The sequence below is a fragment of the Collinsella aerofaciens genome, from assembly GCF_040910245.1.
In the GTDB taxonomy this organism is placed as follows: Bacteria; Actinomycetota; Coriobacteriia; order Coriobacteriales; family Coriobacteriaceae; genus Collinsella.
Genome location: NZ_JBDGAY010000012.1, coordinates 1 through 57,671, shown reverse-complemented (window position 1 = coordinate 57,671; position 57,671 = coordinate 1). Strand labels below are relative to the sequence as shown.

41 protein-coding genes (1 of these 41 running past the window's edge) are annotated in these 57,671 nt (G+C 60.7%); 36 read left to right on the top strand and 5 right to left on the bottom strand.

Annotated features, from left to right (window positions below):
• From AB5Z20_RS05860 to AB5Z20_RS05825, 8 genes are all read left to right on the top strand, one after another.
• On the top strand, positions 1–2,568 hold the 3' portion of the coding sequence (locus AB5Z20_RS05860) for a glycoside hydrolase family 2 TIM barrel-domain containing protein (RefSeq protein ID WP_368156651.1). Its footprint begins 441 nt before the window's first position; the window shows 2,568 of its 3,009 coding nt (coding positions 442–3,009); its start codon lies off the left edge, out of view; it ends in the stop codon at positions 2,566–2,568.
• A 3-nt stretch (positions 2,569–2,571) separates the two neighbouring features.
• Entirely contained in the window at positions 2,572–3,027 is a 456-nt protein-coding gene (locus AB5Z20_RS05855) for a hypothetical protein (RefSeq protein WP_346964881.1), read from the top strand.
• Between the two features lie 153 nt (positions 3,028–3,180).
• On the top strand, positions 3,181–4,644 hold the full coding sequence (locus AB5Z20_RS05850; RefSeq protein WP_349099918.1) for an amino acid permease: 1,464 nt from the start codon (positions 3,181–3,183) through the stop codon (positions 4,642–4,644).
• A 421-nt stretch (positions 4,645–5,065) separates the two neighbouring features.
• Entirely contained in the window at positions 5,066–5,314 is a 249-nt protein-coding gene (locus AB5Z20_RS05845; protein ID WP_195362300.1) for an HPr family phosphocarrier protein, read from the top strand.
• Between the two features lie 188 nt (positions 5,315–5,502).
• A complete protein-coding gene (locus tag AB5Z20_RS05840) occupies positions 5,503–5,745 on the top strand; it encodes a FeoA family protein (protein ID WP_022094360.1) in 243 nt (80 codons plus the stop codon).
• A 39-nt stretch (positions 5,746–5,784) separates the two neighbouring features.
• On the top strand, positions 5,785–6,006 hold the full coding sequence (locus tag AB5Z20_RS05835; RefSeq protein WP_006234774.1) for a FeoA family protein: 222 nt from the start codon (positions 5,785–5,787) through the stop codon (positions 6,004–6,006).
• Positions 6,007–6,129: 123 nt separating this feature from the next.
• Positions 6,130–8,457 carry a ferrous iron transporter B gene (feoB, locus tag AB5Z20_RS05830; protein ID WP_368156650.1) on the top strand — a complete coding sequence of 776 codons (2,328 nt, stop codon included), beginning with the start codon at positions 6,130–6,132 and terminating at the stop codon, positions 8,455–8,457.
• A gap of 202 nt (positions 8,458–8,659) precedes the next feature.
• Positions 8,660–8,860, top strand: a complete 201-nt coding sequence (locus AB5Z20_RS05825) for a hypothetical protein (protein ID WP_161145097.1) — start codon at positions 8,660–8,662, stop codon at positions 8,858–8,860.
• Between the two features lie 66 nt (positions 8,861–8,926).
• On the opposite strand, the gene AB5Z20_RS05820 is transcribed toward AB5Z20_RS05825, so the two are convergent.
• Both AB5Z20_RS05820 and AB5Z20_RS05815 read right to left on the bottom strand, forming a co-directional pair.
• Positions 8,927–9,631, bottom strand: a complete 705-nt coding sequence (locus AB5Z20_RS05820; RefSeq protein ID WP_117583373.1) for a response regulator — start codon at positions 9,629–9,631, stop codon at positions 8,927–8,929.
• Positions 9,624–12,359: an ATP-binding protein gene (locus AB5Z20_RS05815; protein ID WP_368156649.1), complete on the bottom strand. Its 2,736-nt coding sequence runs from the start codon at positions 12,357–12,359 to the stop codon at positions 9,624–9,626. The genes AB5Z20_RS05820 and AB5Z20_RS05815 overlap by 8 nt, the downstream gene beginning before the upstream one ends.
• 334 nt (positions 12,360–12,693) lie before the next feature.
• Between AB5Z20_RS05815 and kdpA the strand changes: the two genes are divergently transcribed.
• From kdpA to AB5Z20_RS05755, 12 genes are all read left to right on the top strand, one after another.
• The gene (gene kdpA / locus AB5Z20_RS05810) at positions 12,694–14,517 is read left to right on the top strand and encodes a potassium-transporting ATPase subunit KdpA (RefSeq protein WP_270225536.1); all 1,824 of its coding nucleotides are present in this window, start codon (positions 12,694–12,696) and stop codon (positions 14,515–14,517) included.
• A 16-nt stretch (positions 14,518–14,533) separates the two neighbouring features.
• On the top strand, positions 14,534–16,588 hold the full coding sequence (kdpB, locus tag AB5Z20_RS05805; RefSeq protein ID WP_368156648.1) for a potassium-transporting ATPase subunit KdpB: 2,055 nt from the start codon (positions 14,534–14,536) through the stop codon (positions 16,586–16,588).
• A gap of 12 nt (positions 16,589–16,600) precedes the next feature.
• Positions 16,601–17,191, top strand: coding sequence for a potassium-transporting ATPase subunit KdpC (gene kdpC, locus AB5Z20_RS05800; RefSeq protein ID WP_368156647.1), 591 nt, complete (start codon positions 16,601–16,603; stop codon positions 17,189–17,191).
• A 247-nt stretch (positions 17,192–17,438) separates the two neighbouring features.
• A complete protein-coding gene (locus AB5Z20_RS05795) occupies positions 17,439–19,388 on the top strand; it encodes an FAD-dependent oxidoreductase (RefSeq protein ID WP_368156646.1) in 1,950 nt (649 codons plus the stop codon).
• Between the two features lie 204 nt (positions 19,389–19,592).
• Entirely contained in the window at positions 19,593–20,285 is a 693-nt protein-coding gene (locus AB5Z20_RS05790; RefSeq protein ID WP_368156645.1) for a GntR family transcriptional regulator, read from the top strand.
• Between the two features lie 123 nt (positions 20,286–20,408).
• Positions 20,409–21,431: a LacI family DNA-binding transcriptional regulator gene (locus AB5Z20_RS05785; protein WP_138374586.1), complete on the top strand. Its 1,023-nt coding sequence runs from the start codon at positions 20,409–20,411 to the stop codon at positions 21,429–21,431.
• 134 nt (positions 21,432–21,565) lie between these two features.
• Positions 21,566–22,903 carry a glutamine synthetase family protein gene (locus AB5Z20_RS05780; RefSeq protein ID WP_368156644.1) on the top strand — a complete coding sequence of 446 codons (1,338 nt, stop codon included), beginning with the start codon at positions 21,566–21,568 and terminating at the stop codon, positions 22,901–22,903.
• 50 nt (positions 22,904–22,953) lie between these two features.
• On the top strand, positions 22,954–23,616 hold the full coding sequence (locus AB5Z20_RS05775; protein ID WP_006234733.1) for a response regulator transcription factor: 663 nt from the start codon (positions 22,954–22,956) through the stop codon (positions 23,614–23,616).
• A gap of 208 nt (positions 23,617–23,824) precedes the next feature.
• Positions 23,825–25,285 (top strand): S1C family serine protease, encoded by a 1,461-nt coding sequence (locus AB5Z20_RS05770; RefSeq protein ID WP_368156643.1) that lies wholly within the window; start codon positions 23,825–23,827, stop codon positions 25,283–25,285.
• 245 nt (positions 25,286–25,530) lie between these two features.
• Complete coding sequence (gene ligA / locus AB5Z20_RS05765; RefSeq protein ID WP_195568425.1) at positions 25,531–27,759, top strand: NAD-dependent DNA ligase LigA; 2,229 nt, start codon at positions 25,531–25,533, stop codon at positions 27,757–27,759.
• A gap of 284 nt (positions 27,760–28,043) precedes the next feature.
• The gene (locus AB5Z20_RS05760) at positions 28,044–28,436 is read left to right on the top strand and encodes a type II toxin-antitoxin system Phd/YefM family antitoxin (protein WP_022095074.1); all 393 of its coding nucleotides are present in this window, start codon (positions 28,044–28,046) and stop codon (positions 28,434–28,436) included.
• On the top strand, positions 28,433–28,855 hold the full coding sequence (locus AB5Z20_RS05755) for a PIN domain-containing protein (protein ID WP_195568424.1): 423 nt from the start codon (positions 28,433–28,435) through the stop codon (positions 28,853–28,855). The genes AB5Z20_RS05760 and AB5Z20_RS05755 overlap by 4 nt, the downstream gene beginning before the upstream one ends.
• A 93-nt stretch (positions 28,856–28,948) precedes the next feature.
• Here the strand turns inward: AB5Z20_RS05755 and AB5Z20_RS05750 are convergent, their stop codons facing one another.
• Together AB5Z20_RS05750 and AB5Z20_RS05745 are read right to left on the bottom strand one after the other, a co-directional pair.
• Entirely contained in the window at positions 28,949–29,797 is an 849-nt protein-coding gene (locus AB5Z20_RS05750) for a MerR family transcriptional regulator (protein WP_138114128.1), read from the bottom strand.
• Positions 29,798–29,874: 77 nt separating this feature from the next.
• A complete protein-coding gene (locus tag AB5Z20_RS05745; protein WP_138114131.1) occupies positions 29,875–31,221 on the bottom strand; it encodes an MATE family efflux transporter in 1,347 nt (448 codons plus the stop codon).
• Between the two features lie 262 nt (positions 31,222–31,483).
• Here AB5Z20_RS05745 and AB5Z20_RS05740 point away from each other — a divergent pair, with 262 nt between their 5' ends.
• The 6 genes from AB5Z20_RS05740 to AB5Z20_RS05715 all read left to right on the top strand — a co-directional run bounded on the left by AB5Z20_RS05740 (position 31,484) and on the right by AB5Z20_RS05715 (position 40,621).
• Positions 31,484–33,313: an ABC transporter ATP-binding protein gene (locus tag AB5Z20_RS05740; protein WP_138114134.1), complete on the top strand. Its 1,830-nt coding sequence runs from the start codon at positions 31,484–31,486 to the stop codon at positions 33,311–33,313.
• Complete coding sequence (locus AB5Z20_RS05735) at positions 33,306–35,204, top strand: ABC transporter ATP-binding protein (protein WP_270225558.1); 1,899 nt, start codon at positions 33,306–33,308, stop codon at positions 35,202–35,204. Before AB5Z20_RS05740 ends, AB5Z20_RS05735 begins: the two co-directional genes overlap by 8 nt.
• Positions 35,205–35,417: 213 nt before the next feature.
• Positions 35,418–36,455: a hypothetical protein gene (locus tag AB5Z20_RS05730; protein ID WP_138114140.1), complete on the top strand. Its 1,038-nt coding sequence runs from the start codon at positions 35,418–35,420 to the stop codon at positions 36,453–36,455.
• A gap of 235 nt (positions 36,456–36,690) precedes the next feature.
• Positions 36,691–37,746, top strand: a complete 1,056-nt coding sequence (moaA, locus tag AB5Z20_RS05725) for a GTP 3',8-cyclase MoaA (RefSeq protein WP_271760628.1) — start codon at positions 36,691–36,693, stop codon at positions 37,744–37,746.
• Between the two features lie 4 nt (positions 37,747–37,750).
• Positions 37,751–39,052, top strand: a complete 1,302-nt coding sequence (gene mobB, locus AB5Z20_RS05720) for a molybdopterin-guanine dinucleotide biosynthesis protein B (RefSeq protein WP_138114143.1) — start codon at positions 37,751–37,753, stop codon at positions 39,050–39,052.
• 288 nt (positions 39,053–39,340) lie between these two features.
• Entirely contained in the window at positions 39,341–40,621 is a 1,281-nt protein-coding gene (locus AB5Z20_RS05715; RefSeq protein ID WP_175406115.1) for an MFS transporter, read from the top strand.
• Between the two features lie 77 nt (positions 40,622–40,698).
• Here the strand turns inward: AB5Z20_RS05715 and AB5Z20_RS05710 are convergent, their stop codons facing one another.
• Positions 40,699–42,018 carry an IS256 family transposase gene (locus AB5Z20_RS05710; protein ID WP_254668681.1) on the bottom strand — a complete coding sequence of 440 codons (1,320 nt, stop codon included), beginning with the start codon at positions 42,016–42,018 and terminating at the stop codon, positions 40,699–40,701.
• Positions 42,019–42,346: 328 nt separating this feature from the next.
• Here AB5Z20_RS05710 and AB5Z20_RS05705 point away from each other — a divergent pair, with 328 nt between their 5' ends.
• The 10 genes from AB5Z20_RS05705 (at position 42,347) to gatB (ending at position 57,575) form a co-directional block, all read left to right on the top strand.
• The gene (locus tag AB5Z20_RS05705) at positions 42,347–43,168 is read left to right on the top strand and encodes an HAD family hydrolase (RefSeq protein ID WP_138114150.1); all 822 of its coding nucleotides are present in this window, start codon (positions 42,347–42,349) and stop codon (positions 43,166–43,168) included.
• A 451-nt stretch (positions 43,169–43,619) separates the two neighbouring features.
• A complete protein-coding gene (locus AB5Z20_RS05700) occupies positions 43,620–46,925 on the top strand; it encodes a SpaA isopeptide-forming pilin-related protein (protein ID WP_368156641.1) in 3,306 nt (1,101 codons plus the stop codon).
• The gene (locus AB5Z20_RS05695; protein ID WP_271760634.1) at positions 46,918–48,588 is read left to right on the top strand and encodes a SpaA isopeptide-forming pilin-related protein; all 1,671 of its coding nucleotides are present in this window, start codon (positions 46,918–46,920) and stop codon (positions 48,586–48,588) included. The genes AB5Z20_RS05700 and AB5Z20_RS05695 overlap by 8 nt, the downstream gene beginning before the upstream one ends.
• A 114-nt stretch (positions 48,589–48,702) precedes the next feature.
• The gene (locus AB5Z20_RS05690) at positions 48,703–50,511 is read left to right on the top strand and encodes a SpaA isopeptide-forming pilin-related protein (RefSeq protein ID WP_271760636.1); all 1,809 of its coding nucleotides are present in this window, start codon (positions 48,703–48,705) and stop codon (positions 50,509–50,511) included.
• A gap of 513 nt (positions 50,512–51,024) precedes the next feature.
• The gene (locus AB5Z20_RS05685) at positions 51,025–51,993 is read left to right on the top strand and encodes a hypothetical protein (protein ID WP_271760638.1); all 969 of its coding nucleotides are present in this window, start codon (positions 51,025–51,027) and stop codon (positions 51,991–51,993) included.
• Positions 51,975–52,748, top strand: coding sequence for a hypothetical protein (locus AB5Z20_RS05680; RefSeq protein WP_271760640.1), 774 nt, complete (start codon positions 51,975–51,977; stop codon positions 52,746–52,748). The genes AB5Z20_RS05685 and AB5Z20_RS05680 overlap by 19 nt, the downstream gene beginning before the upstream one ends.
• Before the next feature lie 132 nt (positions 52,749–52,880).
• Positions 52,881–53,798, top strand: a complete 918-nt coding sequence (locus AB5Z20_RS05675; RefSeq protein WP_346972819.1) for a class C sortase — start codon at positions 52,881–52,883, stop codon at positions 53,796–53,798.
• A 275-nt stretch (positions 53,799–54,073) separates the two neighbouring features.
• The gene (gene gatC, locus AB5Z20_RS05670; protein ID WP_055250987.1) at positions 54,074–54,385 is read left to right on the top strand and encodes an Asp-tRNA(Asn)/Glu-tRNA(Gln) amidotransferase subunit GatC; all 312 of its coding nucleotides are present in this window, start codon (positions 54,074–54,076) and stop codon (positions 54,383–54,385) included.
• Positions 54,385–55,899, top strand: a complete 1,515-nt coding sequence (gene gatA, locus AB5Z20_RS05665) for an Asp-tRNA(Asn)/Glu-tRNA(Gln) amidotransferase subunit GatA (protein ID WP_368156638.1) — start codon at positions 54,385–54,387, stop codon at positions 55,897–55,899. The genes gatC and gatA overlap by 1 nt, the downstream gene beginning before the upstream one ends.
• On the top strand, positions 55,899–57,575 hold the full coding sequence (gene gatB / locus AB5Z20_RS05660) for an Asp-tRNA(Asn)/Glu-tRNA(Gln) amidotransferase subunit GatB (RefSeq protein ID WP_196022184.1): 1,677 nt from the start codon (positions 55,899–55,901) through the stop codon (positions 57,573–57,575). Before gatA ends, gatB begins: the two co-directional genes overlap by 1 nt.
• The last annotated feature ends 96 nt before the right edge of the window (positions 57,576–57,671 follow it).

Sequence of the window (57,671 nt, the reverse complement as noted above, 5' to 3'; positions counted from 1 at the left end):
GGCAAGTTTATCGGCATGACCAAGGGCTCGCGCCTGTCTGCCGAGTTCGACGTGACCGACGCGCTTGTCGAGGGCGACAACCTGTTTGCGGTCAAGGTTCTGCAGTACAGCGATGGTAGCTATATCGAGGACCAAGACATGTGGTGGGCATCGGGCATCTTCCGCGATGTGTACCTTATGCAGCGTCCCGCCGCACACCTGGTCGACTTTAGGTTCCGCACGCACCGCGAGGGCGATGCCGCTCTGATTACGCTCGATACGGTGGCCGAGGGCGCTTCCCGCGTCGTGTTTACGCTCAGCGATGGCGAGAACGTGGTGGCTACGGGTGACTGCGTCGACGGCCATGCCGAATGCAACGTGACCGATGCCCACTTCTGGAACCCCGAGGACCCCTTCCTCTATGACCTTACGTTTGAGGTCTACGACGGTGACGAGGTCAGCGAGTACGTTCCGCATCGCCAGGGTCTTGCCGAGGTGACGGTCGAGGGCAATCATATCTACCTCAACGGCACTTACTTTAAGATGCATGGCGTCAACCGCCACGATCACGACGATCACAAGGGCCGCGCCGTGGGCCTCGATCGCATGCGCCGCGACCTGGAGCTCATGAAGCAGCACAACATCAACGCGGTGCGCACGTCCCACTACGCCAACGACCCGCGCTTTTACGAGCTGTGCGACGAGTATGGCATCATGCTGGTCGCCGAGACCGATATGGAGAGCCACGGCTTCGAGAATATCGGCAATATCGCCCTGGTCACCGACGACCCGGCATGGGAGCCGGCCTACGTCGACCGCATTGAGCGCCTGGTGATGCAGGAGCGCAATCACGCCTGCATCATTATGTGGTCGATGGGCAACGAGAGCGGCTATGGCTGCAACATCCGCGCGATGTACGCCAAGGCTCACGAGCTCGATGGTCGTCCGGTCCATTACGAGGAGGATCGCAACGCCGATACCGTCGACGTTATCTCCACCATGTACTCCCGCGTGTCGCAGATGAACGACTTTGGTGAGCATCCATTCCCCAAGCCGCGCATCAACTGCGAGTACGGTCACTCCATGGGCAACGGCCCCGGAGGCCTGTCCGAGTATCAGGAGGTCTTCGATCGCTGGGATTGCATCCAAGGCCAGTTTATCTGGGAATGGTGCGACCACGGTCTGGCTGCTGTGACCGAGGACGGCGTTGCCTACGATATGTATGGTGGCGACAACGGCGATTACCCCAACAACAGCAACTTCTGCATCGATGGCATGGTGTTCCCCTGGCAGCAGCCGAGCCCGGGCCTTACCGAGTACGGCCAGGTCATCTGCCCGGTTCGCATGGCTTATGACGCCGAGGCGGGCGAGCTGACTGTCACCAACAAGCGCTGGTTTACCACCCTCGAGGATGTTTGCCTGTCGGCGGAGACCCTGGTGGACGGCGACGTGGTCTGCCGCAAGACGCTCATGCCCGGTGCGGTTGCCCCCGGTGAGTCCGTCCAGCTTCCGCTGGTGATTCACGAGGCCGCGGTAGGCGAGACCCTGCTGACCGTGCACGCCTACACCATGGCGGCTCACGCCTGGTGCGAGCCGATGTTCCAGCTGGGCGCAAGCCAGTTTTCCATCGCAAACCATCCGGCGCCGGCCATCGCGCCCCCCACTCGTCCTGAGCTTACGGTCGAGGAGACCGAGCAGGAGATTCGCATTCACTCCCTCAACGGCGAGCTGACCTTCAGCAAGGTAAGCGGCACCGTGAGCGAGTGGAAGGCATCCGGCCGCGACGTCATGGCCTCCGGTCCCCAGGTTGGTTTTTGGCATCCGCTCGTCGACAACCACGCCCAGGAGTACGACTCCCTGTGGAAGGACAACTTCATCGATGTAATGCAGACGTCCACCCGCAAGGTTTCTTGGAAGCAGGACGGCAATGCGGTCGTCGTTACCGTGAGCCAGCGCATTGCTCCTCCCGTCCGTGCGTTCGGCATGCGCGTCGAGCTTGTCTACACCGTGCTTCCGAGCGGTCGCGTCGACCTCAAGGTTTCCGGCGAGCCTTACGGCGACTATTCGGACATTATCCCGCGCATCGGCATCTCCTTCGAGGTCCCCGGTTGCGATCGTGCCGTCGAGTGGTATGGCCACGGCCCGGGCGAGAACTATCCGGACTCGCTGCGCGCCAACCCGGTCGGCCATTACCGCACTACGGTCGACGACATGTTCACGCCGTATGTCATGCCCCAGGATTGCGCTAACCGCGAGGGCACCCGTTGGGTCGCCCTGCGCTCCAGCCACGGTGACGGCGTGTTGGTGACTCGTCCGACCGACGCCGCTTCCAACCCGTTCTCGTTCTCGGCATGGCCCTATAGCTGCGAGGCCATCGATAACGCCAAGCATGTCTACGATCTCGTCCCAGGCGACACGGTTACGGTCAACATCAACGACCAGCTGCTCGGCCTTGGCTCGAACTCTTGGGGTTCCGAGGTGCTCGATTCCTATCGCACCCGTTTTGAGAGCTTCAGCTTTGAGGTGTCCCTGCGACCGCTGACGTCTGCCGATCTGGCTCAGGCGCTGGCACCCATTAAGGAGGCATAAGCCATGCATGTCTTTAACTCGCGCGCCGATTTCGACGCTCAGATGAAGTCCGTCAAGAAGTGGATGCGCACCGGCCAGGCGCTCGATGGTGTTGCCGACCTGCAGCACGATGTGGCGTACTCTATCGGCGACTCGCTGGTGTATTGGTGGGTGAACGCCCACGAGGCGGCTACTGCCGATTTGGTCGGTCACCGTCGCTACCATGCCGTGCTCGCCCCGCTCGATGGCGATCTGACCGTCGAGGTGGCTTCCAAGGCCGATCTTACCTGCACGCGCGCCTACAGCGATATCGACGATCGCGAACGCTTTGAGGGCACGGGGGAGACCGTGACGATTCCCGCCGGCGGCGTTGCCGTCATCGAAATTGACGAGGCTTACCGTGTTATCGCCGAGGCTTCGGATCCCCGCGTCGTGGTGCTGCACGTGACGGTTGAAGGATATTCCTTCCCCAACAAGTAGTATTCGTCCGCCTGGACGTTTGCTTCGCGCCGTTAAGGGGGATGGCTTTGTTGACTCCCTTTTCCCCATTCCCCTTAGCAGGTGCACCGTCCGTGTTTGCACTTGCAGCTCGGACGGGTTTAGATGACATTTAATAGATGATTGGGAGGGCTTATGAGCTCTGAAAAACGAGGAACGATTGGTTCGTTCGCTCTGCTGGGCATGACGGTCGCCGCCGTGTTCGGTATCAAGAACATCATCAACAACAACGCGGCTATCGGCTTGGCAGCCGCGCCGTCGTTCTTCTTCGCCACGCTTTTGTACTTTGTCCCCTATACCCTGGTTACCGCCGAGTTCGTCGGCCTCAACAAGGACTCCGAGTCTGGCGTGTACGCATGGGTTAAGACCTCGATGGGTGGTCGCTGGGCGTTCCTGACGGCATTTAGCTACTGGTTCGTTAACCTGTTCTTCTTTGCGTCCGTCCTGCCCAACGTCATCATCTACGCGAGCTACGTGTTCTTTGGTGCCAACGCCGAGCTTTCGCAGCTGTGGATCACCATTATCGAGATCGTCGTCTTTGCTATCGCCACGTGGGTTTCGACCAAGGGCGCTAAGTGGATCGGCTCCATTTCCTCCTTCGGTTCGACCGCGGCTCTCGGCCTGACCGCCGTGTTCATCCTGCTGTCCCTGGCTGCTGCCTTTGGCGGCGTTGAGTTCGCTACGGCTCCTACTCCCGCTAACATGGCTCCCGACATGAGCAACTTCGCAACTGCGTGGGGCTTCTTCGGTACGCTTGCCTGGATCATCCAGGGCGTTGGCGGCGCTGAGTCTGTCGGCGTGTTCCTCAACGACCTCAAGGGCGGCGTCAAGGCCTTCGTGCGCACTGTCGTTATCGCCGGCCTGACCATCGGCCTTCTGTATGCAGGCGCTTCGCTGCTGGTTAACCTGTTCATCCCCGAGGGCAGCGTTGCCATCTCCACCGGCATCTTCGACGTATTCGGCGCTGTCTTTGCCCACTTTGGCATTCCCATGGAAGTGTCCACGCGCGTCATCGGCCTGATCCTTCTCGCTGCCACGCTGGGCTCCCTCATGATGTGGACCTCCGCTCCCATCAAGGTGTTCTTCACCGAGATCCCCAAGGGCGTCTTTGGTAGCAAGATCGTCGAGCTTAACGAGCATGGCATTCCCGCCCGCGCCGCTTGGCTGCAGTTCGCTATCGTCGTCCCCATCCTGATCATCCCGGCCCTGGGCTCCGGTAATCTCGACGACCTGCTCATGATCGTCACCAACATGACGGCTGCCACCGCTCTGCTCCCGCCGCTGCTGATCCTGCTTGCCTACTTTATGTTACGCAAGAACTTCGACGCTGCTCCCCGTGGCTTTCGCATGGGTTCGCGCACCTTTGGCCTGGTCATTGCTGCATTCCTGCTTGTGGTCTTCTGCTTCGTGCTTATCTGCGGCACCATTCCGCTCGATCAGCCGCTGTGGCTGACGCTGGTCTACAACGTTGGCGGTGTGGTTGTCTTCCTGGGCCTTGCCGTGATGTGGTACAACCGCTACATCAACCGCCTGCGCGAGACCGATCCCGAGGCTGCCGAGAGCGAGCTGCGTCCGTCTGTCCTTGACATGATGGAGTAGAAGCTGGGATTAATCTACGGCTGTGGAATAAATCGATTCCCCTTCCTAAGGAGGGGCCTTACGAGGCCCCTCCTTTTGTGTTTTGGAGCATGGATTTTGGGCCCTGTGGACAAAAATGCCAAATATGAGTACTGTTGCAAAATAAGTGCCATATCTATCGGCCGGTTTTGAGCAAAAATGGACTCAAAATCAATTTATCTAACCCCCTTTAAAGGGCGTTTGACGGCTTTCAACCTCTTCGAATCGCTCAAAGTAGGCAATTTGCTCTCGATTTTGCTGCTACTAAATTGGTGACAGTACTCATATTTGCCACTTTTTGACCACGGGGTATCCAGAGGGGCTCTCGACAAGCATCTAACGCTACAATAACTACCACGTGGCTGGGTTTGCCGGCCGAATGTGCGATGCCGCGGGAGGGGACATGGTCGAGTTTACAAAGACGATTAAAGATCCGTTGGGATTACATGCCCGCCCGGTTGCGCTGCTCTATGACATCATTGCCAAGCACCGTAGTGACGTGTCAGTCAGTATCGGCGACCGCCACACGGATGGCCGCGATGTCATGGGGCTCATGGCCCTCTATGGTGAGTGCGGCGAAAACGTCGTCTTTCGTGTTTCGGGCGTGGATGAGGCCTCCTGCGTCACATCGATCAGAAATCTCTCGCTCTAGGCATGATAGGGCGTGGTAAAGGATGGTCCTTTGCCGCGCCCTTTTGTTTCGTATAGGAAACTTTTTCGAAAAACTGAACAGGACCCTTTCCAAAAAGTTAACCACGTGCTAGTTTACTATAGCGAACATAGACGTGGCTAACTTTTAACGCGTCGATGTTGAGGACGAACTGACGTTAGGAGCCACTCATGTCTTGCGGACCGCAGATGCCGGCCATGCCGCTTTCGATGGTAAAAGCGGGCGAAACCGTGCGCGTGTCGCGTGTAAAGGGCAATGAGGACATGAAACACCACCTCAAAGACCTCGGCTTTGTCGAGGGCAACGAAATCCACGTGGTGAGCTCGAGTGGCGCCAATATCATCGTCACGGTGCTGGGCGCACGCTTTGGCATCGATTCCAAGGTTGCCATGCACATCATGACCGTCGGTTAGTCCGCAGCATTTCATAAAAACCGAAAGGGGGACAAGAGGATGAAGACGTTGGGTGACGTTAAGGTGGGCGAGAGCTCTACCATCGTCAAGCTTCACGGTGAGGGTGCGCTTCGCCGCCACCTTATGGACCTGGGGCTCATCAAGGGCACTTCGTTCAAGGTCGTGAAGGTTGCACCGCTCGGTGATCCGGTCGAGATCAACGTGCGCGGCTACGAGCTTTCCATCCGCAAGGAGGAGGCGGCTGTCGTCGAGGTCCAGTAAGGGCTCGCGGCGTATATTTCTGCAGATAAAGTTAGGTATTTCTAACTTAATGCAGCAACTTTGAAGCACATTATCCAGCCTGTGCGGAGAAAGCAGCGCAGGCACACAAGGAAGAAGGATTGAATGGCGGATTCTCAGATCCATGTCGCGCTGGCGGGTAACCCCAACTGCGGCAAGACCACGCTTTTCAACCTGATCACCGGCGCCAACGGCTACGTTGGCAACTGGCCCGGCGTCACGGTTGAGAAAAAGGAGGCCAAGCTCCTAAGCGACAAGAACGTTACCATCACGGACCTCCCCGGCATCTACTCGCTTTCCCCCTACAGCCCCGAGGAGCAATGCTCGCGCGATTATCTCATGAGCGGCGAGCCCGATGTCGTCGTTCAGGTGGTCGATGCCACCAACCTGGAGCGCAATCTATACCTGGCGCTTCAGGTCATCGAGACCGGCCTGCCTGTGGTCGTTGCCCTCAACATGGCCGATCTGGTCGAGAAGAATGGCGACAAGATCGACACCGACAAGCTCTCCAAGAAGCTTGGTTGTCCGGTCATGATGATCTCGGCTCTTAAGAACAAGGGCATCAAGGAGCTCTTCGAGCAGGTCAAAAAGTCCGCTGCTTCTAAGGGTCAGGTGCCGGAGCACAAGTTCGATTCCTCCATCGAGGACGTTCTGGACCACATCGAGAACAACCTTCCGGCGAGCGTTCCCGCCAACAAGCGTCGCTACTACGCCGTCAAGCTGTTCGAGCGTGATGCAGACGCCTGCAAACTCATCAACCTCACCAAGGAGAAGGCCGCTCGCGTGGAGGAGCTGGTCGCCCAGTGCGAGCAGGACTGCGACGACGATGCCGAGTCCATCATCACCGGCGAGCGCTACGGCGTTATTGCCCACATCATCGATGAGTGCATGACCAAGGCTCCGGCAAAGATGAGCACCTCCGAGAAGATCGACCGCGTGGTTACCAACCGTATCCTGGGCCTGCCGATCTTTGTGGTCATCATGTTCTGCGTGTACTACATCGCCGTTTCTACCTTGGGCGGCACGGTGACCGACTTCACCAACGACCAGCTCTTCGGTACCGACGGTTGGTACGTGCTCGGCCAGGGTCGCGACGCCTACGATGCAGCCGTCGAGGCCGCGGGCGACAACGCCGACTCGGTTGACCCGGCGCAGTACGGCCCCTATGTCCCGGGTATCACCACCGTGGTGCACGACGCCCTTGTGGCGGGTGGCACCGAGGACGGTGGCCTGGTCGATTCGCTGGTCTGCGACGGCATCGTCGGCGGCCTGGGCGCCATCTTCGGCTTCGTCCCGCAGATGTTCCTGCTCTTTGTGATGCTGTCTTTCCTGGAGGACTGCGGCTATATGGCCCGCGTCGCCTTCATCATGGACCGCGTGTTCCGCCGCTTTGGCCTGTCCGGTAAGTCCTTTATCCCCATGCTCGTGTCCTCGGGCTGCGGCGTCCCCGGCGTCATGGCCACCAAGACCATCGAGAACGAGAAGGACCGCCGTATGACGGTCATGACCACCACGTTTATTCCCTGTGGCGCCAAGCTGCCGATCATCGCCCTGCTCATGGGTTCCATCATCGGCGATTCTTCTACCACCGCCGCGTGGATCAGCCCGCTCTTCTACTTCCTGGGCGTCTTTGCCGTCATCGCCTCGGGCCTCATGCTCAAGAAGACCAAGCTCTTCGCCGGCCGCCCGACGCCGTTTGTTATGGAGCTTCCTGCCTACCACTTCCCGGCGATCCGCTCTTGGGCGCTGCACGTGTGGGAGCGCTGCTGGGCCTTTATCAAGAAGGCCGGCACGGTCATCTTTGCCTCCACTGTCGTGGTTTGGTTCCTGTCCAACTTTGGTAGCTACAACGGTTCCTTTGGCTTCCTGCCTGCGATGGACGGCATCCCCGAGGAGTTCATGGACTACTCCGTGCTTGCCATGCTCGGCAACCTGATCGCCTGGATCTTCGCCCCGCTCGGCTTTAGCACCTGGCAGGCAACAGCACTGTCCGTCTCTGGTCTTGTCGCCAAGGAGAACGTTGTCGCCACCGCCGGCTCGCTGCTGTCCGTGGCTGACGCCGCAGAGACCGACCCGAGCCTGTGGACCGCGTTTGCCGGCATGTTCCCGACTATGGGCGCTTGCGTTGCCTTTGGCGCGTTCAACCTGCTGTGCGCTCCGTGCTTTGCCGCCATGGGTACCATCCGCAACCAGATGGATTCCGGCAAGTGGACCGCGATTGCCCTCGGCTACGAGTGCGCCTTCGCTTGGGTGATCGGCCTGTTCATCAACCAGTTCTACAACCTGCTTGTTCTTGGACAGTTTGGTATCTGGACGATTGTGGCCATCGTGCTGCTAGTTGCGATGCTCTTCCAGATCTTCCGTCCCATGCCCAAGCATGCATGGACCGACGAGGATGAGACCAACACTGCTTCCGCCGCACTTTCCGCTTAATTCCGAATAAGGATTAGCCCCTTTTCACGAGCCCGGGTGTCCCAGCGACCCCGGGCTTTTTGTGCATGGGAGACAGATTACTTTGCCCCAGAAGTTAAGATGTGGCGTTTCCGCAGATAAAACCGACCAAAATAAACCTGTCCCTTTTTGGTAGGTGGAGAATGGGGTAAAGTAAGTGATGGTTAACTAGAGGAGGCTTGCTATGGCACCTATCGATATTGTTGTACTGGCTGTTATCGGCGTTGCGTTTGTCGCGGTATGCGTGCGCGTCTACCGCAAGGGCACCTGCGCTGACTGCGCTCAGGGTGGTGTTTGCACGGGGCATTGCTCCAACAAAAAGACCTGTGCCGCGCTGAAAGGCGTCGACAAAATCGCCGAAGACTTGGGCCGCGGTATCAAGTAAGGCCCAGACATCTAAGCGCCTCGCGAGCATCCGTTCGCGGGGCGCTTTTCACTTTTGTGGGGTGGGCTAGAGACGCTGCATGCGGTACCCGACGCCCATGTGCGTCTGAATCATCTTGGGGTGAGAGGGGTCTGCCTCGATCTTCTTGCGCAGGGTGCGCATGAACACGCGCAGGCTCGCCAGATCGCTGTCCCAGCTCGTGCCCCATATCTCGCGGGTGATGAAGGTGTGGGTGAGCACCTTGTCGACGTTTTTCGCCAGAAGGACGAGCAATTTGTACTCGGTTGGGGTGAGCGAGAGCTCGCGTCCGTCTTTCGTCGCGTATCCCGCGGCGTAGTCGATATGCAGCGGACCGTTGTCAAACGTGCTCGCTTCTGTCGACTCGCTCGACGCCATCGAGGAGCGCCTCAAATTCGCACGGACGCGCGCGAGCAACTCATCCACAGAAAAGGGCTTGGTGAGGTAGTCGTCTGCCCCTGCGTCAAGTGCTGCAATCTTGTCGGAATCTTCGGTGCGCGCCGAAATGACGATAATGGGGACTGCCGACCAGCTTCGGATCTTCGTGATGACCTCGATACCGTCAATGTCGGGAAGGCCGAGGTCGAGCATGATGAGGCTGGGGCCGTGCGACACCGCATCCATGATGGCGGCCTGGCCGTTGCATACCTTGCTGACGACATAGCCGTGGAGGTCAAGCGCGGTCGAAACGAGGTTTTGAACGGTCAGGTCATCTTCGACCAGGAGGATGCGTGGCTTAGCGGCATTATTCATGAATCTCGATCTCCTCGGCGGGCAGGGTAAAACGGAAGACGGCCCCATGGGGGTGGTTGTCGCGAACTTCGATGACGCCGCCATGCGCCTCCACGATGGAGCGGCAGAGCGACAGCCCAAGGCCGATGCTTCGACGCGAATCCACGGGCCGCGTATTGCTTGAGGTGAAGAAGCGCTCAAAGATATGAGGCTTGTCGCAGTCTGCCACACCCGGCCCATCGTCTGCGACGTCCACCACGACAAACGCACCCTCGCGACGTGCGCTGATGGTGACAGTCGAGTCCTCGGGAGTGTATTTGAAGGCGTTCATGATGAGGTTCGTAAGCACCTGCATGATGAGATGGACGTCGATGCGTACCAGCAGGATGTCGTCAGTGTGTTCGATGGTGACGGTACGTCCATGCGATGCTTGGGCGACATGGCTGAGGGCGGCCTCGATGACCTCGTCGATGAGCTCGGATGTGAGGTTGAGGCGAATGGTGCCGTCCTCGACGCGTGTGATGGCGAGGAGGTTCTCCACGGTATCGATAAGCCAGAGGGAGTCGTCGTAGATGGCATCGGCAAGATCGCAGCGTTGTTCGAGGCTGAGCTTCTCGTCGCTCTTCCGAAGGATTGCCGCAGATCCGGATATAGCCGTGAGGGGTGTCCTCAAATCGTGGCCGATGGAGCGCAAAAGGTTGGCGCGCAGCTGCTCGTTTTTCGCCAAGACCGCAGCCTCTTCGCGCTCTTGCGCCGCCCGGTCGCTTTCGAGCGCCAAGGCGCATTCACCTACGATAGATAGGACGATCGAATGCTCGAAGGCTTCGATCTCGCGCCCCTCCAGGTCGATGCCGATGACACCGAATACCTTGTCGCCGGTGCGAACCGCGAGGTAGAGACAGCGCGCCTCAGGCAGGGTCCGCGTGCTTGCGCCCGCGCGCTTGTTGTTGGTGTAGGTCCAGGTTGCAACGGCGCGCTCATAGTCGGTGAACAGCGACGCGGATCGGTTTTCGGTGCCAGCGGACTCATAGAGCGCCTTGCCGAGCGTGCCGTGTTCGGCAGGGTAGAAGACCACGTCGAGTTTTAGCAGTTTGATGAGTTGGTTCATGGCGACGCGGGCGCACTCCTCCGCGCTATGGGCTTGCTGCAAGAGCTGGTTCGTTTCGAGGAGTACACGCGTTTTGAATGCGTTCTCGGCGGAGGTGCGGGCGTTGTCGGCGATGCGCGCAGTTAACTCGCCGGCGACCATAGCGGTAGCGAACATGATGCCGAACGTGACCAGATAGCTTCGGTCGTAGCTGGCGAGCGAAAACAGAGGCGTGACGAAGCAGAAGTTGTAAAGCACTACAGAGAGCACGCTCGATACAATCGTGCAGATACGCCCCGTCGTGGTGACGGCGGTCAGCAGGGCCGTGAGGATATAGAGGGATATGATGCTGGAATCGGCAAATCCCAGATGGCGGAAAGCCGTGCCGATCGCCGTGGCGACAAGAGAGAGGGCCAGCGTGCGAAGCACGTCTCGGCTGCTGGGCGGCTGCGGGGCGAGCGCACGGCGGCGTCCTTTGGGCCGGGAGGGCGGAGTCGACTGGTCTGGAATGATGTAAATGTCGAGGTTCGGGGCGAATGTTATGAGCTGTTCTACGAGAGATTTGCGGCCGAAGAGAGCCTGACGGACGCTGCTGTGCTCGCCCGTGCGCCCCATGACGATCTTCGAAATACCCGACAGGCGCGCGAACTCGGAGATCTGAAACGCGACGTCGTCGCCATAGACGGTTTCCATATGCGCTCCGAGCTGCTCGGCTAGGGCGATATTGGCTGCAAGCTTGGCGCGCTCATCATCGCTCATGGCTTGCGTGCGCGGGCTCTCTACGAACAGGGCGACGAGCTCGCTGCGAAACGCTTTCGCCATGCGTGCGGCGGCACGGACGATGCGGGGATTGGTCGGCGCCGGGGAGACGCAGACTAAGATACGCTCCCTGGTGTAGTAGTCACGGTTTCCCAGCACGCGTGCGGCGTCTGTGAGGCGGCCGGTGCGATCGGCGCAGCGGCGCAGCGCGATTTCTCGGAGTGCGGTGAGGTTCTCGACGGTAAAAAAATGCTGTTGCGCTCGGTCGGCTTGTGCGGGACGGTAGACGAGGCCGGCGCGAAGGCGCTCAAGTAGGTCTTCGGGCTCTATGTCGACGAGCTCGACCTGGTCGGCATCATCGAAGATACGGTCGGGGATTCGTTCGCTCACGACAACGCCGGTGATGGATGCAACCATGTCGTTTAGGCTCTCGATATGCTGAACGTTCACGGTCGTATAGACGTCGATGCCCGCATGTAGAAGTTCCTCGACGTCTTGATAGCGTTTGTCGTGGCGAGACCCCGGTGCATTCGTATGGGCGAGCTCGTCGACGAGGATGAGCTGAGGGGCGCGTTCGATAGCCGCATCTAGATCGAACTCGTTGAGCGTAATGCCGTTGTACTCGATGAGTTTATAGGGCACGTTCTCAAGCCCTTGTGCAAGATGGGCAGTTGCCGGACGTTCGTGCGGCTCGATGTATCCCGCGACGACGTCGACACCTCGCCGCTTGGCGGCGTGGGCGGCTTGAAGCATCGCATAGGTTTTGCCTGTGCCAGCAGCGTAGCCAAAGAAAATCTTGAGGTGTCCCCGGCTGGTTCGAGCGTCATCGGCGACCTCGTCTTTCTCAATTGCCTTGAGGATGAGGTCTGGATTGACGCGAGTGTCCGATGCGTCGCGCTGCATAGCGTAGCCTTTCTGAAGCGTTGTCCATGCGTGCATACGCGGTGAGGACGCCGCTGTATGCTCGCGAGGTCGAGTATAGGCGCACTGCAGCAGCAATAGTGCTTTCTACCTGCATCTTTACGGCATCTTAAGGTCGTGAGCCCCGGCCCTCACGCCTCTTTAATCCCTAGAAGCGTTTACTGTCCCCAGACGCTTGCGAGAGCAGGCGTCCGAGACATCGGGCCGTGCGTGAAAGGGGCGGTAAATGAACATCCTCATTCCCATCATCGGAGTCGTCTGCATTGGACTTCTTATCTATTACATCTACATTCTGATGAGGAGTGATTCGTAAACTATGGACGCTGCGATTCAGTACATCTTGTACTTTGCCGTGCTCGTCGTCCTGGCCGTTCCGCTCGGTCGGTTCATGGCCCATATCATGGATGGTGAGCATACGTTCCTGTCGCCTGTGATTGCTCCTGTGGAGCGCGGCGTCTATCGTCTGCTTCGCATCGACGCGGCAGAGCAGATGGGGTGTAGGCGCTATCTGGCGAGCGTGCTGGTCTTTTCGGGGATCGGCCTCGTGGCTCTAGTGGCACTCCAAGCGCTTCAGTCCTTCTTGCCAGGCAATCCCCAGCACCTGCCGGGTGTGTCATGGGACCTGTCGTTCAATACGGCTGTTTCCTTCATAACCAACACCAACTGGCAGTCCTATTCCGGTGAGACCACCCTGTCCTATCTTGTGCAGTTCATGGGCCTCACCGTGCAAAACTTCTTGTCCGCTGGCACCGGTATCGCGGTCATGTTCGCGCTCATCCGCGGTTTCCGTCAGGTCAAGGAGCAGGGTCTGGGTTCCTTCTGGGTCGACCTCACCCGCACCGTCCTGTATGTGCTCATCCCGCTGAACCTCGTGTTCGGCATCTGCCTGGCTGCCGGTGGCGTCATCTCCAACTTCCAGCCGGCTCAGAAGGCCGAGCTCGTAGAGCCCGTCGCTGTCCAGCCTAATGCAGACGGCGGCTGGAGCGTCATCGACGGCGCCCAGATCGAGGGCGACACGGTCAAGGTCGACGGCAAGGTTGTCGAGGGCGCGCGCGTGGTCACCGAGCAGTTCCTGCCCCAGGGTCCCGCGGCTCCTCAGGTCGCCATCAAGCAGTCCGGCACCAACGGCGGCGGCTTCTTCGGCGTGAACTCCGCTCATCCGTATGAGAACCCCAGTGCCTTCACCAACATCATCGAGATGACCAGCCTGCTGCTGATCCCGGCCGCCTGCTGCTTCACCTTCGGTATCGGCGTCAAGAACACCAAGCAGGGCAAGGCCATCTTTGCCGCCATGTTCATCCTGCTGGTGATCTTCACCGGCATCATTGCCGTCAACGAGCATGCGGGCACCCCGCAGCTGGCCGATGGCGGAGCGGTCAATATCGAGATGACCGACGGCCAGGCCGGCGGCAACATGGAGGGCAAGGAGAGCCGTTTCGGTATCGCCTCCTCTTCTACCTGGTCCGCTTTCACGACGGCTGCTTCCAACGGCTCGGTTAACTCCATGCACGACTCCTACACTCCGCTGGGCGGTTTTATCCAGATGCTCCAGATTGCTCTGGGCGAGGTCGTCTTCGGCGGCGTGGGCTGCGGCCTGTACGGCATGATCGGCTTCGCCATCCTCACAGTGTTCATCGCCGGCCTCATGGTCGGACGCACGCCTGAGTTCCTGGGCAAGAAGATCGAGCCGGGCGAGATGCGCTGGGCAGTTGTCCTGTGCTTGGCAACTCCGTTTGCCATTCTGGTGTGCTCGGCCATCGCCTGCATGGTGCCCGGTCTTGCCGACCAGCTCAACAATGGTGGCGCGCACGGCTTCTCCGAGGCGCTGTATGCCTTCACCTCATGCGGCGGCAACAACGGATCGGCGTTTGCAGGCATGAACTGCAACATTCCCTGGATCAACGTCATGCTCGGCCTCGAGATGCTGTTCGCCCGCTTCATGCCCATCATCGGTACGCTGGCTATCGCCGGCTCGCTGGCCAAGAAGGGTAAGGTCGCCGAGAGCGCCGGTACCCTGTCTACCACCAACGGCATGTTCGTATTCCTGCTCGTGTTCATCGTTCTGCTGATCGGTGCCCTGAGTTTCTTCCCGGCTCTGGCGCTTGGCCCCGTTGCCGAGTTCTTCCAGATGATTGCGTAAAGGAGGGCGCAGATTTATGGCTATGCAAAAAGACATGATGGGCCGCGCGGTCCGCGACTCGTTTGCCAAACTGGATCCTCGCGTCCAGATTCAAAACCCGGTCATGTTCCTGGTGTGGCTTTCCGCCGTCATGACCTCCGTCCTGGCCGTCGCTTCCATCTTCGGTGTGCAGGACGCGGGTGTGCCCACCTACTATGTGGTCGCCATCGCGGTCATCCTGTGGCTCACCGACCTGTTCTCGAACTTCGCCGAGGCGCTTGCCGAGGGCCGCGGTAAGGCTCAGGCCGATTCCCTGCGTGCGGCCAAGAAGGATGTCGAGGCCCATCGCATCGAGTCCGTTAAGGACAAGGAACACTTCACCGTCGTTCCCGGCACCGAGCTTACGCGCGGCGACCTGGTGATCGTACGCGCCGGCGAGCAGATTCCCGGCGATGGCGACGTCATCGAGGGCGCTGCCTCCGTTGACGAGTCCGCCATCACCGGTGAGTCCGCCCCCGTGGTCCGCGAGGCCGGCGGCGACCGCTCTGCCGTTACCGGCGGTACCGCGGTGCTGTCCGATTGGATCATCGTCAAGATCTCCAGTGAGCCCGGCCAGAGCTTCCTGGACAAGATGATCGCGATGGTCGAGGGTGCCGCGCGCAAGAAGACCCCTAACGAGATCGCTCTGGAGATCTTCCTGGTGGCCCTCTCCATCGTCTTTATCCTGGTCACGCTGGCCCTGTATTGTTACTCCTGCTTCTCGGTCGGTCTTCACGACATGGACAACCCCACGGCCGTGACTACGCTCGTGGCGCTGCTCGTGTGCCTGGCTCCCACTACCATCGGCGCCCTTCTGTCCGCCATCGGCATCGCCGGCATGAGCCGTCTGAACGAGGCCAACGTGCTGGCCATGTCCGGCCGCGCCATCGAGGCCGCCGGCGACGTCGACATCCTCATGCTCGACAAGACCGGCACCATCACCCTGGGTAACCGCCAAGCCGCCGAGTTCATCCCGGTCGACGGCATCGATCCCGCGGAGCTGGCCGATGCCGCCCAGCTTTCCTCGCTGGCCGACGAGACCCCCGAAGGCCGTTCCATCGTCGTGCTCGCCAAGGAGCAGTTCGCTCTGCGCGGCCGCACGCTCGAGGATAAGGGTATGGAGTTCATCCCCTTTACCGCGGCGACCCGCATGTCCGGTGTGAACTACGAGGGCAATGAGATCCGCAAGGGCGCTGCCGATTCCATGCGCACCTATGTGGAGGCAGCCGGCGGCGTGTTCTCCCAGGAGTGCGACGAGGCCGTCGAGCGCATCGCCAAGGCCGGCGGCACCCCGCTGGTCGTGACCAAGAACTGCCGCGTGCTGGGCGTTGTGTACCTCAAGGACATCATCAAGTCCGGCGTTAAGGAGAAGTTCGCCGACCTGCGCAAGATGGGCATCAAGACCATCATGGTGACGGGCGACAACCCGCTCACCGCCGCGGCAATCGCCGCCGAGGCCGGCGTTGACGACTTCCTGGCCGAGGCCACCCCTGAAGGCAAGCTCGAGAAGATTCGCGAGTTCCAGCGTGAGGGGCACCTGGTCGCCATGACCGGCGACGGCACCAACGACGCGCCCGCTCTGGCCCAGGCCGATGTCGCCGTGGCCATGAACACGGGCACCCAGGCTGCCAAGGAGGCCGGCAACATGGTTGACCTCGACTCCAGCCCCACCAAGCTCATCGAGGTCGTGCGTATCGGCAAGCAGCTGCTCATGACCCGCGGTTCGCTCACGACCTTCTCGGTGGCCAACGACATGGCGAAGTACTTCGCTATCATCCCGGCCCTTTTCTCGCCGATCTACCCGGGCCTTGGCGCGCTCAACATCCTCGGTCTGGCAAGCCCGCTGTCCGCGGTTCTTTCGGCCATCATCTATAACGCGCTCGTTATCGTCGCGCTGATCCCGGCCGCGCTGAAGGGCGTTAAGTACCGCGAGGTGCCGTCCGGACAGCTGCTGATCCACAACCTGCTCGTGTGGGGTCTGGGCGGCATCGTTGCCCCGTTCGTATTCATCAAGCTCATCGACATGCTGCTCGCGTTCTGCGGCATTATGTAAGTGGAGGTTTGTATGTTCAAAGGTGTTGCATCGCGCGCACTGGGCGTGTTCGCGCTGTTTACCGTTGTCTGCGGCCTGGGCTATACGCTCGTCGTGACCGGCATCGCCCAGGTTGCGTTCCCGTATCAGGCGAACGGTTCACTCATTACGGTCGACGACAAGATCGTGGGCTCCGAGCTGATCGGCCAGAACTTCGAGGATGAGGACCATATGTGGGGTCGTATTCAGAACGTGTCAATTGTCGAAGGCGAAGACGGCGAGCTCATGGCGTATGGTGCCCCGTCCAACCTGTCCCCGGCGAGTGAGGAGTATCGGCAGCTGATGGATACGCGCGTGAAGAAGATCCGCGCCGCCAACCCCGATGCCGATATGGACGCTGTGCCCGTCGACCTGGTGACGTGTTCTGGCTCAGGGCTCGACCCCGAGATCTCCCCCGATGCCGCCGAGTACCAGGTACCGCGCCTGGCGAAGGCCACGGGCAAGAGCGAAGGCGAGGTTCGCGAGATCATCGCCCAGTGCACCAAGGGCCGATTCCTGGGCGTCTTCGGCGAGCCTACGGTCAATGTGCTCAAGGTGAACCTTATGCTGGACGGCGCGCTGTAGGTGAGGGAGTGGCGGATGAGGGCGTGACTGACTATCTGAGCCCTCAATTCCACCCCGCCCATCAGTTGCGGTGAAATACGGACTGTTTTGCCTGTCAAAAGCCTCATCTACTCCGTATTCCACCGCAATTTTTTTGTGAGGGTCGGGATTGAGGGCGGGAGTGCGAGCGAGCGCGGATGCGGCGGTTACTGATACGATAAGTACGTTAGCAACTGCCGCCCAGCGGCTCAAACGAAAGGAACCCTGTATGGAGTCCTCCGCCTATCCGATGCTCTTTAGCCCGATCAAGGTCGGTACGACCGAGGTTAAGAACCGCGTCTTTATGCCGCCGGTGTCCACGAACCTGGCCGATCACGGCTATGTGACCGACGACTTGGTCGATCATTACCGTGCCCGTGCCAAGGGCGGCGTGGGCCTCATCATCACCGAGGTCGTGACGGTCGAGCCTACCTATACCTATCTGCCGGGTGACATGTGCTGCTACGACGACACGTTTATCCCTGGCTGGGAAAAGCTCGCCGCGGCCGTCCACGAGTATGGCTGCAAGATCATGCCGCAGCTCTTCCACCCCGCCTACATGGCCTTTAACATTCCGGGCACGCCGCGCCTGATCGCTCCATCCTTTGTGGGCCCGTCCTATGCCCGCGAGGCGCCGCGTCCTATCACGGTCGATGAGATTCACGAGCTCACGCATCAGTTTGGCGACGCTGCCGTGCGTATGCAGAAGGCCGGTGTCGATGGCGTTGAGGTCCACGCAGCGCACGCCCACGGTATGCTCGGCGGCTTTTTGACTCCGCTCTACAACAAGCGTACCGACGAGTACGGCGGCTCGCTCGATGCCCGCATGCGCTTCCTGCTCGAGGTCATCGCCGAGATTCGCGAGCGCTGCGGCAAGGACTTTATCATCGACGTCCGCATCTCGGGCGATGAGTACACCGATGGCGGTCTGACCCTCAACGATATGATCTACGTCTCGCGTCGCCTGGAGAAGGCCGGCGTCGACATGATTCATGTGTCGGGCGGCACCACCATCAAGCGCGGTTCCGCGATTCCTGCCGCCGGTACCCAGCAGGCCTCGCACGCTGCCTGCTCGCGCGAGATCAAAAAGCACGTCAACATTCCTGTCGCCACCGTCGGCCGCATCAACGAGGCCTGGATCGCCGAGGAGCTGATCGAGGACGGCGCTGCCGACATCTGCATGATGGGCCGCGCCAATCTGTGCGATGCCGAGTTCTGCAATAAGGCCGCTGCCGGCAACGCCGACGACATCCGCCCCTGCATCGGTTGCCTGCGCTGCCTGAACGGCATTATGTTCGGCAAGCGCATCTCCTGCACCGTCAACCCGGACGTGGAGCGCGACGAGGCTGGTTACGAGCCTGCCGCCGAGGCTAAGAACGTGCTGGTTGTGGGCGCTGGTCCTGCGGGCATGGAGGCAGCCTACATTGCCGCCAAGCGCGGACACAACGTGGTGCTCGTGGATAAGCAGGATGAGCCGGGCGGCGAGATGCGCATCGCGGCCGTTCCGCCGGCAAAGCAGGAACTCACCCGCGTGATCAAGTATCAGTACCGTCGCCTGGCCGAGGTCGGTGTGAAGTGCGTATTTGGTACCGAGCTTTCGGCCGAGGACATTCAGCGTGACTACGCGGGCTACGAGGTCGTCCTGGCTTATGGCGCCGAGCCCATCGCTCCGGCCTTCATGCAGGGCTTTAAGCAGGTTATGACGGCCGATGACCTGCTGGGTGGCAAGGCTTTCCCGGGCAAGAAGATCGTCATTGTGGGCGGCGGCACCGTTGGCTGCGAGACGGCCGATTACCTGGCCCCGTTGGTCAACGACCTGTCGCCGGCCAACCGCGATGTCACCGTCATCGAGATGACCAAGACGCTCGCCGCCAACGAGGGCGGTGCCGGTCGCGCGGTGCTCATCACGCGCATGCTCTCCAAGGGTGTCCACGTGCTGACTGAGGCCAAGGTGACCGAAATCACAGAGGACACCATCAGCTACGAGAAGGACGGCGAGGTCCACACCATCGCCGGTGCCGATACGCTGGTGCTTGCCATGGGCTATCGTCCCAATACCAAGCTGGCCGACGACCTTGCCGCTGCCGGCGTTGCCACCCACGTGCTGGGTGACGCCAACAAGTGCGGCAACATCCGCGACGCCATCGGCGATGGCTACAAGGTTGCCTGCGAGCTCTAGTCAACCCCTGGTGCATTGGGAGGGGCATCCCTGCGCCATCCGATAGCAAAACAGCGGCGGGGTCCCGGGTTTCGGGATGCCGCCGCTTGCTCTTGTGATCCTGGCGACGCGAGCGCGCCCTATTTCACCGCAACTGATGAGATAGGGGATGCGATAGTATTACGGGTGATATTCGACAAACCGTGAGCTTCATCCGAGGGCTTTATGGAACAACACCAGCATTATCAGAGCTTGCAAGATCAGGCATACAACGCATTGCGCTCCAAGATCATCTATGCCGAGCTCAAGCCCGGCACGCGTCTTTCGGCGATTGGTCTGGAAAAGGAGACAGGAATCGGGCGCACGCCCATTCGCGAGTCCTTTGTGCGCCTGCGTGAGCAGGAGCTGGTGGAAACGCGTCCCAAAAGCGGCACCTATGTCTCAAAAATCAGCATGGAGCGCGCCGAGAACGCCTGTTTCTTGCGCGAGAAACTCGAGAGAAGCGTGCTTATTAAATGCTGTTCGGCCGCCTCGCCTGAGCAAAAGCATCGGCTCGAGCAGATTCTTGCCGAGTCTGAGTCACTCGACCATGGCGAAACGCGTCGCTTTTTCGATCTGGACAACCTGTTTCATGAGACGTGTTTTGAGATTGCCGGTCGTCACATGTTGTGGGATTGGATGAAGAGCGTCAACACGCATTTTGAGCGATACAACTGGTTGCGTATGGTGTCGCAGGACCTGGATTGGGAGCCGATTCGTCGGCAGCATCGCCGGATTCTCGAGGCCATTAAGAGGGGTGATACCGATGCGGCGAGTTATCTGGCAGAGACGCACTTGCACCTGATGCCCGAGGAGCAGGGCCCGGTTATCGCCTTACATCCCGACTATTTTGAGCTGCCTAAAGACTCGAATAACTAGCCCATCATTGCATCTGCTCGAGACGCAAAAACGATGCTGCTCACCTACAGCGCTTTGCAACCGAGATTTTTAAAAAATGCCTAAAATGGCTCAGACTTCCGACATTGGGAAACGGGGTGCGCTATGGCGCAGATGAGAATCAAGGACATTGCCGCCGAGGCGGGCGTGAGTCCGGCCACGGTCTCGCGCTATCTCAACAACCGCCCCGGGCAAATGACCGAGGAAACCCGTGCTCGCATCGCGGCGGTTATCGAGCGCACCGGCTATCGCCCGCGTGCCGCCGCGCGCAATCTGCGCAGCTCGCGGACCAACCTCATCGGTGTGATCCTGGCCGACATCGCCAACCCGTTCTCCAGCGCCATGCTCGAAGGACTTTCCGCCAGCGCCGCCGCGCGCGGCTGCTCGCTCATGACGGCCATTAGTGGCAACGACTCCGCTAAGGAAGCGGAGTCGCTCACCAGACTTATCGATGCCGGCGTGGACGGCCTGGTCGTCAACACCTGCGGAGGTAATGACGAGGCGATCGCCGCGGCAGCGGGACGTCTGCCGGTTGTGCTGCTTGACCGCGATGTTGCCGACGGCGGTGTCGATCTGGTGACATCTAACAACCGTGAGCTAGTCGCCGGCTTGGTAGACGCCTTGGCCGTTGCGGGCAGCGAGCGTCTGTGCCTGCTCACCGAGGCAAGCGACGATAGCCCCGTGCGTCGAGAGCGCGCTGAAGCCTTTACCGATGAGCTTTCGCGACGCGGCCTTGCGGGTGAGGTTGTCACCTTGGCCGATGGCGGTGCCACGGGCGTCGGTCGCTTGGACGAGACTATCCGCGGCTATGCAGGCAAAAAGCTCGGCCTTATCGCTGTCAACGGCTTGGTCTTCCTGCGTCTGACCGAGGCCCTGGCGCAGTTGGGACCTTCGTTGCCGGCGGGTCTCAAAATCGCGACGTTTGACGATTGCCCCTGGAACCGCGTGCTCTTTGGCGGCGTCACCACGGCCGCGCAAGACACCCTTACCATTGCCGAGTGCGTAGTCGAGCGCCTCTCCGAGCGCATCGACGTCGTTACCACCACCGTGGGCGAGGCCGCAAAGCTGGCGCCCAAACGCATCGAGATCCCCGGCCACATCGAGCACCGCGCATCGACCTCGCGCTAGTCACTCGTTCGCAACTGCCTGTTCGCGCACGTTTTTTGAGCGCTTGATACGCTTTAACCCTGCGGAAACATTTTTCTGCGATAGTATCTGCGATATAGACCAGTCGAAACCCGCCCGAAAGAAAGGGGAGCGACATGAACCAGCAGAACATCGATTACGTACTCCGCTCCGTAGAGCAGCGTGACATCCGCTTTGTGCGTCTGTGGTTTGTCGACATTCTCGGCCGCCTCAAGAACTTTGCCATTAGCCCCGAGGACCTCGAGGTCGCTTTTGAGGAGGGTATCGGCTTTGACGGCTCGGCCATCGAGGGCTTTGCCACGCCCGAGGAAGCCGACATGCTCGCATTCCCTGATGCTTCGACCTTCCAGATTCTGCCGTGGCGCCCGAGCCACAACGGCGTTGCCCGTGTGTTCTGCGATGTGTGCACTCCCGATTGCAAGCCCTTTGCCGGCGACCCGCGCGATGCCCTGCGCCGCATGTTCCGCAAGGCCGAGAAGGCTGGCTATCTGCTCAACGTGGGCGCCGAGCTGGAGTATTACTACTTCCCCGACGAGCACACCCCCGAGCCGCTCGACAACGTGGGCTACTTCGATCTTTCGGTGAGCGATGCCGCTCGCGACCTGCGCCGCAACACGGTCCTCACGCTCGAGAAGATGTCCGTGCCCGTGGAGTACACCTTCCACGCCGCCGGTCGCTCGCAGCACGGCATGAGCCTGCGCCACGCCGAGGCCCTGAGCATGTCCGACGCCATCACCACGGCTAAACTCATCATTAAGCAGCAGGCCTACGAGAGCGGCTGCCACGCCTCCTTTATGCCCAAGCCGTTGGCAGGCGAGGACGGCAGCGCTATGTTCCTGTGCCAGTCGCTATTCGACCACGACGGCAACAACGTCTTTTGGGGCGAGGACGACGAGAAGTACCACCTCTCCGACGTCGCCAAGCACTACATGGCCGGCATCCTGGCGCATGCCCGCGAGATTAGCGCCATCACCAACCCCACGGTCAACTCGTACAAGCGCATCACCACGGGCGGCGACTCCGTGCCGCAGTACGCCACGTGGGGCCTGCGCAACCGCGCGAGTATGGTCCGCATCCCGGTCTACAAACCCGGCAAGCAGCTGTCCACGCGCATCGAGCTTCGTAGCCCCGACCCCATGGCCAACCCGTACCTGGTCAACGCCGTCACGCTGGCGGCTGGTCTCGACGGCATCGAGCGCAAGCTGGAGCTCCCGCCCGAGGCCACGGCCGAGACGCTCAAGCTCTCCGACCGTCAGATGGTCGAGGCCGGCTACACGCCGCTGCCGCGTTCGCTCAAAGAGGCGCTCGACGTGTTTGAGGACTCGCAGTTTATGAAGGATGCCCTCGGCGAGCACATCCACAGCTTCTTCCTCAAAAAGAAGCGCGACGAGTGGCATAAGTTTGAGTCTACGATCACCGAGTGGGAGATCAAGCACTACCTGGCGAACTCCTAATCGCGTTGGCTTGTTCCAGTACGATTGAGCTCATTTCCTTGGAGGCCGATATGTCCGAAAAGAGTGCCCTGTTCATGGCGCGCACGACGCGCTTCCACGAGTTTGCCCGCAGCTTGACGACCACCCTGGGGGTCGAGGTGAGCCTGGCAACCCCCGATTCGCCGACTGCAGCGCACGACTTTGACCTGCTGATCCTCGATTCCGATGGCATCCGCAGCGACCGCATCGATCAGATTGCCAAGTGGCTTGACGATCGCGGCGGTGTCCCCATGCTGGTGATTGTCGACGACGAGGCGCTCGGCACCCTGCGCCTGCCGAATCACGCGCATGCCGACTTTGTATGCCCCACGGCGACGCCCAACGAGCTTAAGGCTCGCGCGCAGCGCCTGATGGGCGAGGAAGAGACCGTCACCGCCGACGATGTGCTCAACATCGATAACCTCGAGATTAACCTGGCTACCTACCAGGTGACGCTCGATAACGAGCCCATCGACCTGACGCTGATGGAGTATTCGCTGCTGAGCTTTTTGGCGACGCACCCCAACCGTGCCTACAGCCGCGAAGTGCTGCTGCACCGCGTGTGGGGCTTTGAGTACTGCGGCGGCACGCGTACCGTCGACGTGCACATCCGACGCATCCGCTCCAAGGTGGGCCCGCAGATCGCGGCCCACATCACTACCGTCCGCGGCGTAGGCTACCTGTTTAAGGACTAGATTTCCACCACAAAGGGGACAGGCACCTTTGTGGTGGTTTTGCCGCATATGCGGGCTCCTTTCGGGTTTGCAGAAGAACTTAAGCCTTCCTAAAAGATTGCGTTCTCATACACGTGCACCCGCATATTGGGGTACAACTCAACGTGAACAATGATGGCCCGCCACGTGTTTGGCGGGCCTTTGGTTATTTGACGAAAGGATCGCAGCTATGAGCGAGAACGATTCCCAGCGTCCCCAGGATGTTGGCAATGCCGGCGAGACTCAGCAGCAGCCGCGCGTGCAGGTGGAGTCGACGCCTGCCGGCAGCAACATTCCCTACGTGCAGGCTTACGACACACAGACCGGCAAGCCGCTGGGCGGCCAGCAGGTTGTAAACAAGCACACAGTGGTCAAGACCAAGACCAAAAAGCTGCCGATCTTTATTACGGCGCTCGCCGGCTGCGCCTGCGGCGCCCTGCTGGTCATCGCGCTCATTATGAGTGGCACGCTCAACATTGGCGGCGGAAAGAATGCCGTGACGGCGGGTGCTTCGGGTTCGTCGACGCAAAAGATTACGATCGACTCCGAGGACACCACGCTGGCCGAGGCCGTTTCTGCCAAGGCCTTGCCCTCCGTCGTTTCCATCACCGCCACTTCGAGCGGCAGCCAGAATGGCTCGCTTTCGCAGTCTGCCGACGAGTCGGATGGCTCGGGCAGCGTCGGCTCGGGCGTTGTGCTCGATACCGAGGGCCATATCCTCACCAACAACCATGTGGTCGATGGCTATGACCAGTACGTGGTGACCATGGACGACGGCACCACCTACGAGGCCGAGTTCGTGGGCAACGATGCTTCGAGCGACCTGGCCGTCATCAAGCTCAAGGATGCAGACGCCTCTAAGCTCACGCCGATCGAGATCGGTGATTCCTCCAAGCTCAACGTGGGCGAGTGGGTCATGGCCATCGGTTCGCCGTTTGGCAACGAACAGTCTGTCTCCACGGGCATCGTCTCGGCGCTCTATCGCTCCACGGCCATGAGCTCTACCAGCGGCAACACCATCTACGCCAACATGATCCAGACCGATGCCGCCATCAACCCGGGCAACTCCGGCGGCGCGCTCGTCAACGACAACGGCGAGCTCGTGGGCATTAACTCGCTTATCGAGAGCTATTCGGGCTCCAGCTCGGGCGTGGGCTTTGCCATTCCGGTCAACTATGCCAAGAATATTGCCGACCAGATCATCGACGGTAAGACGCCGGTGCACCCGTACCTGGGCGCCACGCTTTCGAGCGTCAACGCGCTCAACGCCCGCACCAACAAGCTGAGCACCGACAGCGGCGCGTATGTGGCGAGCGTCGTCGAGGATGGTCCCGCCGCCAAGGCTGGCATCCAAGAAGGCGATGTCATTACCAAGCTGGGCGACGACGAGATTACGAGCGCCGATGGCCTAATCATCGCGCTGCGCAGCCACGAGGTGGGCGAGAAGGTCGAGATCACGCTCATGCGCGGCAAGGACGAGAAGAAGGTCACCGTCGAGCTGGGCTCCGACGAGGAGCTACAGAACCAGCAGCAGGACGACAGCGCGACCGACACCGGCAACGGCGGTATTACCGACGAGCAGCTGCGCCAGTATCTGGAGGAGCTGCTAGGCCAGCAGGGCCAGGGCCAGGGCTACGGCCAGGGTTACTAACGAGCCGCACATACCGATGCCAGAGGGGGCTGTCCCGTCAATGCGGGACAGCCCCCTCTTTTCTCATCGATCCGTTGGGGATGGAGGAAACCGGATCATTTGGAAATGGCAAGGGCATGAGTTGATCGCGCAATCCATCCCGGTGCGTCGACTGCCGATTCGATGCGGTTCGAAAGGGTTATTCGGCGCCATGGTGACCGGTGGTACTCTAGTATCCGTTTGAAATCGAGCGAAGGAGTGCCGCTATGGAGCAATCGAGCCTGTTTGGTGACGGCGTGGACATCGATACCGAAACGCCCACGAGCACGGATACCGTTGCGCCGACCGATGCCCGTGCCCAGGCGGCAGCGCGTGCGGCCGAGCTGCGCCACGAGCTCGATTACCACGCCTATCGCTACTACATGCTCGACGCGCCCGAGATCACGGACGCCGCCTTTGACAAAATGCTCGTTGAGCTGCAAGAAATCGAGGCGACCTACCCCGACCTGGTGACGCCCGACAGCTATACCCAGCGCGTTGGCGGCTACGTGAGCGAGCAGTTTACGCCAGTCACGCACATGGCGCGCATGTATTCCATGGACGATGCCATGGACCTGGACGAGCTCGACGCATGGCTCCAGCGCACCGAGGATGCGCTCGGTGCCGGCAGCGTCACCTATACCTGCGAGCTTAAGATCGACGGTCTGGGCGTGGCACTTACCTACCAAAACGGCACCTTTGTGCGCGCCGCCACGCGCGGCGATGGTACCACGGGCGAGGACGTGTCGCTCAACGTCCGTACCATCAAGGACGTGCCTATGCACCTGTCCGAGCCGGCGCTCGCTCACATGGGTGCCGACCGCGAGCGCACCATCGAGGTGCGCGGCGAGGTCTATATGCCCAAAGGCAGCTTTGTACGTCTGAATGAAGAGGCCGATGCCGAGGGCCGCGACCCCTTCGCCAACCCGCGCAACGCCGCTGCTGGCAGCCTGCGTCAGAAGGATCCCAAGGTTACGGCGCGGCGCGACCTGGCCACCTTTATCTATGCCATCGCCGATACCGATCCACTGCACGTCCACAGCCAGCGCGAGTTCCTCGATTGGCTGCGTAGCGCCGGCTTTAGCGTCAACCCCAACGTGGCTCGCTGTGCCACGCCGGCCGAGGTCCACGAGTTCTGCGCCCAGGCGCTCGAGCATCGCGGCGACCTGGACTACGACATCGACGGCGTGGTCGTAAAGGTCGACAGCTTTCAGCAGCAGCTCGACCTGGGCTTTACCGCCCGCGCACCGCGCTGGGCCATTGCCTTTAAGTTTCCGCCCGAGGAAAAGCAGACCGTCCTGCGCGAGATTCGCATCCAGGTGGGTCGCACCGGTGTGCTCACGCCGGTCGCCGAGTTCGACCCGGTGACGGTTGCCGGCTCCACCATCGCGCGCGCCACGCTGCACAACATCGACGAGATTCGTCGCAAAAACGTGCGCGAGGGCGACACGATTATCGTGCACAAGGCGGGCGACGTGATTCCCGAGGTCGTGGGTCCGGTGCTCGACAAGCGCCCGGCCGATTCGGTCGACTGGCACATGCCCGAGGTCTGCCCCGTGTGCGGCAGCCCCGTGGTCCACGAGGATGGCGAGGTCGCTTACCGCTGCGTCTCCATCGATTGCCCTGCGCAGCTCAAGGAGCGCCTGCTCCACTGGGTGAGCCGCGGCTGCATGGACGTCGACGGCCTGGGCGACGAGATCGTCGACAAGATGATCGCTGCTGGCCTGATTCACGACGTCGCGGACTTCTACCAGCTCACGGTCGACGATATCGCCGGCCTGGACACGGGGCGTACCTATGCCAGCTCCAACAGCAAAAAGGGCGTCAAGAAGGGCGACCCCATCCCGGTAGGCCTCAAGACGGCTGAGAAAATCATCGCCGAGCTCAACAAGTCCAAGAGCCAGCCGCTCGGTCGCGTGCTGTTTGCCCTGGGTATCCGCCACGTGGGCAAGAGTGTGGGTGAGGTCATCGCCGAGCGATTCCTGTCGATTGACAAGCTCATCTTGGCGAGCGAAGAGGATATTGCCGAGTGCGAGGGCATCGGCCCCAAGATTGCGGCGAGCGTTAAGCAGTTCCTGGCCGTGCCCGAGAACCTTGCCGTGCTGGAACGTCTGCGTCAGGCGGGCCTTTCGCTCGAGGTCGACTTGGGCGCTGCGCACGCGCAAGCCGCAGCCGACGCTGGCGTGGCGGGCGAGCTCGCCGACGCACAGCCGCTTGCGGGTCTGACCTTCGTGCTCACCGGCACGCTCGTCAACCGCACGCGCGACGAGGCGGGCGCGGCGCTCAAGGTGCTCGGCGCCAAGGTTTCGGGCAGCGTGTCAAAGAAGACGAGCTATCTGGTCGCCGGCCCCAAAGCGGGCTCCAAGCTCACCAAGGCTGAGCAGCTGGGCGTACCCGTACTGGACGAGGATGCACTCGAGCAGATCTTGGCGACTGGTGAGGTGCCCCAGGCTTAGTACATCGATAACCAAATTAGAAAACCTCCCGGAAAGGTTGATACTTTCCGGGAGGTTTTTATTTGGGCGTGGTGGCGGGCAGCATGATCTGCGTCATGTAGGTTGCTGAGGGTGACCCTGCGGAGCGGTGTCGTTCCGGAGCGATAGAAGATTCATTCAAAGCAAAGGGGCCCCGCAGTGAGGTCTCACAACGGGGCTGCCCCATTGTGATGAGTTTTATACACTTTAACATTAATATTAACGTGTATACTTAGCAGTGAAGATATATGTTGAGAGGAGCAGTTATGGTTACCGTCGCGTTTTCGGAACTGCGCCAAAACCTTACGCAGGTGGCCGAAAAGGTTGCCAATGAGGGCGAGGAGGTTGTGGTCTTCAAGCGGAGCAAGCCGTTGTTCAAGATCGTGCCGCTCGACTATGAAGGTCCAGTTACGGTGGAATATGACGCTGCCCAGGAGCGTGGGGGCGCAAAACCGACGTGCGGCACGGGCAAGCCCAAGCGCGACGTGGGTACGATGTGGCATCCCAAGATCACCTGGAAGGAGATCCGTGAGATGCTCGCGGAGAATGAGGACTACCAGGAGTATCTCGATATCGTGGCTAACATGCCAAAGGGAACGCCGCTCGATACGATGACGGTTGAAGATGAAAAGCGCGTCGCGAGGGAGCGCTACCTATGAGGGCATTTCTCGATACCAATTTTCTGCTCGATTGCGTGCTGCCGGGCCGGCCGGAGCATGGGGCGGCGCAAACGACCAAGGGGCTCGTTGACGTGGGACTTATCGAGGGTGTTGTTTCGGCCTGCTCTCTCAAGGACGCGTACTACATTCTCACTAAACAGGCAGGCGAGGCGCGCGCCCGCGAGGTAGTGCGCGACTGTCTTAAGAGCTACTCGGTAGAGCCTCTCGACCAAGAAGCTTGTTTTACCTCCGCCTATTCCGATGAGCCGGACTTTGAGGACGGCTGTATCCGTGCGATGGCCGAGCGTGCCGGCGTGGACTTTATCATCACGCGTGACCGCGCCGCTTTTGTGCGCTCGACCATCAAGACCTTCTCGCCTGCAGAGTTCATCCGTGCGTTTCCGATTCCGGAGGAGTAAAACCGCCATATCGGGGATTGTCCTCGACATGGCGGTTCTCCTGTAGCTGACGCTCGTTAGTTGAGCTGCACTGCATGCCTGTCCGGGAGGTTCTTAATCGAGCACAGTAACGGGCACCGTGATCTGTGTCACGTAGGTTGTGGGGTCGTCGCTGATGATGTCGTCGATGAGGGCGATCTCGCGCGAGGGCCCGGCGGGTGCCAGGTTGTGTTCGTGCATATAGCCGAGTAGCTGCTCATAGCGCGAGCCCGCCTGCCCGTGCGTGCCGCGGAAGCTAATGGTCAAACAGCGTGCGGCGGGGCGTACCTCGACGTCGCCCAAGTACTCATCGGTGTCATCGAGCAGCAGGAAGACCTCGTCGTAGCCGTCAAAGTCACCGGCGTCAAGGCGCTCGGCGCTAATCCCAATGCCCAAGTTGCCCAGGAAGACAAAGGTCTCATGCTGGCCCTTCTGCAGTTGACGAATTTGCCACTCCAACGCATAGGCGTCGGTAGGGTTGACGCGTTCGCGCAACACGGCGCAGCGAAGCTCGGGCGCATCGATTGTGCAAATGGTATCGAGCTCGGTGTTCAAGGCATCATGCAGTAGAGCAAGCCGGTTATCGATCTTGCGCGACACGCGCTCCAACTCGCGGCGCTTGCGCTCGATGAGCTCCTGCTGCTGAGCCAGCTGCCGCTGCATGAGGTCTACATCGCGCGTGGTCACAAACTCACGGATCTGCGCTAGCGGCAGGTCGAGAACACGCAGGTGACTGATGGTGTTGAGGGTGGAGAGCTGCCGCGATCCGTAGTAGCGGTATCCACTCGCCGGATCGATGTGCGCCGGGTCCAGCAAGCCCATCTGCTCGTAATGGCGCAGCGTGCCCACGCTCAGGTTAAACAGGCGCGCCACCTCGCCAATACGGAGCAGGCCTTCGGTATGTTCGGTTGGCGAGTCGGTCATGGGACTGCTCCTTTCAATGGGCGGGGAAGGGGCGCCGAGGTCGTGCGGCGCGGCCGTCGTATGACACAAACGATCCGCTACGCTACCAACTTGTCAAAAGCTCCGCGCCGGTTAAGCACGGTAAACGCGACAACACAGATGACTGCCGACAAAATCGATCCGCACGGCGAAGCGATGCCCATGGGAAACAGCGTGTCGGAATAGGCGTTCGACAGCAGCCACGCGCCGGGTACGCGAATGAGCGCCACGGCCAGCACGTTGTGCGCAAAGCCGATGTAGCTCTTGCCGTATGCAGCGAAAAAGCCGCTAAAGCAAATGTGGATGCCGGCAAAGATTGCGTCGAAAATATAACTGTGCATATAGCCGGTACCGGCCGCGACCACCGCGGGGTCCTTGGCAAAAAAGCCGATAAACGCCGGCGCCACCAGCCACATCAGCATCGTGATCAGACAGCCGTACACCACCGAGATCGTCATGGCATCCTTGAGTACCTGACGCGCACGACCGCCCTTTCCTGCACCGGCGTTTTGCGCCGTGAGCGCGCTGACGGTGGCGCCCATGGAACTCGGAACAATGAACAAAAAGCTGATCATCTTCTCGACCAGGCCTACGGCGGCGGCGTCGACGAGCCCTCGGTGGTTGGCGATGACGGTGATAAACATAAACGCCACCTGGATGCAGCCGTCCTGTACAGCCACAGGCACGCCGATCTTAAGAATGCTGCCGAGCACCTCGGGCTGGGGGCGCAGGTCGCTGCGCTTAACGTGGATGTTCGTGCGGCGGCTCTTGAGCCACACGAGCGCGAGGGCAACGCTGGCCGTCTGGGCGGTCACTGTGCCGAGCGCCGCGCCCACGGGGCCGAGCCCCATGTGGCCGATAAATAGAAAGTCGAGCGCGATGTTGATGATGCATGCCACGCCAATCACGTACATAGGCGAGCGCGAATCGCCCAGCCCGCGAAAGATGGCCGAGAGAATGTTGTATGCGGCGATAAACGGAATGCCGACAAAGCAGATACGCAGGTAGGCGGCGGTGCCTTCGACCGCCTCGGGCGGCGTGCCAATGAGCGCCACAACCTGCGGGCAAAGTGCAAACAAGATGACGGCCAGTACTACCGAGACGCCCATAAACAGCGTGATGGTATTGCCGATGGCGGTCTCGGCGCGGTCGAAGCGGCGCGAGCCCACGGCGTGGCCGACGATGACCGTCGTTCCCATGGCCAGGCCCACGAGCGTCACGGTAATGATATAGAGCGTCTGCGCGCCATTGCCCACAGCGGTGATGCCGGCGGCGCCGCTAAACTGCCCCATCATATACAGGTCGGCCATGCCGTAGAGCATCTGCAAAAAGTACGAGAGCATATAGGGCAGGGCAAAGACCGCGATGGTCTTAAGGACATTGCCGCGTGTGAGGTCGTGTTCCATGAGCGGGGGCACTTTCTGACTGGGTTTGTTTATGTACCAGTGTAGTGAAAACCCTACAACGATTGTAGAGTCAAGGTTTGTGTTGGGTGCCGGGCGAAAAAAGTCACGCGCACCATTATTCCGAGTGAATATGGACACACGTCACGAGAACTCGCCGCCGGCGTTAACCTTGCAGAAAACGATTTCGGAATACTTGACACCATTATTCGGCGCGCAATAATACGTGCGTTTGCGAACAACGTTTGATGGGGGTTGAACCTGCGTGCGCAATCTCAAAATACTGTTTTCTTATCTAGGGGCATACCGTCGCGATGCCATTCTCGGCGTGTTCTTTGTGTCGGTCGAGACGGTGCTCGAGCTGTTTATCCCGGTCATCATGGCCAACATCATCGATGTGGGCGTGCCTGCGGGTGATATCAACTACATGCTGCTGCAGGGCGCGTACATGTTGGTGTGCGCTGCGCTTTCGCTGGTACTGGGCTTGGGTTATGCACACACGTCCGCCCGCGTTGCCTCGGGCCTAGGCGCTAACCTGCGCGAGGCCGAGTACAAAAAGATTCAGACGCTCGCTTTTGGTAACCTGGACAACTACGACGCCAGCTCGCTCGTCACTCGCATGACCACGGACATCACCGTTATCCAAAATGCTGTGAGCAACGGCTTTCGCCCTATGGTGCGCGGCCCGGTGACGCTTATCGTCGGCCTTATCTACGCGCTGATGCTGTCGCGCCCGCTCGCCACCGTCTTTGCGATCATCTTGCCCGTGCTGGCAATCGTGCTGGGTGTCATCACCTATCGCGTCAGTCCGCTCTACCGCCAACTCCAGACCTCGATGGACCACCTTAACGGCGTGGTGCAAGAGGACCTTACCGCCGTGCGCGCCGTGAAGGCTTACGTGCGCGCCGAGCACGAGTGCGACAAGTTTGACACCGTCAATACCGAGCTCGCCGGCACGGCGACCAAGACCTTCGGCACCGCCGTGCTCAACCTGCCGGTGTTTCAGCTGTCGATGTACGTGGCTGCGCTCTCCATCCTGTGGATTGGCGGCCGCATGATTCTCGCCGGCAAGCTGGGCGTGGGCTCTCTCACGGGCTTTATGAGCTACGTGCTGCTGATCATGAACTCGCTCATGATGATTTCCAACGTGTTTTTGCTGCTCACGCGCGCTCTCACGAGTGTGGGCCGTATCGCAGGGGTGCTCGATGAGGAGCCCTTTATCGCCAACCCTGCGGGAGACCTCGCGACTGCGGCGCCAGCGGACGGCAGTGTCGAGTTTCGCGACGTTTCCTTTAAATACCGCGCGGATGCAGCCGAGGATGTGCTCGAGCATATCGACCTTCGCGTCGAGAGCGGCTCGACGGTGGGCATCCTCGGCGGCACGGGCTCGGGTAAGAGCTCGATTGTGCAGCTGATTGCGCGTCTGTACGACGCCACCGAGGGCGTCGTACTTGTGGGCGGACACGACGTGCGCGACTACGACCTGGTCGCCTTGCGCGACGCCGTGGGCATTGTGCTGCAAAAGAACGTGTTGTTCACGGGCACCGTGCGCGAGAACCTGCAGTGGGGCAATCCGCAGGCGTCGGACGATGAGCTCCTCGCGGCTTGCCGCGCAGCGTGCGTGGACGAGTTCCTTGATCGCATCGGCGGGCTGGACGGCGAGTTGGGCCAAGGCGGCGCCGGTGTCTCGGGTGGTCAGAAGCAACGTCTGTGCATCGCGCGCACGCTGCTCAAGCATCCGCGCGTGCTCATTTTTGATGACTCCACCAGCGCGGTCGATATGGCGACCGACGCTAAGATTCGCGAGCACATCGCTCGGATCCCCGATACGACCGTGCTCATCATCGCCCAGCGCATCGCGAGCGTTATGGATGCCGATCGCATTGTGGTGCTGGACGACGGTCGTGTCCACGGCGTGGGCACGCACGAGGAACTGCTAGCGGGCGACAACATCTACCAGGAGATTTACGCCTCGCAGATGGAGTTTGCGGGGAACGTAGACGCCGGCGACGGCAGCGACGATGGCTGCGCGAATAATCCGTTTTCCTCCGTCCCCAGCAGATTACCCTTGGAAGGGGGCGAGCGCCATGCCTAAGACCGCAGCCCAAGCGCGCCCGGCCGACCTCAAGCGCACTGTGCGCCGTTTGCTCTCTTACATGGGCCATGCCAAGTTCTCGCTGCTGGCGGTGGGTATGCTTGCCTCCGTCGCGGCCATCGCGAGCCTCGCCGGCACCTACATGGTGCGCCCCATCGTCAACGGCCTGGCCACGGGCGGTGAGGAGCTGCTCACCAAGCAGGTCATCGTAACGGCGATCATCTACGCCGCGGGCGTGCTCTCGGCCCTAGGCTACTCGCAGATCATGGTGCGCGCGGCCCAACGCGTGGTGTCCGACATCCGTCGCGACCTGTTCGCGCACATTCAGACGCTGCCGCTCAGCTATTTCGACAGTACGCGCTTGGGCGACATCATGAGCTTTTTCACCAACGACGTCGACACCGTCTCCGAGGCGCTCAACAACAGCTTTGCCAACGTGATTCAGGCGAGCATTCAGGTGATCGGCACCACGGCCATGCTCATCATCCTCAACTGGCAGCTCACGATTATCACGCTCGTGTGCGACGCGGCCATCGTGCTGTACGCGCGCTACTCGGGTATCCGCTCCAAGCGCTTTTTTGCCGCCCAGCAGGCATCGCTCGGCGACTTGGATGGATATGTCGAGGAGATGGTCTCGGGCCAAAAGGTCATCAAGGTCTTCAACCACGAGCAGGCCAACGTGGCAGGTTTTGACGCGCGCAACCAGGAGCTGCGCCGCACCGGTGGCGCCGCGCAGGCCTACGCCAACTCGATGGTGCCCATGACCGTGGTGATCGGCTACGTCAACTACGCCATCGTCGCCGTGGCGGGCGGCATGCTCTGCATCAAGGGACTTGCCGACGTGGGTGCACTCGCGAGCTACCTGGTCTTTGTGCGCCAGGCGGCCATGCCCATCAACCAGTTTACGCAGCTGGGCAACTTCTTACTCAACGCGCTGGCCGGTGCCGAGCGCCTGTTTGCCGCCATGGACCTTAAGCCCGAGGTGGACGAGGGCTGCGTGGAGCTGGTGCAGACGGGCGACGCCGCGTGGGCGTGGAAGATTCCCGAGGGCCAGGGTGTGGGCACGTATGGACATCTGCACGATGTGGCCGCCGTTGGTGAATCGGGTCGTGCGGTGGCAGCCGACGGTACCGAGCTTGTTACCGGTCTGGTCCCGCTCGCCGGCGACGTGCGCTTCCATGCCGTGGACTTTTCTTACGTGCCGGGCACCCGCGTGCTCACGGATCTCAACCTGTTCGCCAAGCCGGGGCAAAAGATCGCCTTTGTTGGCTCGACGGGCGCCGGAAAGACGACCATCACTAACCTCATCAACCGCTTCTATGAGGTCGATGACGGCGAGATTACGTACGACGGCATCGACGTCAAGCATATCGCCAAGGCCAGCTTGCGCGGGTCGCTCGGCATTGTGCTGCAGGATACGCACCTGTTTAGCGGCACCATTGCGCAGAACATCCGCTTTGGCAAGCTCGACGCGACCGACGAGGAGGTGCGTGCCGCCGCCGAGGCCGCCTGCGCCGACTCGTTTATCCGTCGCCTGCCGCAAGGCTACGACACACCGGTCACGGCCGATGGCGCCAACTTGTCTCAGGGCCAGCGCCAGCTGCTCGCCATCGCGCGCGTGGCCGTGGCCGACCCGCCGGTGCTTATCCTGGACGAGGCAACAAGCTCCATCGACACGCGCACCGAAAAGCTCATCGAGCGCGGCATGGACCGCATCATGCGCGGCCGCACCACATTTATGATTGCGCACCGCCTGTCCACCGTCCGCGACGCCGACGCCATCATGGTCCTCGAACATGGCCGCATCATCGAGCGCGGCACCCACGAGGAATTGCTCGCCCAGCGCGGCGAGTACTGGCAGCTAGCGCATGGCTTAAAAGAGCTGGATTAACCCGTCGGAGTGCGGCTTGCTCTGGCCCTCCGACCTCTCACCTCGCCCTAAACCGTCCCAATTATCGATGTTTTTCTCGATATTGAAGAAAAGCATCGATTTTTGGGACGGTTTTTCTGTCGCTCGTACGGGTGGAATGCTTTCTTGTACGTGGAAGTGTGCGAATCCGTGAGCAGGGGAATAAGGTTGGTTATCCGACCCATTGGAGAGCTCATGGACTTGCCGATCGTCCTGTCCCATAAGACTGCCTGGCTGTACCACAACGCGGCGCGCCCGTTAGAGCCGCTCTCACGGGCAAGCAGCCTATACGACGAAGGCTCATTTGCTGGCGAGGTGGAGCCGACTGCGAGCCTCCCCAAATTGGGGCTCGATGCCAAGGGATTGAGGATATCTGCAGCGGTCGAGATTGTCGCCGACTATCTGGTCTCACTTGGTATTCCTCAAGAGGAACTCGGCCGTATTGATACGCTGGTTAGCTTCGATTTTGAACGCTCTCGGCCGGCGGGTCTCCGACGCCATGTGTTTGGGGCGCCCATACCTTCGGATCATCTTATCGAGGTGGCAGAGGGTCTTCTGGTGGTTGATGAGGCCATATGCCTTGTCCAGGCGGGCTCGTGGATGAGCGAGCTCGAGCAGCTTGAGTACGGATTTGAAGTGTGTGCTCGGTATCACCTTAACCATCTGTCGAGCGATGATTATGTCGAGGCCTCGCAGCGATATGCCGTCGCCGACCTGCGTGCTTTTTGCGAGCAGAATCCTTCGCGTCGAGGCGTGAAACGCGCGGCCGCCGTGCTCAAGCGCGTGCACGATGGCGCGCGATCGCCCATGGAGACGGCCACCGCAATCATGGTCGTCGCGAAACGTTCCCAGGGAGGGCTGGGATATGCCAAGATCGAGCTCAACCATCGGGTCGATGTTCCCAACGAGTTCAAGTATCTCGCAAAGGCCGGGTATTTCGAGATCGACGTATATGCGCCTGCGAGCGGTACAGGGATTGAATACAACGGCTCGGACCATCTTGATAAACAGCGCAGCGCGTCGGATGCGGAGCGTATGGCCGTGCTGAGCGCGCTGGGCTTTAGGATGATCGTCCTCACCGGGACTCAGTTTGCCCACCAGCTGCAATTGCACCGGGCGATGAACGCTATCGCGCTCGCTATGGGCCTTAAGTGCGACCGAAGCGAAGCGTTCCAGAAACGTCAAAACGACCTGCGAGAATTCGTGATTCGACACTGGGACGGCGGCCTTTAGGGGCGTTTTGGTCCTTCTACGGGGTGCCGTGGGCAGGCAAGCCATCACAACATTCGACGTTTATCGCCAAAAACGGGAAAAGCATCGAATGTTGTGATGGTTTGTATGCTGAGGATGGGCTTGGGAAGCCGGTCTTGCTCGAAGCGACCTGTCCTGTCGTACGGGTGTCGGCATAATTCTCTCGTGGGGTATTATGTTTTCCGAAGAATAAAACGCCGCGTGAGGGGAGGGCCGCGTGGACGGGCACGTGCAACATGACGGCTTTGGCCGCGACATCAACTACCTGCGCATTGCCGTTACCGACAAGTGCAATTTCCGCTGCATCTATTGCATGCCGGCCGATGGCGTGGCGCCCCGTGCACACGACGAGCTGCTCAGTGCCGAGGAAATCGCCCGCTTTGTGCGCTTGGTGGCGGGGGAGGGCATTCGCCGCGTGCGCCTGACGGGCGGCGAGCCGCTGGTCAGCCGCCGTATCATTCCGCTCATTCGTGACATCCGCGCGATTCCGCAGATCGAGGACATCTCGCTCACCACCAACGGTGCCCTGCTGCCCAAGTTGGCGCCGCAGCTCAAAGACGCCGGTCTTAACCGCGTCAACATTTCGCTCGATACACTCGACCCTACGCTGTTTGGAAAAATCACGCGCCTGGGTCGGCTCGAGCAGACCATGGCTGGCATCGACGCGGCGCTGGCTTGGGGCTTTGAACCCGTTAAGGTCAACTGCGTTGTGGTGCGCCGACTCAACCAGGATGTGGCGGCCCTTGCACGGCTGACCGTCGACCGCCCCATCCACCTGCGCTTTATCGAATACATGCCCATTGGCGACGAACGTACGAGCTCACATTGTGCTGTAGACCCTCACGCGCCCGCGCTCAATCCCGAGCTGTGGGACGCGAGCGACACCGTGCCGAGTGACGAGTTGCGGGCGCGCATCAATGCCGGGGCAGCCGCGGCGGGGCTGGGCGAGCTCGAGCCGCTCGGCATCAACGACGCTCCTGCCGGCGCGGGCCCTGCGCGCTATTGGCACTTTCCTGGCGCGACGGGAACGGTCGGTTTCATTAGCGCCATGTCCAACCATTTTTGTGCGAATTGCAACCGTCTGCGCCTGACGGCCGATGGCAACGTGCGTCCGTGCCTGTTCAGTGATGCCGAGTATTCGGTGCGCGACGCCCTGCGCCGTGGTGATGATATGCAGGTACTTTCGATTTGGCGCGATGCCGTGGCCCACAAACCGCAGGAACACGCGATAATTGAGGGCACGCAACGATTTATGTCCCAAATCGGAGGATGATCATATGGCCAAGAGCAGGTACGCCGATGCCACCAAGGCCGCTCGCAGGGCCGCGATGTCTGCCCACAAAGGCACGGCTGCGGCGAATGCTGGTAACGCCGACGCGTCCGCACAGCCGACTGCCAGTGCTGCCACCGAGCCCGCCCGCGACGCCCGTCGCGACGAGCTGACGCACGTGGACGCCAGGGGTGAGGTGCGCATGGTCGACGTGTCAGACAAGGCCGAGACCCATCGCATTGCTATCGCCGAGGGCACCATCCTCATGCACCCCGAGACGCAGGCCATGGTGCTGCAGGACCGCGCCAAAAAGGGCGACGTGCTTGCCTGCGCGCGTGTGGCGGGCATCATGGCCATCAAGCGCACGAGTGACATCATCCCCATGTGCCATCCGTTGCTCATTACCAAGAGCAAGTGCGACATTGCGCCCATCGCTCCGGCGGGGACGCCGGCTGAGGACGTGCCCGAGGGCTGGGCACCGGCGCGCACGGACGGGCAGGTTGGCTTTCACGTACTGGTTACGGCGGGCGTGACGGGCAAGACGGGTATCGAGATGGAGGCCCTGACCGGAGCGAGCGCTGCATGCCTTACGATCTACGACATGTGCAAAGCCATCGATCGCGGCATGGAGATCGTCGACGTGCGCCTGTTGCACAAGGAGGGTGGCCGCTCGGGCGTGTGGAATCGTGCAGAGCGTCAGGCCGCTGCTGTTGAGGCCGTGGCCGCTGACGGTGCCGCACCCGCGAGCGCATCCGTCGCCGTCGCGCCCGCAGCTCCGGCACCGGCCGTCCCTGCGATCGCGTTTATCGGCTATCAAAACTCGGGCAAGACCACACTTGTCGAGAAGGTCATTGCCGAGCTCACTCGCCGCGGCCTGCGCGTGGGTTCGCTCAAGCATCATGGGCATCATGGCTTTGATATCGATGTGCCCGCTAAGGATACGTGGCGCCATCACCAGGCCGGATCCAAGCACGTGGGACTCATCTGCGCCACGCGCTGGGCGGAGTACGCCGATACGCGCGAGGAGGACGAGATGCCCGCGCGCGAGCTGCTGTCGCGCTACAACGATGTCGACGTGGTGATCATCGAGGGCTACAAGACCGAGGGCTTCGACAACATCGTGGTCGCGCGCTCCGGTGTCGACCGTCTGCGCGGCAAGAGCTCGCTCGACCTGGTCGACGGTCACACGCTGGCCCTTGCCTGCAACGAAGCCCTGGCACGTCAGGCCTTCGACGCCGGCTTTGCGACCCGAGCCATCAACATCAACGACGCCCGAGCCATCTGTGATCTTATCCAAGATCACCTTTAAGGGCCGGCTCGCTGCGCTGCCATAACCTGCCAAAAAGGGACAGGTTTGTTTTGGCAGGTTTTATCTGGGCAAACGTCATTTCCACCACAAAGGGGGCCAGGCACCTTTGTGGTGGTTTTGCTTTGGTAGATGGTTGGGACATGCCTTACAATCTACCAAGTAGTTCATACTGAGCGAAAAACGGAGAGAAGGGTCCTGATGCGTCCTTAATGTTTCATGCGGATAGATTGATTTGACAGACGGTGGCGAATACCCACCGCCCGTATTCGTATGAAACAAGGAGTCTCCATGCTCGCATCTCTTCTCTCAAAACCTCAACCTTCGCTGTCCATGCAGGCCAAGCGCCTGGTAGCGATGCGCTTTCTCATCTACACCGGGTTTCAGACCAGCTACTTTATCGGCGTCATCGGAACGCTTACCTATGCGGACGATGCCTCGGTCGTCGCGACATCGCTGGCCGTCCTGTTCATGAACGTTTTCGTGATCCTGGGATCCTTTGCGGGCGGCGCTGCGCTCGACGCATGGGGTCCGCGCCGCCATTTCTTGCTGAGCATCGTCGGCACGCTCGCAACTGGCACGGCAATCATCGCCTTTGGTAGCGCGACCGGCGTCGTCCTGCTCGGCGCGGTGTTTCTGGGCTTTACGATGGGATTCGCCCAGCCCATCGCCACATCCTATCCGGCTTACCTCACCGACGATCCTGTCGAGCTCAAAGACATCAACTCCGCCATCGCCATGTTTTCAAACGTGAGTATCATCGTTGGTCCCACGCTGGGCGGCTTTGTCGCGGCGGCTGCGTCGTCGCGTGCGGTGTTCGTGCTTATGATGCTCTTTACCGTGCTGGCGTTCGTCGTCGGTTGGGGCTTTAGGCCGCAGACCAGCCATGTCGCCGGGCATGCGGATGCCGATTCGACAGAGGAAGGGGAGCGTGCGGGACAAAGCTCCAACCCCAGCACGTCCGCCCGCGCCACCTTCGCAGCCAGCATCAAGACAGTCTTCACCAACAGCGTCCTCGCGCTACTTTTCTGCATTATTTTTCTCTCGAACTTTGGCTACGGAGCCTTCGATCCGCTCGAGTCGTTTTTCTATCGCGATGTCCTACGCGTCGGCGTTGAGTGGATGGGCTGGCTCTCGTCGGCTTCGGGCGTGGGCGCGGTGCTGGGTGCCGTGCTCGCGCTCCGCTTGCCGCCGCACCTGGTCAACCTTAAAACGCTGCTCGTGGCGCTTATGTCCGTGGGCCTGGGAAGCCTGCTCTATGTGGGGACGCCGTACGTGGGCGTGGCCCTCGTCGGCCAGATCGCCCTGGGCATAGCTTGGGGTGTCGTCAACCCGCTCCACAACACCATCGTGCAAACGACGGCTCCGCTCGAGCAGCTTGGCCGCGTCAATTCGGTCATGGGCTTTGGCAATATGTTCGCCGGCGTGGCCCCTCTGGCGGTTGCACCGTGGCTGGCGGCAAAATTTGGCGTACAACAGACACTCGTGGGGGCGGGCATGGCCGTGACGGCGGTTCCCGCTGCATTGCTGCTGTTTGGACGCAATCACTTGGATCGTGCCGTAAAGCGGTAAAAAACCATCACAACATTGGTCGCGCGCGCAGACGTGGTGTAAGAGTGTCCTGAGGTCCGTCGCTGCAAGTCCCGATGTTACTCCTTCTTGAGACCGCGCTTCTCGACTATCTCGTCCACTATCTCCCTGGCGCGCCGCCCGAGCGCGCGGCGCCTCCCCTCCGTCGGGGCCGGCCTGTCCGCGGGCTCGGCGAAGCCCTCGGCGGCCGAGGCCTCGGAGAACACGCGCTGCTGGGACCACTGCCCCTCGGTCTCCATGAGGCTCGCGCACGTCAGGCGCAGCATCGACTCCCTCGAGGGGAAGGACTGCACGACCCTGTAGCGGCGCTTGATCTCGCGGTTGGCGCGCTCCTGGACGTTGTTGGTGCGGAGCTTGGCCCAGTGCGCCCTGGGGAAGGCCGTGAACGCCAGCGCGGAGTCCTCGGCCCGCTCGAAGACCTCGCCGGCCCTGGCGGACACCGACGCCACCCAGGGCGCCGCCTCGGCCCACACGCAGCGCGCGAGGTCGGGGTCGTCCTGGTAGACCGCGGCGTGCACGAGGTCCCTGACGGCCGCCTTGGAGTCCTCGGGCCTGCCCGAGCAGGCGCTCTGGAGGTTGCGCTGCAGGTGCGTCACGCAGCGCTGCCAGGCGCAGCCCTGGAACAGGCGCGAGACGGCGGCCACGAGCCCGGCGTGGCTGTCGGAGACCACGAGGCGAACGCCGGCCAGCCCGCGCTCGCGCAGCCCGCCGAGGAATGCCGCCCAGGAGTCCTCGCTCTCGGTGTCGACCACGTCGCAGCCCAGGAAGTGCTTGCGCCCGTCGGCGCCCAGCCCGATCGCGGTCACGACGCCCTGCGAGACGACCGACGAGCCGACCCTGCAGCTCATGTAGGTGGCGTCGAGCCACAGGTAGCAGCACGGCGTGCCCGAAAGGTCGCGGCTGCGGAACTCCGCCACCTCGGCGTCGAGGTCGGAGCAGGGGCTCGAGACCTCCGAGCTCGACAGCGAGGATATGCCCAGCTTGGACGCCACGCGCTCGACCTTGCGGGTGGACACGCCGCACACGTACATCTCCTGCACGATGGCGGCCACCGAGGTGTCGACGCGCGACCATCGCGCGAGCATGCCCTCGGGGTAGTAGGTGCCGTGCCTGAGCTTGGGTATCTCGAGCTCCACGTCGCCCACGGCGGTCTTGAGCGACCTGGGGCGGTAGCCGTTGCGGCTGTTCTCCCTGCCGTCGCTGCGCTCGTTGCGGCTCGCGCCGCACATCTGCTGGGCCTCGGAGTCCATCAGCGCGTTCATCACGCCGCCCAGCACCCTGCACGCGAACTCGCGCGCGTCGCCGCACTCCTGCCAAAGCCTCGCCGCCTCGAGGGCCTCGTCGCGGCCGAGGCGCAGTACACTCTCTTCTTGGGGCATCGCCTTTCCTTCCATTCGTCACCTTCATTACTCCAACGACGAATTCTAGGCGGTGTCCCCTCCCTTTCAAGAAAGAGAAGAGGCGGGGCATGCCCCGCCTCTTACACCACATCTCTGCGCGCTACCACAACATTCGATGAAAATCGCGATTTTGCCGAAAAACGTCGAATGTTGTGATGGTTTGGCCCGTAGACGCCGCGATCACCGCAAAGGGGCCAGGCACCTTTGTGGTGGTTTTTGCTTTGACGGGCCGCGCCTGTGCCTTGGTATACCATGTACGCCGTTTGCAAATACACCCCACACCGCCGCACAACCCAGAAAGGCCCCCATGGACACAACCTTCAGCCACACCAAAGCCGTGTTTTGCGATATCGACGGTACGCTGCTCACGAGCCGGCACACGGTGTCCCCGCGCACCGTGGCGACGATTCGCGCCCTGCGCGAGCGCGGCGTGCTGTTTGGCCTGTGCACCGGGCGTGACGCCCACGCGACCGAGGCCATGTACGAGCTCTGGGGCATCGAAGGCCTGGTGGACGTGCTCGTGGGCTGCGGTGGCGCCGAGGTCATCGACCGCGCGCACGACATCAACGAGCTGAGCTATCCGCTGCCGGGCGAGACCATCGCGCGCATCTGCAAGCACATGGCGGACCTTCCGGCAACGCCCGTCTGCCCCCGAGACGGCGTGTTCTACGTGCCCGAGAGCAACGCGTGCGTCGAGCACCTGTCGCGCGTCGATGGCGTGCCCTACCAGGTGGTCGACTTTGCCGAGTTCTTACGCGAGCCGCAGCCCAAGGTGATGTTTACCATGGCGCCCGAGGTAATGCCGCGGGTGATTGAGCGGGCGTCGACGTTTGCCGATAACACTGTTAAGGCGGCAGCCCTGCAGACCACGCAGCGGCTCTACGAGTTCATGGATCCGCGCGTGTCCAAGACGCGCGGCCTGCTGCGCGTCGCGGAGCTCAATGACATGGGGCTCCAGAACATTTGCGTGTTCGGCGATGCGGACAACGATGCCGGCATGGTGGCCGACGCCGGCGTGGGCGTGGCCATGGCAAACGGCAGCGACGCCACCCGTGCCGCGGCCGACTTTGTAACCGCGAGCAACGACGAAGACGGTATCGCGATCTTTATCCAGGAGCACCTGCTGTAGCACTGCGCGCTGGACAAAAACCACCACGAAGGGGACAGGCACCTTTGTGGTGGTTCGATCAGGCGTCCCGGCAACCGATTGCCGGGACGCTTTTTTGTCCCGAGGCGAATCGACGCGGAGAACAAACGACCACTCACAGCCAAATGTCGACCGTTCACAGATTGAGTGGGTTAAAACAAAATGTTGTACAAATAACAACAGAGTGTCATGTATCTATATTTGCCAACGATTCTACCTGCTGGTTTCTAAAACTGAAAAATCAAATAATACTGCATAATTTGAATAAATGTCAAGAACAAAGACTCTGAGAAAAGAAATTGATAGAATCTGGCTTTTCATTGTTTAAACAATAAGTAATAATATGCATAACGAGAGCGAGCAATTATAGGTTGCGCGCTCAAGGTTAATTCGTGAAAGAGCAAGATCGCGGTCTCTTGGGGAGGAGACATCGATGACAGCAAATTCAGATAAATCTAAGCAGAACAATAAAACGGCACATCGTGTACTAGCAGGTGTTTTGTGCGGAGCTTCCGTTTTGAGCCTGGTACTGTCGCTCGTTATGCCCCCGATCTCGCAGGCCATCGCCAACGACACCCAGACAGTTTCTACCGAGGAAACTGTAACGGGGGGGGGTTCCTCAAGTGAGTCCGCTGCTGTAGATAACACCAGCGAGGATGCCGAAAACCAGAATAGCAACGAGACCGATGGCGGCGAGGCTGGCTCTTCAAATAGTGTTGAGCAGGCTCAGAGTGCGAATGCGGCTTCAGCGAGAGCGACGGCCACCGTGGAGAAGGGAATTTATGTTCCCACGTCTATCGGTATCGGTACGAATATCGATATCTCCACCCCCGATCCCGGCGTGGCCACCTACGTCGGCCGCGACATGTACATCGGTGGTAAGCCGAACAAAATTAGCACTCTTGATGCGAATAACGCCCCCACCGGCTCATATGCCGCTGAGGCGGAGGGCCTTACCGTGGTCCACGGCAAACTGGCCATGAATCCTATCAAGGAGAGTTGGGGCGGCCAGGGCTTCCGTTTCGGCACCGTTGGTTTTGGATCGCAGTTTCGTCCCAGGGAGGGAAGCACGGTGCTTGCGGTCGCCGGCATAAACAGCTTGATTGAGAACATGAATACCGGTCAGGGAACGACCTCAGATGCTGCGACGGTTGGTGCTTGGACCAAGGGTGCTTGGGTCGGCAAGGCGACAAAGACTGACTCCCACCCTGGCTATGACTATACCGCGCAGATCGCCGGTCCCATTACCTATTCCTATTGGGATTCGAATGCTAACAACGGGCGCCAGTCTGTCGTGAAAAAGCAAGGTAATTGGTTCGAGGGCTCGGATGCTCTGAAGAGCGACCTGTTCAATCAAAATGTTGATTTGACTAATGTTAACGGTAACGATTATTCGAGCTACAACGGTGCAGATGGATACCTCTCGAAGCTATCGAAACAGCTCGCCTCGTTTGCAAATACCGGCACAGTTACGGATGGTTCCGCAATTAGCGACAACAGCTACGCAATCAACAAGTACGATAACAAGGGAACAAGCTATACACTCACTTTCGATGGTAGTGAGAAGTCTGTTTCCGGTGCGCTTGATACCAGAATCCCGAACTATAAGATTTGCAACACCGAGCGACTTATCACCTTTACCGGCGATGGAACTTCTATGCAACAGGTCTTCACCATTGCCGGTTCCGAGCTCTCCAACTTGAAGGATGGCGTCTACTACCGCGGCGTCGACTTTAAGTTCACCAATGTCCCCGAAGGCGCATCCATTGTCGTGAACGTTACAGGTGCTGGTCCTGTCGAGTTCCACAATGGCTGGCGCTTCTGGTGGGGCGATACAGAAATATCTCGCGGTTATGAGAGTAACGCCGATAAAGACCTTCGCGCGAAATACTCGCTGGCCTCCCAGTCCATCATGTGGAATTTTGTCGATACCACGAGCCTCACCATCCGTGGTGGCATTGCGGGCGAGGGTAGAAGCGACTGGGGCAATGGCGGCGGGGACGGCAAGTGGACCGACGATGACCCCGCCGCTGCTATGCTCGGATCGATTCTCGTTCCCAACGGAAGCTTCGACGACCATGTGACCACCAACGGTCGTGTGTACGTGGGCGAAGATTTCATGATGAACAACCCTAAGATCGCGTACAACTTCACAAATCTCGAGGGTAACTCGGCTTCCGTCATCGATATGGATCAGGAGCGTCACAACTTCCCGTGGTCTGGGTCGTATACACCGGACGGCTCTGCCATTGCGTGGAGCAAGGTCGACGCTGCGGACGGCATGACGCCGCTTTCTGGTTCCTCGTGGACGATATACGGCACTGTCGATGATGCCAAGAATGAAACGTATCCCATCGTTACGGTAACGGATGGCGGTGCCAATGATTACTCTTCGGATGATGGCGAGCTTCAGTTCAACTATTTGAATCAGAAGGCCAAAATTGGCGATCCCAACGATAAAGACTACTTCACGTACTACATTCGCGAGGTCAAGGCGCCGGCTGGTTATCAGAAGTCGGACACCATCTACTACGCAACCATGAACAACACCGGCGAGCAGGTGAACTATGTTCAGGGTCATGTGGACACGGTGAACGGAAATAAGCTCGTTTCATTCGATGATTCCAACACCACGGGCGCCATCTCCAACACCAAGATCACCGGTACGGTGTCTTGGACCAAGGTTGAGGAGAGCGACACGGGACACACTCCTTTGGCTGGTTCCGAGTGGGCGCTTACCAAGGTAAAGGATGCCGATGGTGCCGAAATTCCGGACGCTGCATCCCTGACTGTGATTGATAACGATACGAATGCGGAAGCTGTCAGCAACAAGTGGGCAGATTCTGATCCCGCCGATGGCAAGTTCAAGCTCGAGGGTCTGCTGCCGGGCACGTACACGCTCACGGAGACCCAGGCGCCGTTTGGCTACGAGCTGAACCAGACAACCTACGAGTTCACGGTGTCCAAGGCGGACGGTTCCATTGCGTGGACCGAGGGAAAGAAACCGAGCATTGTTGAGGGCACTACGTACATCTCCGATTCTCTCACCACCACGTCCGTGGAAATCCCGGTGACTAAGTCCGTCCGTAATACGGACTGGCCGAAGGATTCCAGCGGGAAATACGTTGCGTTCGACTTCAACATCGAGGCTACGGGGGATTACGCAACCAACGTGCCCATTCCTAACCCGGCAGACCTCTCCATTGCACCCGCAGCAGGGGAGACCGACGCCGCCAAGCCCAACAACATCACGGCGACCTTTGGCGCCATGACGTTCAACAAGTCGCACCTGTCCGATACCCCCGGTACGGCGGATGACTACGCCAGGACCTACACCTACACGGTGAAGGAGGTCGCGCCTACCACCGGTGCCATCGATAAGCTCCGCTACTCCAAGGCCGAGTACCAGGTTGCCGTCACGGTGAAGGCCGTCATGAATGAGACCACTGGCAAGTACACCGGTCTTACCACCTCTACCACCGTTACGCAGATGAAGGACGACATGGGCAACACCCTTGGCGAGAACGGGCAGGGCGTCGTGGTTGAACCCTCCGCCGCCGCGCCCGACGCCATTCCCGCCTCCACCTTCACCAACACCTACTTCACCTCTTTGCCCCTTTCTGGTATGTCGGGCGTCACTCTGACGTACCTTGCCGGCACGGCGGTGCTTTGCGCTGCTGCAGCCTGGATGCACATTCGTCGCAAGGCGAATGCGAAGGGAGGTGAGCGTCGTGAATAAGAAAGTTTGCTCCTTCCCGATCTTGTTTGCGCTGCTTGCCCTCGTGGTCGGCACCTGCGCGGTTGTGTTCCCCGCTTCCGCGCAGGCCGCGCCGACCTCGACCGGTTCCATCACGGTGAGCGGCACCGTGGCGAGCAGCTACGACGCCTACCAGATCTTTAGCGCCAACGTCGTCGACGGCGACAGCGACGCCAAGATCGCCACCGACCTCACCTGGGCAAGCGACGCCGCGCGCGACGCCGCACTGCCTGTGCTGCACAGCGCCGGCATGCCCAATTCCCAGACCACCGCGCAGGAAGCTGCCGAGTGGCTCAACACCGATTCCCACCTTACGAGCGCGCTGAGCGCACAGCTCGCTCGTTCCCTCCAGAGCTCTGGCGCCGTGTTCGTGGCCCTTAACGCGGGTACGGCGGCCGAGCTGCACTGCGGCTACTGGCTCATCGTCGCCGACGACGACGCCATCGCCCAAGGCGAGGTCGGCACCGCGCCGATCATGGCCCTGGTGGGCGGCAGCGCCGTCACCGTCAAGCCCAAGGCGGCGACGCCCAAGGTGTCCAAGCACGTGCTGGAGGACGGCACCGCCGCCTGGCAGAAGGCCGCCGACGCCACGGTCGCCGACGACCTGTACTGGCGCCTCTCGGCCACGGTCCCGGCGGGGCTCACGGCCTACGACACCTACGCGGTGCGGTTCGTCGACACCATGAGCGCGGGGCTCGACCCCTCCAAGGTGGCCGCGAGCATGCGCGTGTACGTGGCGGCGGGTGCGGACGGCGGCTTCGACGCCGTCTCGGCCGGCAGGGACGGCCGCGCCGGCACCGAGCCCGCGAAGGGCTGGACCGACATCACGGCCCAGTGCGCCACCAAGGTAGCGGCCGACGGCAAGACCTTCACCGTGCGCACCGGCGACCTCATCGCCGCGCTCGGCGGGACCGAAGCCTTTACCGCGGGCGCCCGCGTGGTCGCTGTGTACAACGCGCCGCTCGCCAGCGGCTGCAACCACGGCATCGCCAAGGGCAACCCCAACGAGGTCTACCTGCGCTACCCGCGCTCTCCCTTGTCCGACCAGTCCGGCGACGCCGGCTTCACCCGCACGCCGAGCGATGACGCGACGGCCTACACCTGGGATCTCGCGCTTACCAAGCGCGGCAGCGACGGCGACAAGCCGCTTGCCGGGGCGGTCCTGAGCATCGCCGACGATCGCGGTCGCACACTGGCGGCCGACGGTACGTGGGATGCGGAGGGCAAGGCCACCGTCACCACGGGCGAGGACGGCCGCGTGACCGTCTCGGGCGTGGACTCGGGCAAGCTGGAGGTCCGCGAGCTCAAGGCGCCCAAGGGCTACACCGCCTTTGAGGGTACGCGCTCCGTGACGGTCAAGGCCGAGGGCCTGGACGTCGACCAGGTGGCCGCCGCCAAGCCCAAGCTCACCATCACGGCCGAGTCGCCCCTGCGCGCCGACAGCGCGGACGGGTCGACGGGCAGCCTGGAGGCGTCGCTCATTAACACGCCCACCGGCACACCCCCTAGCATTACCACCGGAGGCTTTATGCCCTCGACTGGCGATATGGCAATGTACGCCGCGGCCGCCGCAGCGGTCACCGGAGCCGCGCTCATCGTGGTCGCGCTCCTGGTCAAGCGGGGAGGTGGCAGCCATAAAGAGTAGCTGGCAGCCCCGCAGAGAGCGGGGCGAGACGTAGCGAAGCAGATGCTAAGACACAGACAGACAGATTTAGATCAAATGGAATTCAAGCAGAAAGCAGAGGAAAAGAAGATGAGCATGAGCAAGAACATCGCCCGCCTGGCAGTAACCGCCGGCCTCACAGCAGCGCTGAGCTTCGGCGGAGTTATGGCGCCCGTCACGATGGCGTTTGCTGAGGATGTGGCGGCTCCGAATAACAGCATCACCATCAATAAGGTTGCCGAGGATAACCAAGGCAATACGTTCAAGGCCTATCAGATCTTCAAGGCAAAAGTCGTTGACGAGAAAGACAATGGCAAGGTTGCTTCTGATATTGAATGGGCAAATGATGCTATCGGCTCCAAGGTGATTGTCGCCATTAAGGGATCTGCTGAGTATCAGGAACTCGTGAAGAAAGACCCCACCCAGAAGCTCGATAAGAATGCTTCAGCTTCTGTTGTGGCTGAGTGGCTTTCTCAAAATGTGAATGGCACTGCCAGCACTGCATCCAGCAGCGACGGTACGCGTGTTGCCCCCGGCGATGTGCTTTATGAAATTGCGGCTGCGGTTTCAGGCATGAAGCAAGGTGTTAAGGCGGAGACCGCTGCGGGAGATCCCCTTAACGCAGGTACTCCGTGGACGCGCCCGAACACTAATGAAGCTGGCCTTTACGGTGATGGCTATTATCTCTTCGTGTCTGATGGTCTTACGAATCAGGCCAAGCCGAACACTGGCACCTCTCCGATCTTCGCGATTGTTGGCGGTGATCCCGTGGTCGTTACCGAGAAGACCAGTATCCCCAGGGTCGACAAAAAGATTCTCGACGACACTGCAGGTAAGGATGCTGCCGATGCTGAAGAGAGCTACTGGAAGAACAGCGGCGATGCTTGGATCGGACAGGAAATTGACTACAGGCTGACCGGTAGCGTTGCAGATAATATTGCCTCGTACGGTACGTATTACTATGAATTCCAAGATACGCTGAGCAAGGGCCTCATCGTTATCAAGGGCGAGAACAACGCCCCCGAGGGCCTCCACGTCTACATCGTCGACGGCAAAACCAAGGCCAAGACCGAGGTCAAGTCCGGGTTCAGCGCGAACGTCGCTGCGGCGCAGGATACCGTCAAGAACAGCGAGCTCCTTACAGTCAAGTTCGATGACCTCAAGGCCGTCAAGGGCGAGAACGGCGCTGCAATCACTGTCGACAAAGACTCCACGGTCGTCGTGACCTACAAAGCTCAGCTCACCAGCGATGCCGAATACACGACCACCGGTAACACCAATGAGGTCAAGCTTGTCTATTCCAACAATCCCGTGACTAATGATAAGGGCACTTCTAAGTCGGACAAGGTCACTGACTACGTCTTTGGTCTCGATGTAACTAAGACTGACCCGAACAACGCTAACGCCAAACTCGTTGCGGGGTTTAAGGTCAAAATGATCACGGAAGGGTCCAATAAAAAAGTTGAAAAATGGTTGAAGCAAGACGGCAGCTTCAGCGACAACGTAAACGACGCCTATACGTTTGAAACCGAGGGGGCGGGCAACAAGGTCTCTATTCCCGGGCTTGTTGCGGGCACATACCTGATTTCCGAGAGCAAGACGCCTGCGGGCTACAACACCATCGCCGACTTCGAAATCACGGTGACGCCTGAATTCAATACAGACGGCACGCTTAAAAAGCTCAGCGTGACTCCTGGTTCCGATATGGTCACTGCCACGATTGAAGATAACGCGCCCACGACCATGATTCCCCTCACCATCAAGAACAAGAAGGGTTCTGGCCTCCCGCTGACCGGCCTCAACGGCGTGACCTTCACTTGGATCGCTGGTGGCGCGGTGCTGTGCATTGGCGTGGCGCACCTCATCCGCAGCCGTAAGCAGGCTGAGGAGTCCGAGCAGGAGTAACACTCACTCGCCCATCCCTTTGGCAGGTGGGATGTGATGGTCATGAGACTTGCGGACACTTTTCTCGTCCATCGACGTTCTTGCTTTGCCACTCTCTTTTCGGGGCAGACTCCGCGCTGGAGTTTGCCCCGTTCTTTTTGGACAACACAGGCAGCCTTTACCGTCCGGTGCGGACTCATCCGTCATCGCGTTTCTTGACTCGTATGAGGTTCGGTTTAAGGTCCGTAGGCGCTCGCGCGGTGCGGACGGTAGAAGGCATTTGCGCCGCAACAAGCGCAAATAAGAATGCCCGGGGTTAGAGGCCCGGGCATTTAACAAAACCAGAAAACTAGGCCGCCCGCGCTTTCGATCACTTACGCGGGATGCGTCGTTTCCTGTAGCTATTGTATCCCGAATCACTCTGTCGATTCGCGACTTTTTGAAAACTCAAATACGGGCCTATGCCTGATAGAAATCTTGTTATTTCCGAAAATTATGTATAATTCCAATATAAACTGGAACTAAGCGAAAAAGATGGAAATGAACGAAGCGCTTACCTACTTACAAGAAGCACTAGGCCTCTCCGCCAAGGCTAAAACTTGGCCTGGATCCGCACGCTTGCCGCTGCATCTGCGGTCGATTGAGATCCGCGCCGTTGACGCAAACGGTTTTTCTTTTTTGCTTGCAAGTTTGCCTACTGGCGTTGGGCTTCCCGAGGCTAAGAGAGTCTATAGCCAGCTAGCCTTGCGTGCGGAGGCTCCTGTCGTCGTTTCGTTTCCTGATGCCGATGCGCGCCAGCGCAAGGCATTGGTCGCACAAGGAATCCCCTTTGTTTGCCCTGGTAGACAGGCCTTTCTTCCATTTATGGGCGCGGCCTGCACGGAGAGGGGCGGCACTAGATTTCATAATCGCGCGACCAAGATGTCATCCAACGCGCAGGCTGCCGCAATCTGGGGAGCAGGGCAGGAGTCATATCATTCCGATGACCTTTGTCGTGCGCTTGGGATTTCGGCAAGCCGCGCGAGTGAGGCCGTAACCGAGCTTGTAGACAGGGGGCTCGCAAGGCGCGAGCGGCGCGAACGGCGTGTCATTGTGTTCCCCGTGGCCGTTGATCTTCTGCTCAGTGAGCACATGGCGGAGCTCTCTTCGCCTGTCTCGAAGGTCTTTTTTGCTAGGAAGACGCCGCGGGTTGACGGTCTTGCTGACGCTGGGGAGACGGCGCTCGCTGTGCGTTCGATGCTCGCTGCGCCGGGCATGGAGCAAAAGGCCGTCTTAAGAAGTACATGGCGTGAACTGAGCGACCTTGAAGTCGCAGACGGGGAGCTGCCGGATAACGAAACGGCGATGATCCAAGTGTGGCGCTATGCGCCCGTGTTTGCCGACTCCTCCCGTATCGACGACATCTCACTTGCGCTATCTTTGGCGGCAATCGACGATGAACGAATTCAGCTCGAACTCGATCACATGTTTGGAAAGGAATATCCATGGCAGGAAGCGCTGTAGAAGGTCTCCAGGTATTTCGGCAGCATATGCAGGAAGCTGAAGGGTCGTATGCCCTTATCGGCGGCACAGCATGCGACATTTTGCTCGCGGAGGCGGGACTTTCGTTTAGGGCGACCCACGATTTTGATGTGGTCATTGTCGCCGATGACCGGTTGCCTCAGACGGCCGAAGCCATATGGACCTTGGTGCGTGATGGCGGCTACCGCTGCGGCTGGGGTGAAAGCGAAGCCTCGTGTTTTTATCGGTTTACGGAACCAAAGAGGCCGGGTTATCCCCATATGATCGAGCTCTTCGCGAAGTGCCCCGACTTTCTAAAGGGTCGTGAGGGAGTTGATGTGACGCCAATTCACGTTGATGAAAACATAAGCAGTCTTTCGGCTATTTTGTTGGACGATGCCTACTACAGCTTGTTTCTTCAGGGAATTCGGACAGTAGACGGTGTTTCGGTCCTGGATACGGAATACATTGTCCCGTTCAAAGCGAAGGCGTATCTCGACCTAAAAGCTAGAAGGGAAGCCGGGGAGAACGTTGACTCGAGGAAGGTCAAAAAGCATAAACGCGATGCGCTGAGGCTTGCTCAGCTGCTTGGTGAGTCGGCGGGTGTCAACCTAGTCGAAGAGCTGAAGGACGATATGCTTGCGTTTGTTAAAGACTGTGAGGCGAGTGACATCAATCTGAAGCAGATCGGGGTTGCGGGCGTAACGACGACACAGCTAGTCGAGACGATGAAAGCAACATATGGCCTGATTGGTTGAGCGAGGTTAGGTAGTCCGGATAATGCAGTCTGGCTGCGTTGTCCGGGGTAGGGGCTCGCGAATCGGCTATTATTTGTTTAGACAACTTGAGCTGTAAAGGAGTGATCGGCGATGGCGCAGGGTGCCAAACACATGAAGAGCGATAACGCCGCGGCCAACGGTGGCTCAAGCCCTCAGCCCAAACCTCAACCAAAGCCCAAGCGCCGCCGCAAGCGGCTGCCGCGCTGGGCCGACCGGCTCATCACCATCGTCATCATCCTTATTGGCGTGGGCCTTATGACCTGGCCGTGGATCTTGGACCGGCTCGAGGCCTCGGGCGTGTTCAACCAGATCAGCACGGTGTCCAGCACCGTGGACGCGCTGTCTGCCGAGGAGCGCGAGCGCATCCTGCTCCAGGCGCGCTCCTTTAACGAGCAGCTGGCGGGCGAGGCCACCGAGCTCCCCGCCGACCAGATCGAGCCCTACGCCCAGCAGCTCATCTTTGACCGCGACCCCATGATGAGCTGGGTCGAGATCCCCTCCATCGACGTGAGCATGCCCATCTACCACGGCACGAGCGAAGAAGTCCTCATGGCGGGCGTCGGCCACCTGGAGGGCACGAGCCTGCCGGTGGGCGGCACCTCGACGCATTGCGTGCTCACCGCGCACTCGGGCATGCGCAACCTGAGCATGTTCGACGACATCCACTCGCTGGAGCCCGGCGACCTGGTGCTGCTTCACACCATGAACAAGACGCTCGCCTACAAGATGGTGGACTCCGAGGTGGTGCTGCCCGAGGAGATGGAGTCGCTGACCATCGAGCCCGGCGCCGACAAGGTGACGCTTGTCACCTGCACGCCCTACGGCGTAAACGACCATCGCCTGCTGGTGCACTGCGTGCGCACCAAGTACAACAAGAAGGACGTCGACAAGCAAAAGTCGCTGGCCGGTCGCCACTGGGGCAAGCGCGAGTTTGCCGTGCTCATCGTGGTCGTAGCCATTGTGCTGTTGCTGCTGGACATCGTGGTCCACGCGGTCCGCAAGCGCCGCAAGGCCAAGGCCTCGGCATAAGACATTCTCCAGAACCACCACAATGGGGACAGGCACCTTTGTGGTGGTCGGGGGTTCCAAACCATCACAACATTCGATGAAAATTTCGATTTTGGCGATAAGCGTCGAATGTTGTGATGGTTTGTGTTGTGAGCTATGCGGTTTTCGCTGCAGAGCTGCCGGACCGCGTTCGCCGTCCTCGTTACGTTTTCGCTGCATTTGGGTAAAGCACCTGCTCCAAGCGGCGTTGCCTTGTATACTAGAGCGGTTTATCTGTTATGCGGAAGGGAGCGCCTATGGCACTCAGCGAGAAAGACGTGCGCGGCATCGCCGAGTACGCAAAGATCGCACTGACCGATGACGAGCTCACCCAGATGACGTCCTACATGAACGACGCCGTCCAGATGCTCGAGCCCGTCTTGCAATATGACTTGCCCGACGTGGAGCCCACGTTCCATCCTATCGGAAGCCTGTCCAACGTGATGGGCGATGACCTGCGCGAGCCCGAGCGCGATCTGCCGCTCGACGTCGCGCTTGAAAACGCCGGCAGCGCGCGCGACCGCTACTTCCGCGTGCCGTCCATTTTGGGAGAGGGGGAGAGCGAGTAATGGCGCAGAGCTTCGATTCCCTTACCGCCGCCCGGATCGCCGCGGGCGTTGCCGCCGGCGACTTTACCGCTACCGAGGTGGCCCAGGCCTCCCTTGTCGCCATCGAGGCGTGCGAAGGCGGGGTCCAGGCATTCCTGCAGGTGGCGCCCGAGCTTGCGCTCGAGGCCGCTGCGCGCGTGGATGCCGACCGTGCCGCAGGCAAGCCGCTGCCTCCGCTCGCGGGCGTGCCGCTGGCCATCAAGGACAACATGAACCTTGTGGGCACGCGCACCACCTGCGCTTCCCGCATGCTCGAGAACTACCAGAGCGTCTACACCGCCACCTGCGTCCAGCGCATGCTCGATGCCGGCTGCCTGCCCATGGGCAAGGCCAACATGGACGAGTTTGCCTTTGGCAGCTCCACCGAGAGCTCGGCGTTCCACCGCACCAACAACCCCTGGGATACCGAGCGCGTGCCCGGCGGCTCCTCGGGCGGCTCCGCCGCCGCCGTCGCCGCGGGCGAGGTCGTGCTCTCGCTGGGCTCGGACACCGGCGGCTCCATTCGCCAGCCGGCGTCGCTGTGCGGCGTGGTGGGCTTTAAGCCCACGTACGGCGCCGTGAGCCGTTACGGCGTGGTTGCCTTTGGCTCGTCGCTCGACCAGGTGGGACCCTTTGGCCGCACGGTCGAGGATGTCGCGCTGGCCATGAACGCGCTTACCGGCGCGGGCCGCGATCCGTACGACTGCACCAGCCAGGATTGCGCCGTCGACTTTACTGAGCATCTCAACGACAGCATCGAGGGCAAGCGCGTGGGCATTATCCCTGCGTTTATGGAGGCCGAGGGCCTGACGCCCGAGGTCAAGACTGCTGTCCAGCGCGCCGCCCAGGAGCTGCAGAACCAGGGTGCCGAGCTGGTCGAGGTCGACCTGCCGCACCTAGACGCCGCTATCGCCGCCTACTACGTCATCGGTCCGGCCGAGGCGTTCTCCAACCTGGCGCGCTTCGACGGCATTCGCTACGGCTACCAGGAGGAGGGCTGCGCCAACCTGTCCGACCAGAGCTCGCTGTCGCGCGCCCACGGCTTTGGCGCCGAGGCCAAGCGCCGTCAGATGCTCGGCGCCTACCTGCTGAGCTCGGGCGTGTACGACAAGTACTACTACGCTGCGCAAAAGGCCCGCACGCTCATCACGCAGGACTACGACGCCGCGTATGCCAAGGTGGACACCATCCTCATGCCCGCCTCGCCGCGCACGGCCTTTAAGTTTGGCGAGATCAGCGACCCCACGCAGATGTACCTCTCCGACCTGTACACCATCTCGCTCAACATTTGCGGCAACGGTGGTATCTCGGTGCCGCTGGGTCTGGGCGAGGATACTCAGCTGCCCGTTTCTGCCCAGCTGGTGGGGCCTGCCTTTAAGGACCGTCAGCTGCTCACGTTTGCCCGCGCCCTGGAGCGCGGCTTTGCCGATGCCGCCACGGGCGCGCCCGCGCTTTCCGTCGCGCCCGATTTTGCCGGGAAGGGAGGCGAGCTGTAATGAAGGAGCTTTCCGAGGTCCTGCAGGATTGGGAGGCCGTGATCGGCCTGGAGATCCATACCGAGCTCACCGCACTCGACACCAAGATGTTCTGCAACTGTAAGCTCAGCCACGATGACGAGCCCAACGCCAACGTGTGTCCGGTGTGCCTGGGCTTGCCCGGCGCCCTGCCGGTGCCTAACAAGCGCGCCATCGAGAGCATCGTCAAGGCCGGCCTTGCCACCAACTGCGAGATCCAGCGCCACTCGATGTTCTACCGCAAGCACTACTTCTATCCCGATATGGCCAAGAACTTCCAGACCACGCAGGGTCCGGTCGCCTTTGCCATGTACGGTCACCTGGACCTGGACGTGACCGGTCGCGGTGCCGCCGAGCGCCCCGACTGCGCGTTTGGCGAGGCCGAGGCCCAGAGCCTGGCGAGCGCCTCGGCCAACGCCGAGGGCCTGTCCACGTCCATGACGTCGACCATGCGCGAAGGCAACCAGCGCGCCGGCCACCTGGCCAGCTATGACGCGTCCAACCTGCAGATGCCCGAGCGTCGCGAGGACGGTTCCTACACGGTGCCCATCCGCATCCTGCGCATCCACATGGAGGAGGACGCCGCCAAGATGGTGCACGTGGGCGGTGCCGAGGGCCGCATTACCGCCGCGGCCGAGTCGCTCGTCGACTACAACCGCTGCGGCACGCCGCTGATCGAGCTCGTCACCGAGCCCGACTTGCGCACGCCCGAGGAAGCGCGTCTGTTTATGGAGAAGCTCCGTCGCATCTTTGTGACGCTGGGCATTTCGGACTGCTCCATGGAGAAGGGTTCCATGCGCTGCGACGGCAACGTGTCGCTGCGCCGCCGCGGCGAGACCAAGTTGGGCACCAAGACCGAGCTCAAGAACCTCAACTCGTTTAAGAGCCTGCACGATGGCCTTGCCTACGAGATCTGCCGCCAGGCCGAGGTGCTCGAGGAGGGCGGCATCATCTATCAGGAGACCCGCCACTGGGAGCCCAGTCGCAAGCGCACCGTGGTCATGCGTGTGAAGGAAACGGCAGACGACTATCGTCTGTTCCCCGACCCCGATCTGGCGCCGTTCGATCTGGACGACGAGTTCATCGACCGCTGCCGTGGCGAGATCCCCGAGCTGCCCGATGCCAAGCGCGTCCGTTTTGAGGCCGACTTTGGCATTAAGGCGGCCGACGCCGAGCAGATTGCCGGCGACCCCGAGTTTGCCGAGTTTTTTGAGGCCGCCGCTGCCGGTATGGCTGGCAAGGAGGCCCAGACGGTTGCAAACTTGCTGGTGAACGAGATGATCGCCTATCTTAAGGGCGCGGGCGTGTCGCTGACCGAGTCCGGTATCGCGCCGGCTCAGGTTGCGGCGCTGGCTAAGCTGCTGGCGACCGATGCTATCAGCTCCAACCAGGCGCACGAGGTCTTTGAGGCCATGGCCCAGACCGGCGACGACCCCAACAAGATCGTCGACGAGCGTGGTATGCGTCAGGTGAGCGATGCCGGTGCGCTGCAGCCGATTGTGGACGAGGTGCTGGCAAACTGTGCCGAGCAGGCGCAGCAGTATCGTGACGGCAACCAGAAGGTCATCGGCTTTTTGGTGGGCCAGTGCATGAAGGCGAGCCGCGGCAAGGGCAACCCGAAGCTCTTCAACGAGTTGCTGAGAACGTCGCTCTCGTAAGCGGGAACCGAGGGGCCGGGCGCAGGGCCTTGCCTCTCAATGAGTTCCGCACGAACAGGAGGCGCCAGTGACGCCTCCGTCGTGAGTCAGGACTGT

Coding starts and splice junctions, on each gene's coding strand:
- AB5Z20_RS05855 (WP_346964881.1), top strand. CDS start 2,572: ATGCATGTCTTTAACTCGCGCGCCGATTTCGACGCTCAGATGAAGTCC.
- AB5Z20_RS05850 (WP_349099918.1), top strand. CDS start 3,181: ATGAGCTCTGAAAAACGAGGAACGATTGGTTCGTTCGCTCTGCTGGGC.
- AB5Z20_RS05845 (WP_195362300.1), top strand. CDS start 5,066: ATGGTCGAGTTTACAAAGACGATTAAAGATCCGTTGGGATTACATGCC.
- AB5Z20_RS05840 (WP_022094360.1), top strand. CDS start 5,503: ATGTCTTGCGGACCGCAGATGCCGGCCATGCCGCTTTCGATGGTAAAA.
- AB5Z20_RS05835 (WP_006234774.1), top strand. CDS start 5,785: ATGAAGACGTTGGGTGACGTTAAGGTGGGCGAGAGCTCTACCATCGTC.
- feoB (WP_368156650.1), top strand. CDS start 6,130: ATGGCGGATTCTCAGATCCATGTCGCGCTGGCGGGTAACCCCAACTGC.
- AB5Z20_RS05825 (WP_161145097.1), top strand. CDS start 8,660: ATGGCACCTATCGATATTGTTGTACTGGCTGTTATCGGCGTTGCGTTT.
- AB5Z20_RS05820 (WP_117583373.1), bottom strand. CDS start 9,631: ATGAATAATGCCGCTAAGCCACGCATCCTCCTGGTCGAAGATGACCTG.
- AB5Z20_RS05815 (WP_368156649.1), bottom strand. CDS start 12,359: ATGCAGCGCGACGCATCGGACACTCGCGTCAATCCAGACCTCATCCTC.
- kdpA (WP_270225536.1), top strand. CDS start 12,694: ATGGACGCTGCGATTCAGTACATCTTGTACTTTGCCGTGCTCGTCGTC.
- kdpB (WP_368156648.1), top strand. CDS start 14,534: ATGGCTATGCAAAAAGACATGATGGGCCGCGCGGTCCGCGACTCGTTT.
- kdpC (WP_368156647.1), top strand. CDS start 16,601: ATGTTCAAAGGTGTTGCATCGCGCGCACTGGGCGTGTTCGCGCTGTTT.
- AB5Z20_RS05795 (WP_368156646.1), top strand. CDS start 17,439: ATGGAGTCCTCCGCCTATCCGATGCTCTTTAGCCCGATCAAGGTCGGT.
- AB5Z20_RS05790 (WP_368156645.1), top strand. CDS start 19,593: ATGGAACAACACCAGCATTATCAGAGCTTGCAAGATCAGGCATACAAC.
- AB5Z20_RS05785 (WP_138374586.1), top strand. CDS start 20,409: ATGGCGCAGATGAGAATCAAGGACATTGCCGCCGAGGCGGGCGTGAGT.
- AB5Z20_RS05780 (WP_368156644.1), top strand. CDS start 21,566: ATGAACCAGCAGAACATCGATTACGTACTCCGCTCCGTAGAGCAGCGT.
- AB5Z20_RS05775 (WP_006234733.1), top strand. CDS start 22,954: ATGTCCGAAAAGAGTGCCCTGTTCATGGCGCGCACGACGCGCTTCCAC.
- AB5Z20_RS05770 (WP_368156643.1), top strand. CDS start 23,825: ATGAGCGAGAACGATTCCCAGCGTCCCCAGGATGTTGGCAATGCCGGC.
- ligA (WP_195568425.1), top strand. CDS start 25,531: ATGGAGCAATCGAGCCTGTTTGGTGACGGCGTGGACATCGATACCGAA.
- AB5Z20_RS05760 (WP_022095074.1), top strand. CDS start 28,044: ATGGTTACCGTCGCGTTTTCGGAACTGCGCCAAAACCTTACGCAGGTG.
- AB5Z20_RS05755 (WP_195568424.1), top strand. CDS start 28,433: ATGAGGGCATTTCTCGATACCAATTTTCTGCTCGATTGCGTGCTGCCG.
- AB5Z20_RS05750 (WP_138114128.1), bottom strand. CDS start 29,797: ATGACCGACTCGCCAACCGAACATACCGAAGGCCTGCTCCGTATTGGC.
- AB5Z20_RS05745 (WP_138114131.1), bottom strand. CDS start 31,221: ATGGAACACGACCTCACACGCGGCAATGTCCTTAAGACCATCGCGGTC.
- AB5Z20_RS05735 (WP_270225558.1), top strand. CDS start 33,306: ATGCCTAAGACCGCAGCCCAAGCGCGCCCGGCCGACCTCAAGCGCACT.
- AB5Z20_RS05730 (WP_138114140.1), top strand. CDS start 35,418: ATGGACTTGCCGATCGTCCTGTCCCATAAGACTGCCTGGCTGTACCAC.
- mobB (WP_138114143.1), top strand. CDS start 37,751: ATGGCCAAGAGCAGGTACGCCGATGCCACCAAGGCCGCTCGCAGGGCC.
- AB5Z20_RS05715 (WP_175406115.1), top strand. CDS start 39,341: ATGCTCGCATCTCTTCTCTCAAAACCTCAACCTTCGCTGTCCATGCAG.
- AB5Z20_RS05710 (WP_254668681.1), bottom strand. CDS start 42,018: ATGCCCCAAGAAGAGAGTGTACTGCGCCTCGGCCGCGACGAGGCCCTC.
- AB5Z20_RS05705 (WP_138114150.1), top strand. CDS start 42,347: ATGGACACAACCTTCAGCCACACCAAAGCCGTGTTTTGCGATATCGAC.
- AB5Z20_RS05700 (WP_368156641.1), top strand. CDS start 43,620: ATGACAGCAAATTCAGATAAATCTAAGCAGAACAATAAAACGGCACAT.
- AB5Z20_RS05690 (WP_271760636.1), top strand. CDS start 48,703: ATGAGCAAGAACATCGCCCGCCTGGCAGTAACCGCCGGCCTCACAGCA.
- AB5Z20_RS05685 (WP_271760638.1), top strand. CDS start 51,025: ATGGAAATGAACGAAGCGCTTACCTACTTACAAGAAGCACTAGGCCTC.
- AB5Z20_RS05680 (WP_271760640.1), top strand. CDS start 51,975: ATGGCAGGAAGCGCTGTAGAAGGTCTCCAGGTATTTCGGCAGCATATG.
- AB5Z20_RS05675 (WP_346972819.1), top strand. CDS start 52,881: ATGAAGAGCGATAACGCCGCGGCCAACGGTGGCTCAAGCCCTCAGCCC.
- gatC (WP_055250987.1), top strand. CDS start 54,074: ATGGCACTCAGCGAGAAAGACGTGCGCGGCATCGCCGAGTACGCAAAG.
- gatA (WP_368156638.1), top strand. CDS start 54,385: ATGGCGCAGAGCTTCGATTCCCTTACCGCCGCCCGGATCGCCGCGGGC.
- gatB (WP_196022184.1), top strand. CDS start 55,899: ATGAAGGAGCTTTCCGAGGTCCTGCAGGATTGGGAGGCCGTGATCGGC.